38 protein-coding genes and 1 pseudogene (1 of these 39 running past the window's edge) are annotated in these 57,671 nt (G+C 35.7%); 37 read left to right on the forward strand and 2 right to left on the reverse strand.

Annotated features, from left to right (window positions below; genetic code table 11):
• The first annotated feature begins 184 nt into the window (after positions 1 to 184).
• The 19 genes from B5D12_RS03730 to B5D12_RS03825 all read left to right on the forward strand — a co-directional run bounded on the left by B5D12_RS03730 (position 185) and on the right by B5D12_RS03825 (position 24,343).
• Positions 185 to 1,240, forward strand: a complete 1,056-nt coding sequence (locus tag B5D12_RS03730) for a peptidylprolyl isomerase (protein WP_078755554.1) — start codon at positions 185 to 187, stop codon at positions 1,238 to 1,240.
• 157 nt (positions 1,241 to 1,397) lie between these two features.
• Positions 1,398 to 2,741 (forward strand): DEAD/DEAH box helicase, encoded by a 1,344-nt coding sequence (locus tag B5D12_RS03735; RefSeq protein WP_078755555.1) that lies wholly within the window; start codon positions 1,398 to 1,400, stop codon positions 2,739 to 2,741.
• 393 nt (positions 2,742 to 3,134) lie between these two features.
• The gene (rseP, locus tag B5D12_RS03740) at positions 3,135 to 4,403 is read left to right on the forward strand and encodes an RIP metalloprotease RseP (protein ID WP_078755556.1); all 1,269 of its coding nucleotides are present in this window, start codon (positions 3,135 to 3,137) and stop codon (positions 4,401 to 4,403) included.
• A 109-nt stretch (positions 4,404 to 4,512) separates the two neighbouring features.
• Positions 4,513 to 8,823 (forward strand): PolC-type DNA polymerase III, encoded by a 4,311-nt coding sequence (locus B5D12_RS03745; RefSeq protein WP_078755557.1) that lies wholly within the window; start codon positions 4,513 to 4,515, stop codon positions 8,821 to 8,823.
• Between the two features lie 359 nt (positions 8,824 to 9,182).
• Positions 9,183 to 10,037, forward strand: coding sequence for a CvfB family protein (locus B5D12_RS03750; protein WP_234982905.1), 855 nt, complete (start codon positions 9,183 to 9,185; stop codon positions 10,035 to 10,037).
• Positions 10,037 to 10,933 carry a site-specific tyrosine recombinase XerD gene (xerD, locus tag B5D12_RS03755; protein WP_078755558.1) on the forward strand — a complete coding sequence of 299 codons (897 nt, stop codon included), beginning with the start codon at positions 10,037 to 10,039 and terminating at the stop codon, positions 10,931 to 10,933. Before B5D12_RS03750 ends, xerD begins: the two co-directional genes overlap by 1 nt.
• 107 nt (positions 10,934 to 11,040) lie before the next feature.
• On the forward strand, positions 11,041 to 12,213 hold the full coding sequence (deoB, locus tag B5D12_RS03760) for a phosphopentomutase (RefSeq protein WP_078755559.1): 1,173 nt from the start codon (positions 11,041 to 11,043) through the stop codon (positions 12,211 to 12,213).
• Positions 12,214 to 12,223: 10 nt separating this feature from the next.
• The gene (locus tag B5D12_RS03765; RefSeq protein WP_078755560.1) at positions 12,224 to 13,027 is read left to right on the forward strand and encodes a purine-nucleoside phosphorylase; all 804 of its coding nucleotides are present in this window, start codon (positions 12,224 to 12,226) and stop codon (positions 13,025 to 13,027) included.
• A gap of 245 nt (positions 13,028 to 13,272) precedes the next feature.
• The gene (locus B5D12_RS03770) at positions 13,273 to 13,671 is read left to right on the forward strand and encodes a hypothetical protein (protein ID WP_078755561.1); all 399 of its coding nucleotides are present in this window, start codon (positions 13,273 to 13,275) and stop codon (positions 13,669 to 13,671) included.
• 22 nt (positions 13,672 to 13,693) lie between these two features.
• Positions 13,694 to 14,431, forward strand: a complete 738-nt coding sequence (locus tag B5D12_RS03775; RefSeq protein WP_078755562.1) for a segregation and condensation protein A — start codon at positions 13,694 to 13,696, stop codon at positions 14,429 to 14,431.
• 10 nt (positions 14,432 to 14,441) lie between these two features.
• A complete protein-coding gene (gene scpB, locus B5D12_RS03780; RefSeq protein ID WP_234982906.1) occupies positions 14,442 to 15,038 on the forward strand; it encodes an SMC-Scp complex subunit ScpB in 597 nt (198 codons plus the stop codon).
• A complete protein-coding gene (locus B5D12_RS03785) occupies positions 15,038 to 15,760 on the forward strand; it encodes a pseudouridine synthase (protein WP_078755563.1) in 723 nt (240 codons plus the stop codon). Before scpB ends, B5D12_RS03785 begins: the two co-directional genes overlap by 1 nt.
• Positions 15,761 to 16,148: 388 nt before the next feature.
• The gene (locus tag B5D12_RS03790) at positions 16,149 to 17,903 is read left to right on the forward strand and encodes an ABC transporter ATP-binding protein (RefSeq protein ID WP_078755564.1); all 1,755 of its coding nucleotides are present in this window, start codon (positions 16,149 to 16,151) and stop codon (positions 17,901 to 17,903) included.
• Positions 17,900 to 19,696 carry an ABC transporter ATP-binding protein gene (locus B5D12_RS03795; RefSeq protein WP_078755565.1) on the forward strand — a complete coding sequence of 599 codons (1,797 nt, stop codon included), beginning with the start codon at positions 17,900 to 17,902 and terminating at the stop codon, positions 19,694 to 19,696. The genes B5D12_RS03790 and B5D12_RS03795 overlap by 4 nt, the downstream gene beginning before the upstream one ends.
• 527 nt (positions 19,697 to 20,223) lie before the next feature.
• Entirely contained in the window at positions 20,224 to 21,504 is a 1,281-nt protein-coding gene (locus B5D12_RS03800; protein ID WP_143412032.1) for a hypothetical protein, read from the forward strand.
• 354 nt (positions 21,505 to 21,858) lie between these two features.
• A complete protein-coding gene (locus B5D12_RS03805; RefSeq protein WP_078755567.1) occupies positions 21,859 to 22,524 on the forward strand; it encodes a uracil-DNA glycosylase in 666 nt (221 codons plus the stop codon).
• 177 nt (positions 22,525 to 22,701) lie between these two features.
• The gene (locus tag B5D12_RS03815; protein ID WP_066124049.1) at positions 22,702 to 22,926 is read left to right on the forward strand and encodes a DUF2829 domain-containing protein; all 225 of its coding nucleotides are present in this window, start codon (positions 22,702 to 22,704) and stop codon (positions 22,924 to 22,926) included.
• Positions 22,919 to 23,686: a 3-oxoacyl-ACP reductase gene (locus B5D12_RS03820; protein ID WP_078755569.1), complete on the forward strand. Its 768-nt coding sequence runs from the start codon at positions 22,919 to 22,921 to the stop codon at positions 23,684 to 23,686. The genes B5D12_RS03815 and B5D12_RS03820 overlap by 8 nt, the downstream gene beginning before the upstream one ends.
• A gap of 117 nt (positions 23,687 to 23,803) precedes the next feature.
• Positions 23,804 to 24,343, forward strand: coding sequence for a QueT transporter family protein (locus B5D12_RS03825; protein ID WP_078755570.1), 540 nt, complete (start codon positions 23,804 to 23,806; stop codon positions 24,341 to 24,343).
• 992 nt (positions 24,344 to 25,335) lie between these two features.
• Here B5D12_RS03825 and B5D12_RS03830 read toward each other — a convergent pair.
• Positions 25,336 to 25,518: a YjzD family protein gene (locus B5D12_RS03830; protein ID WP_078755571.1), complete on the reverse strand. Its 183-nt coding sequence runs from the start codon at positions 25,516 to 25,518 to the stop codon at positions 25,336 to 25,338.
• A 159-nt stretch (positions 25,519 to 25,677) separates the two neighbouring features.
• Here B5D12_RS03830 and B5D12_RS03835 point away from each other — a divergent pair, with 159 nt between their 5' ends.
• The 12 genes and pseudogenes from B5D12_RS03835 to topA all read left to right on the forward strand — a co-directional run bounded on the left by B5D12_RS03835 (position 25,678) and on the right by topA (position 45,200).
• Positions 25,678 to 29,013 (forward strand): DNA polymerase III subunit alpha, encoded by a 3,336-nt coding sequence (locus tag B5D12_RS03835; RefSeq protein WP_159443852.1) that lies wholly within the window; start codon positions 25,678 to 25,680, stop codon positions 29,011 to 29,013.
• 205 nt (positions 29,014 to 29,218) lie between these two features.
• Entirely contained in the window at positions 29,219 to 30,193 is a 975-nt protein-coding gene (gene pfkA / locus B5D12_RS03840) for a 6-phosphofructokinase (protein WP_078755573.1), read from the forward strand.
• Between the two features lie 38 nt (positions 30,194 to 30,231).
• Complete coding sequence (pyk, locus tag B5D12_RS03845; RefSeq protein ID WP_078755574.1) at positions 30,232 to 31,992, forward strand: pyruvate kinase; 1,761 nt, start codon at positions 30,232 to 30,234, stop codon at positions 31,990 to 31,992.
• 315 nt (positions 31,993 to 32,307) lie between these two features.
• Positions 32,308 to 32,607: pseudogene (locus tag B5D12_RS10615) on the forward strand (ATP-binding protein).
• 486 nt (positions 32,608 to 33,093) lie between these two features.
• Positions 33,094 to 34,638, forward strand: coding sequence for an MFS transporter (locus tag B5D12_RS03855; protein WP_078755576.1), 1,545 nt, complete (start codon positions 33,094 to 33,096; stop codon positions 34,636 to 34,638).
• Between the two features lie 383 nt (positions 34,639 to 35,021).
• Positions 35,022 to 36,815: a beta-glucuronidase gene (gene uidA / locus B5D12_RS03860; RefSeq protein ID WP_078755577.1), complete on the forward strand. Its 1,794-nt coding sequence runs from the start codon at positions 35,022 to 35,024 to the stop codon at positions 36,813 to 36,815.
• 211 nt (positions 36,816 to 37,026) lie between these two features.
• Positions 37,027 to 37,839: an HAD family hydrolase gene (locus tag B5D12_RS03865; RefSeq protein ID WP_078755578.1), complete on the forward strand. Its 813-nt coding sequence runs from the start codon at positions 37,027 to 37,029 to the stop codon at positions 37,837 to 37,839.
• Between the two features lie 2 nt (positions 37,840 to 37,841).
• The gene (locus B5D12_RS03870; RefSeq protein WP_078755579.1) at positions 37,842 to 39,638 is read left to right on the forward strand and encodes a glycoside hydrolase family 3 protein; all 1,797 of its coding nucleotides are present in this window, start codon (positions 37,842 to 37,844) and stop codon (positions 39,636 to 39,638) included.
• 807 nt (positions 39,639 to 40,445) lie between these two features.
• Positions 40,446 to 41,279: a ribosome biogenesis GTPase YlqF gene (gene ylqF / locus B5D12_RS03875; protein ID WP_078755650.1), complete on the forward strand. Its 834-nt coding sequence runs from the start codon at positions 40,446 to 40,448 to the stop codon at positions 41,277 to 41,279.
• Positions 41,272 to 42,060 carry a ribonuclease HII gene (locus B5D12_RS03880; RefSeq protein WP_078755580.1) on the forward strand — a complete coding sequence of 263 codons (789 nt, stop codon included), beginning with the start codon at positions 41,272 to 41,274 and terminating at the stop codon, positions 42,058 to 42,060. The genes ylqF and B5D12_RS03880 overlap by 8 nt, the downstream gene beginning before the upstream one ends.
• 46 nt (positions 42,061 to 42,106) lie before the next feature.
• A complete protein-coding gene (gene dprA, locus B5D12_RS03885) occupies positions 42,107 to 43,006 on the forward strand; it encodes a DNA-processing protein DprA (protein WP_078755581.1) in 900 nt (299 codons plus the stop codon).
• A 133-nt stretch (positions 43,007 to 43,139) separates the two neighbouring features.
• Positions 43,140 to 45,200, forward strand: coding sequence for a type I DNA topoisomerase (topA, locus tag B5D12_RS03890; RefSeq protein ID WP_078755582.1), 2,061 nt, complete (start codon positions 43,140 to 43,142; stop codon positions 45,198 to 45,200).
• Between the two features lie 613 nt (positions 45,201 to 45,813).
• On the opposite strand, the gene B5D12_RS03895 is transcribed toward topA, so the two are convergent.
• A complete protein-coding gene (locus B5D12_RS03895; RefSeq protein ID WP_159443854.1) occupies positions 45,814 to 46,974 on the reverse strand; it encodes a helix-turn-helix transcriptional regulator in 1,161 nt (386 codons plus the stop codon).
• A gap of 290 nt (positions 46,975 to 47,264) precedes the next feature.
• Between B5D12_RS03895 and B5D12_RS03900 the strand changes: the two genes are divergently transcribed.
• The 6 genes from B5D12_RS03900 to adhE all read left to right on the forward strand — a co-directional run.
• The gene (locus B5D12_RS03900) at positions 47,265 to 50,768 is read left to right on the forward strand and encodes a pyruvate carboxylase (protein ID WP_078755584.1); all 3,504 of its coding nucleotides are present in this window, start codon (positions 47,265 to 47,267) and stop codon (positions 50,766 to 50,768) included.
• Between the two features lie 27 nt (positions 50,769 to 50,795).
• Positions 50,796 to 51,983: a CapA family protein gene (locus B5D12_RS03905; protein ID WP_078755585.1), complete on the forward strand. Its 1,188-nt coding sequence runs from the start codon at positions 50,796 to 50,798 to the stop codon at positions 51,981 to 51,983.
• Between the two features lie 261 nt (positions 51,984 to 52,244).
• Entirely contained in the window at positions 52,245 to 54,098 is a 1,854-nt protein-coding gene (locus tag B5D12_RS03910; RefSeq protein ID WP_078755586.1) for a hypothetical protein, read from the forward strand.
• 138 nt (positions 54,099 to 54,236) lie between these two features.
• Complete coding sequence (gene traF, locus B5D12_RS03915; protein ID WP_078755587.1) at positions 54,237 to 54,596, forward strand: DUF6568 family protein; 360 nt, start codon at positions 54,237 to 54,239, stop codon at positions 54,594 to 54,596.
• Position 54,597: 1 nt separating this feature from the next.
• Positions 54,598 to 55,089, forward strand: a complete 492-nt coding sequence (locus B5D12_RS03920; RefSeq protein WP_078755588.1) for a hypothetical protein — start codon at positions 54,598 to 54,600, stop codon at positions 55,087 to 55,089.
• A gap of 732 nt (positions 55,090 to 55,821) precedes the next feature.
• Positions 55,822 to 57,671, forward strand: the 5' portion of a protein-coding gene (gene adhE / locus B5D12_RS03930) for a bifunctional acetaldehyde-CoA/alcohol dehydrogenase (RefSeq protein ID WP_078755590.1). Its footprint extends 793 nt past the window's final position; 1,850 of the gene's 2,643 nt are visible here — the first part of the coding sequence; it begins with the start codon at positions 55,822 to 55,824; its stop codon lies off the right edge, out of view.

Genomic DNA, 57,671 nt, shown 5'->3' on the forward strand with positions numbered 1-57,671 from the left:
AAGGATAGCGGTTAAAATATGGAATCCATGAAAAAGCGTTCAGAGAATTAGTAAAAAGTATGGTAGAGGAAAACCAACAATAATTTGACACTATCATTTTTCTTGAAAAAGTACCATAAGACCACAAAATATGTTATAGTTATCTTGTTATACACTTTAAGTCAATGAAGGAGTTTTATTTATAATGAAAAAAAGTTTAGTAAAAGTAGTGACTGGATCGGCAGTAATGTTCTTATTAGCAGGTTGCACTCCTACAAAAGCGAATGAAAACACAGAAGCAACTGCTGATAGTCAATCTGAAGTCATTGCAACTATCGGTGACGAAACTATTTCGTTAGATGATTTTTATGCAGAGTTAAAAGCGAAAGCTGGTACTGCTACTTTACGCAGTATGATTATTCAAAAAGTGTTAACTCAAAATGTAGATGATGCTGAGGCATTGAAGAAATCTGCTGACGAAGAAGTAAACGCACAAATTGAAAGTGCTGGTGGTGAACAGGTTTTCCAACAATTATTAGCTTATCAAAACTTAGGTTCAATTGACGATTTTAGAGAGTCTGTTTATATTCGTAACTTATTCCAAGAAGTTATTGGTAAAAATGTAGATACTTCAGAAGAAGCAATTAAAGCTTACTACGAAAGTGATTATGCGCCAAAAATGGAAGCACAACATATTTTAGTAGAAACAGAAGAAGAAGCTAACGCAGTTATTGAACGTTTAAATAACGGTGAAAAATTTGAAGATTTAGCGAAAGAATTATCAACTGATAGCTCATCAGCAGATGGTGGTAATTTAGGTGAATTCTCAGTTGGACAAATGGTACCTGAGTTTGAAGAAGCTGTTAAATCAGTTGCTAGTGGAGAATTAGTGCCAGAACCTGTTAAATCACAATATGGATACCATGTTATCAATGTTATCAATAATGGTGAGAAGAAACCTTATGATGAAGTAAAAGATGAAGTGAAACAACAGTATTTAGATAGTAAATACAACGATTCTAATTTAGCTTATAACATTGTTGGTAAATTCATTAAAGAAAAAGGCGTAGAAATTAAAGATGAAGATTTAAAACCAGCCTTAGATGAATTAATGGCTGCAATTGAAGCAGCTGAAGAAAGTGCTAAAGCCGCTGAAGAAGCAGCCGAAGAAACGACAGCTGAAGGCGAATCAGAAGAAACAGAAGCAGAAGGAGCTGCTGCTGAAGACGAAGCCGCTGAAGAGACAACAGTTGCTGAGTAATTAAATAGATAATACAAATGACTAAGTTAGGTTTTGAGGCATTAAAAGGATTAACTTTTTAAAAGACTCAAGCCTGACTTTTTATTATTTTAGTAGTGAGATACAACTCCTAATATGATACAATTTATTTGTATGTTCTAACAAGAAGGAGAAAACAATGACAACATTTAAAGAATTAAATTTACAGCCGTTTATCCAGAAAGCATTATCAGAATTACAATTTGAAAATTTAACGGCTGTTCAAGAAGAAGTTTTAAAACCGGCTTTAGCAGGTGAAAACTTAATCGTTCAATCTCAGACTGGTTCAGGTAAAACACATAGTTTTTTAGTACCGATTGTCAATCAAATCGATCCTCAAGAGGCAAGTGTGCAAGTCGTTATTACCGCTCCCAGTCGTGAGTTAGCGAATCAATTATATGATGTGACGCGACAATTGGTCAAAGATGCACCAGAAGAAATTGTTGTAAATAATTATGTCGGTGGTACTGATAAAGATCGTCAAATTGAAAAGCTTAACAATCGTCAACCACATATTGTTATCGGAACCCCTGGTCGTATTTTTGACCTCATGTCAGCCAATGCCTTATGGGTTCAAACAACTAAGATAATGGTTGTTGATGAAGCCGATATGACGATGGATCTAGGCTTTTTATCGATTATCGATGAAATTGCTTCGAGAATGCCCCAAGAGTTACAATTAATGGTCTTTTCAGCTACCATACCTCAGCAATTATCGGTCTTTTTAAATAAATATGTGACCAGCCCTAAACAGATTAAAATTGAGCCAAAACAAGTATTAGCTGAAAACATTCAAAATTATTTAATCAATACGAAAGGGCAAGATCGTCGTGAATTAGTTTATCAATTATTAACGATGGGACATCCTTACTTAGCGTTAGTCTTTTGTAATACCAGACAATATGCTGATGAAGTGGCTGATTATCTAAAAGAACAAGGCTTAAAATTAGCTTTGATTCATGGTGGAATCCCACCGCGCGAGCGTAAACGCCTAATGAAGCAAGTTCGAGATTTGGACTATCAATTTGTAGTAGCAAGCGACTTAGCTGCTAGAGGGATTGATATACCTGGAGTTTCAATGGTGATTAATACTGAAGTACCTAAGGAATTAGAGTTCTTTGTTCATCGTGTAGGACGAACAGGACGTAATAATATTGCTGGGACTGCTTATACCTTTGTGACACCAGATGATGATCAAGCGATTATCCAGTTAGAGAAAAAAGGTATTGAATTTACTGAAATTGAGCTAGTAAAAGGTGAAATCAGACCAGCCAAAATGCGTAATCGCCGTCAAAAACGCCAAGATACTAAAAAAGATACGGATGATTCGGTAATCAAAGGCATGATTGCTAAAAATAAAAAACGTAAAGTTAAACCTGGCTATAAGAAAAAGCTAGATATTCAAATTAAAGAACAAAGACGTCAAACAGCTAAAAAGCAAGCACGTTCAATGAGACGGAATCAGGGACGTTCAGGTAAATAATTCTGAATCGTGTTAAATATTTTAGCTAAACCCATTCTGAGTATTGATACGGAAGGGATTCTTGTTTGTAATTAGACGGATTACATTCACTATTGTAATTTGGATGAGTGAGGTTTTAGGGAGTGGCGTGGAGTAGAAAATCGAATAATTTTCGCTTCGTTGGCACCCCCCAGTCAACCACTGCGCTTTGAATTATCGAGTAATTGCTTGATTGAATTTATTAAGTTTATTCTCAGTCTTTTTAAGACGCAGTTTGAGACCACTCAACCACTGCGCTATGAAATCAACATATGGAGACAAATAGAATTTTTAAACTGTTTGCCCAATCACTTCAATAAGAGATTGGAGTTATGCTATAATAAGAAGCATATTCATTAAGAAAAGGTGTTTTAAATGTTAAAAACTATTGTCATATTTTTACTGATATTTTCAATTATTGTTGTATATCATGAATTTGGGCATTATTATTTTGCCAAAAAAGCCGGGATTCGAGTGCGGGAATTTGCTTTAGGTATGGGTCCTAAATTGTTTGCCAAACAAGATAAATCCGGTACGACTTATACTGTGCGAATGTTGCCATTAGGAGGTTACGTGCGCTTAGCAGGTTTAAATGAAGAAGACGGGATCGAACCGGGGATGCAAGTAGGATTAATCCTCAATGAACAAAACATTGTAACTGGTATTAATCTTTCCGATAAAAATGCCCCTGAGGAATTACCGGTACAAGTAGATGAAGCAGAATTAATCGATAAGATGATGATACGAGCACTTCCCATTGGACAAGAAACGATGGTTACTTATCAAGTAGATCTAAATGCTTTTATTACCGAGGCCGATGGTACTAAGGTTTTGGTTTCACCAAGAGCGACACGTTATGAAAGTGCCACGCCTTGGAATAAAATTAAGACCAATATTGCCGGACCAGTGAACAACTTTATTTTAGCTATCGTTGGATTTATGATTGTTGCCTTAATTTCAGGAGGTGTTGTGTCAGACAACTCCATCATAGGTGAGGTAAGTGCTGATTCTCCGGCAGCCACAGCCGGTTTAATAGCAGGAGACCGGATAACGAAATTTGGGAATCAAACGATAAATAATTGGAACGAATTAGCGATGGCCATCCAAGCAAATCCTGGAAAAACAATTCCTATCGAATATCAACGTGATAATCAGATCCAAACGAGTCAAATTACCGTTAACGAAGTTAAGGATGAGGAATCTGGGCAAACATTTGGACAAATTGGGATTATCCGTTCTTACGATACGAGCATCAAGAGTCGTTTATTATTTGGCTTTAGTCAAACATGGGCTGTGATTACCATGGTTATTTCTACTATTTTAGGAATGTTTAAGCGTGGTTTTGATGTGAATCAATTTGGTGGACCGGTAGCCATGGCACAAATGACGAATACAGTTGTCCAACATGGCGCCTTAACGGTCATCAGCTTTATGTCTATGTTAAGTGCAAACTTAGGTATTATGAATTTATTACCTATACCAGCACTTGATGGCGGAAAAATTATCTTAAATATTTATGAAGCTATTAGAGGAAAACCACTAGCACAAGAAAAAGAGGGCATTATTACTTTAATTGGAGTAGCAATCTTATTTATTTTGATGATTGTAGTGACATGGAATGATATTATGAGAGCTTTCTTTTAATCGCATAGTTTGATAAAATATAAAAGCCAAGAAAAGATGAGGTGGCAATAAAGTGACGTAGGTGACTTTATCCGCCTCCTTTTCTTTATGTTAGTGAAAATGGAGGATAATGATGGACAAGACAGAATTATTTCAACATTTGTTAAATCAAATTCAATTGCAAGATGAAGATATTTTAGACGCTTTATCGCAAACAGCTATTGACCATGTCGATATTTTAGCACAATCAAATCAATGGCATTTTCATTTGAAGAGTGCCGAACGATTCCATCCACATGTTTATAATGTTTTTATACACCATTTGCGCATGGCTTTTTCAGCTATTGCTAAAGTGGAGGTTTGGTGGCAGTTTGATCATGATCAATTGACTGATGAAACTATTTTAGATTATTGGACGGCCGTTTTAAGTGTCGTTTCAATGGAAAAACCATTCGTTAAAACACTATTAGGTTCAGCTAAGCATCAATTGGATGGTCGAACAATTAAAGTTGCTTTAGCAATGGAACAACAAATTGATGTTATCCAAAACCAATATCATGAGTTATTAATGGAACATTTATCAAGAGTTGGAATTAATAATATTCAGATTGAATATTATTTTGATGAAAAATTGCACGAAGCAGAACGTTTAAGTGTCATGGAACGTAAGATGTTGGAAGATGAAAAAAATCTTAAAGAAGCTATGGAAATGGCTGAAAAGCGTCAACAACAAACGCGTATCGAAGTACCTGTTAATAATAGTGATATTAAACCAATCGGTAAAGACATTACTAGTAATATTATTACCCCCATCAAAGAGTTGCCTGATAATCAATTTAGACAAGTCATTGAAGGATATGTCTTTAGTAAAGAAATTAAAGATTTACGTTCTGGCAATCAATTAATGATTTTAAAAGTCACGGACTATACGAGTTCGGTAACTGTAAAATTAATGAGTGGACGCGGTATTAAAAAAGAATCATTTACCTTGTATAATAAGGGGGACTGGTTACGTCTAGAAGGGGATATGGTGCCGGATAACTTTACATCGGAATTAGACTTTAGACCGCGTAGTATTCGTCATATTACCCATAGCGAAAGGGTTGATCGTGCCCCAGAGGGAGAAAAACGGGTCGAATTGCATTTACATTCGAATATGAGTCAAATGGATGCTACTAATAGTGTTAGTGATTTTATTAAACAGGCTGCTAAATGGGGGCATCCAGCTATTGCTATTACCGATCATGGAGCAGCCCAAGCCTTTCCAGAAGCTTATTCAGCAGGAAAAGCGAATAATATTAAGGTGCTCTATGGTATTGAAGCTTATGTCGTTAATGATGGTGAACCGATTGCTTATTATCCACAACCAATCGAGTTGGATTCCGCTACCTATGTAGTGTTTGACGTGGAAACAACGGGACTTTCGGCTGTTTACGATAAAATTATTGAATTAGCTGGTGTCAAAATGCAAAATGGAGAAGTGATCGATACGTTTGAAGCCTTTATTAATCCTGGGCATCCGCTTTCTGCCTTTACGACAGAGTTAACCGGTATTACTGATGCGATGTTGCAAGATGCACCACCGGAATCCGAAGTTTTACAAAAATTTTATGAATTTAGTAAAGATACAATTTTAGTCGCCCATAATGCGAGCTTTGATATGGGCTTTTTAAATAAGGGCTATCTTCGTATGGGACTTGAAGAGACAACGCAACCTGTCATTGATACATTAGAGTTATCACGTTTAGTTAATAGTCATTTACGGGCGCATCGTTTAAATACATTAGCAAAACATTATAATATCAATTTAGAACAACATCACCGAGCTGTATTTGATTCGGAAACAACAGGTTATATTTTGTATAAATTATTGGAACAAGCAAAAGATGATTTTAATATGACCTTGCATTCGCAATTAAATGATCAATTAGGTGAAGGTGATAGTTATAAAAATGCTCGCCCATTCCATGCGACGCTCTTAGCGAAAAATCAAAATGGATTAAAAGATTTATTCAAAATCATTTCTGAATCCAATGTTAAGTATTTTTTTAGAACACCAAGGATACCGCGAAGTTTATTAGTCAAATACCGTGAAAATTTACTAGTAGGTACGGCTTGTAGTGAAGGTGAAATTTTCACTACGATGATGCAAAAAGGGTATGATGAGACTGCGGAGCTAGTTGATTTTTATGATTATATTGAACTTCAACCAAAATCAGTTTATCAAACTTTAATCGACCAAGAACAATTAGGTTCAGTTACCGATTTAGAAAATATTATGCGTGAATTAGTACGTTTAGGTGAAGAAAAGAATATTCCCGTTGTTGCGACTGGTAATGTTCATTACTTAGATGAAAAAGATTCGATTTATCGTGAAATTCTAATTAAATCGATGAAAATTAATGCTAATCGCCATGTATTTTTACCACCTGTTCATTTTAGAACGACGGATGAAATGTTGATGGAATTTGCCTTCTTAGGTAGTGAAAAGGCTAAAGAATTAGTGGTAACCAATACTCAAAAAATTGCTGATTCAATTGATGAGATCGAAGTTATAAAAGATAAACTATTTACGCCTAATATTCCAGGAAGTAATGAAGAAATCCGTCGATTAAGTTATGATAAAGCTCATGAATTATATGGTGATCCATTGCCAGAAATTGTTGAAGCACGTATTGAAAAAGAATTGAATTCGATAATTTCCAATGGTTTTGCGGTTATTTATTTAATTTCCCAAAAATTGGTTCATAAAAGTAATGAAGATGGATATTTAGTTGGTTCACGGGGTTCGGTAGGCTCTTCGTTAGTCGCAACCATGACAGGAATTACGGAAGTAAACCCGTTAGCACCCCATTATTATTGTAAAGAGTGTAAATTCAGTGAATTCTTCACTAAAGGAGAAGTAGGGTCAGGTTTTGATTTACCACCGAAAGACTGTCCAAAGTGTGGCAAGTCTTTATACCGAGATGGCCATGACATTCCATTTGAGACCTTCTTAGGATTCTATGGTGATAAAGTACCCGATATTGATTTGAACTTCTCTGGTGAATATCAACCACGTGCCCATGCTTATACCAAAGTATTATTCGGTGAAGATTATGTTTATCGTGCCGGAACCATTTCGACCGTTGCAGAAAAGACCGCATTTGGTTATGTTAGAGGCTATCTCGAAACTACTGGAGAACATATGCCACAAGCAGAAAAAGAACGCTTAGCCAAAGGAATTGAAGGTGTAAAAAGAACGACTGGTCAACATCCGGGAGGAATTATTGTTATTCCAGATTATATGGATGTTTACGATTTTACCCCAGTGCAATATCCAGCTGATGATTTGTCAGCCGAATGGCGAACTACCCATTTTGATTTCCACTCGATTCATGACAATGTCTTAAAACTCGATATATTAGGACACGATGATCCGACAATGATTCGTAAATTACAAGATTTAAGTGGCATTGACCCCCAAACCATTCCGATGAATGACCCAGATGTGATGTCTTTATTTAGTGGACCGGAAGCTTTAGGAGTGACGAGTGAGCAAATTTTTTCGGAAACAGGAACTTTGGGCGTACCGGAATTCGGAACCTTCTTTGTTAGAGGAATGTTAACGGAAACCAAACCGAAGACCTTTGCTGAATTACTGCAAATTTCAGGGCTGTCACATGGTACCGACGTTTGGTTAGGAAACGCGCAGGAACTAATCAAAAATAAAACGACGACGCTAGCCAAAGTAATCGGATGTCGTGATGATATTATGGTGACCTTAATGCAATATGGCATTGAAGATGGCTTAGCGTTCAAGATTATGGAAAGTGTCCGTAAAGGGAAAGGGATACCGGATGATTGGCAAGAAACGATGCGTGAAAACAAAGTACCAGAGTGGTATATTGATTCTTGCTTAAAGATTAAGTATATGTTCCCGAAAGCCCATGCGGCCGCCTATATTATGATGGCCTTACGAGTGGCCTACTTTAAAGTGCACTATCCGATGCATTATTATGCTGCCTATTTTTCAATTCGGGCTGAAGATTTCGATTTAGTAGCGATGCATCAAGGAAAAGAGATGGTTAAACGTCGGATTAGAGAAATTCAAGCAAAAGGTTTTGATGCTTCAGTGAAGGAAAAAAGCTTACTAACCGTTCTGGAATTAGCCAATGAAATGCTGGAGCGTGGCTTTAAATTTTCGATGATTGATGTGGATAAATCAGAAGCTGATGTCTTTAAAATTGAAGGAGATACGCTCATACCACCATTCAATGCGGTATCTGGTTTAGGTCTAAGTGTCGCCCAACAGATCGTTAAAGCACGATCAGAAGCTCCATTTATTTCCAAAGAAGATTTACAAAAACGTGGCAAAGTTTCGAAAACAATTATTGAATATCTTACTGAAAATGGGGTCTTAGACCATTTACCAGACCAAGATCAATTAAGCTTATTTTAAGGATAGTTGAGTTAATTGAGAGTAGACATAAGGTGAAAAACATTAGTTTGTTTAATTAATCTGTCCCGATTGACATAATCGAGTAGTTACAAATAAATTCTCAAGGAGTGTTATTTGGTCATTCAACGATGATGCCCTGTTTCACTCTATTGGGTAGAATGACAGGTAATAACATAATACTTAAATTTATGAAGTACTGCTTGAGTTGAACTTAAGCAGTGCTTTTTTCAAGATGAAAGTTATGATAAAAAGTAAATTAGTGATGGTTTGAATGAGATTAGTCATAGAGAAATTAATGTTTTTGAAAGCATTTTATAGTGAATTATGTTAAAATATTGAATGAATGTGAGGTGTTGTTAGTGAAATATGGACAAATCGTCGTCGGTAAAATTACTGATGAGAATGAACAAGCTTATTATGCACAGTATGAAGGGATTACCTTCGAATTAAATAAAAAAACAACCGAGGATACTTATACATTAGGAGAAACGGTTGAAGGGATGATTTATGAGAATCGCTTTAACCAGAAAGTGATGCAAACAGAATTACCTTTAATTCGGCCGGGATATTATGGTTGGGGAACCGTTATCAGTGCGCGTAAGGATTTAGGTGTTTTTATTGATGTCGGATTAGAAGAAAAAGATGTCGTGATGTCACTGGATTATTTACCAGAGAATAAACAGTTATGGCCGAAGAAAGGTGATAAACTTTATCTAACTTTCTTTGTAGATGATAAGAATCGTTTTTGGGGACAATTTGCTGAAGTAGAACAATTTAATCAATTATTTAAAAAAGCACCTGAACGATTAATGAATCAAGAATTAAAGGTGACAGTCTATCAAGTGAAACTAGCTGGGGCATTAGCCATTTCTGAAGAAGGATTTAGAGTTTTCATTCATGAGAGTGAACAAACTGAAACATTAAGATTAGGGCAAGAAGTCACTGTGCGTGTGGTAAATGTTGCACGAGATGGTTCTTTAAATGGTTCTATGCGACCGCGCGCTCATGAAGCGATCACCGATGATGCGCAAATGATTTTAGCTATTTTAAACAAAGCACCTAATGGATTTTTAGCTTTGCATGATAAATCAGACCCAGAAGCCATTCAAGCACAATTAGGGATTAGTAAAGCTCAATTTAAACGCGCCATAGGTAATCTTTTAAAAAATAAAAAAATCAGACAAGAGAAAAATGAAGGAATTTATCAATTATAATGTTAAGTTCCTATATCGAAGATTTTAAGCGATACTTATTATTAGATCAGGCGCGTTCTAGTAATACAATTGAAAGTTATGGCCGTGACTTGCGAAAGTTTAATGAGTTTGTTAAAGCACAAAACATTGAGACGATGTTACAATTAAATAAACCTTTAATCCAAAATTTTTTAGCACAGTTAAAAGCTGAACATTACTCAGCGAGTTCAACCAATCGCATGTTATCCAGTTTAAAACAATTTTTTAATTATTTGGTAATCGAAAAGGTCATCGAACAATCGCCGATGACCATGATTAAAAGTGCTAAAAAGCCCAAACGTCTACCTAAAGCACTAACGGTTAATGAAATTGATGATTTATTACAAGCTCCTGATTTAAGTACGACTTGGGGGATTCGTGATCGAGCTATTTTGGAAGTGATGTACGCGAGTGGCCTAAGAGTGAGTGAATTGACCCATTTATCGATGCGACATTGTCATCTAGAGTTAGGCTTTATCCGAACGATTGGTAAGGGCAATAAAGAAAGAATCGTTCCGATAGGTGAAGAAGCAACCTATTGGATCCAACGCTATTTTGAAGAAGTTAGACCCGCATTTCAACGTAAAGGGAAACCAACTGATATTGTCTTTTTAACTGAGCGCGGTAAACCTTTTACTAGACAAGGTATTTGGAAAAACATTAAGAAATACGTAGCACAAATAGGACTGGATAATGATGCCGTTTCGCCACATGTTTTACGGCATTCATTTGCGACGCATTTATTAGAACATGGAGCCGATTTAAGGATGGTACAAGAATTATTAGGACATTCTGATATTTCTACCACTCAAATATATACCCATATTTCTAAAACACGTCTGCAAGAAGTATATCGGAAAGCTTTTCCACGTTCTTGATAACAGGTCAAACGCTTAATAGACATCCTATCGAAATTAAATTAGATAACTATTAATTTAGATAACAAATGTAAATCTTAATCATTTTAAAGAAAGAAGGAAGTTATATGACAAAATTTAATCGTATCCATCTCATTGTAATGGATTCAGTCGGAATCGGAGAAGCACCAGATGCTAAAGACTTTGGTGATGTGGGTGCTCATACATTAGGTAATATCGCTAAAAATGCAGGACTATCACTACCTCATTTAACTGAATTAGGTTTAGTCAATATCGAGCCTTTGCAAGGAATGACCCCAGTTGAACAAACGAAAGGATATTGGACTAAATTAGAAGAAATTTCTGCAGGGAAAGATACGATGACAGGTCACTGGGAAATTATGGGATTACATATTAAGACACCTTTCCGTGTTTTCCCCGATGGATTCCCACAAGAATTACTAGATAAAATTGAGGCTTTTTCTGGTCGTAAAATTGTTTGTAATTTACCATACTCTGGTACAGAAGTGTTAGAAGACTATGGTAAACATCAAATGGAAACGGGGGACTTAATTGTTTATACTTCTGCTGACTCCGTATTACAAATAGCTGCTCATGAAGAAGTGATACCATTAGAAGAGTTATACCGTATTTGTGAGTATGCTCGTGAAATTACTTTAGAAGATCCCTATATGTTAGGCCGAATTATTGCGCGTCCTTATGTTGGGGAACCAGGTAATTTTGTGCGGACCGCAAATCGTCATGACTATGCGTTGAGTCCATTTTCGGATACGACATTAGATTTCTTAAAAAATGCAGGAAAAAGTGTTATTTCAGTTGGTAAGATTGCTGATATTTTTAATGAAAAAGGAATTACTGAAAGCAATCGTACGCAAAATAATATGGATGGTGTTGACACCTTATTACGTGTCATGGATCAAGACTTTACTGGCTTAAGTTTTACCAACTTAGTCGACTTTGATGCTGTCTATGGTCATCGTCGTAACCCAGAAGGCTACGGCCAAGCGTTAGAAGAATTTGATGCACGTCTTCCTGAAATATATGAAAAAATGCAAGAAGACGACTTATTAATCATTACTGCCGACCATGGAAATGATCCAACCTTTACTGGTACCGACCATACTCGCGAGTATGTGCCAATTTTAGTTTATAGTCCGTCATTAAAGGAACCAAAAGAATTACAAGCGACTCACTTTGCAGACATTGCAGCAACCATTTCTGATAATTTCGAGGTTGAATCAACCGGACTTGGCCAATCATTCTTATCTCAATTAATTTAGGAGGCATAATATGTTTACAGAAACCACTCAATATTTAATCAAACAAGGTATCGTAGAGCCGCAAATCGCATTAATTTTAGGTTCTGGGCTAGGTGAATTAGCGGATGAGATTGAAAACAAAATCGTCATTCCTTACGAAGACATTCCCAATTTCCCTGTTTCAACAGTTGCGGGTCATGCGGGGCAATTGGTATACGGTGAGTTAGAAGGTAAAAAAGTTATTGCATTACAAGGACGTTTTCATTATTACGAAGGCTATGATTTACAAACCGTCACTTATCCCGTGCGTGTTTTCAAAGAATTAGGCTGTAAAACAGTGATTGTAACCAATGCAGCGGGTGGAGTGAATGAAAACTTTACGCCAGGGGACTTAATGATCATTACAGATCAATTAAACATCACCGGAGAAAATCCTTTAATTGGAGCGAATATTGACGATCATGGTCCACGTTTTGTCGATATGTCTGAAGCTTATAGTAAAAGAGGGCAAGCTTTACTAAAAGAAGTGGCTCAAGAGATTGGGATTACTTTACAAGAAGGGGTTTATACTTGGTTTACAGGACCAACTTACGAAACACCAGCGGAAATTCGTTATGCACGTACTATCGGTGGGGATGCTGTAGGGATGTCAACGGTGCCGGAAGTGATTGTAGCAAAACACTGTGGCTTGGAAGTCATTGGTATTTCATGTATTACTAATTATGCAGCAGGTATGCAAGCAAGCTTAAATCATGAAGAAGTGATGGAATATTCACAAAAAGCGAAACCTAATTTCAAAAAATTATTACGCGGTACCATCGCTCGCTTAGATTAAGGTGGGGAATCGAGGTTTACTAAACGCCTATCTTCATTTTTAAAGCTGATTGTTCTGAGGAAAGATTTGCAATTTTCGTCTTTTAATGTTAGTATATTTCGGTGATTAAGAGTTCTATAGCAAAACCTGAGTGAATCTCAGACAACGAATTAATATCAATTTAAATTAACAAAATCGAAGTTCAAATGAACAGAACTCTTTGAAAGGAATCATTTGTGCTTCAAAATTATGGAAAGAGGCATTACATGCTTATACGTTCAAAAAATAAAAATGAAAAAATAGTATGGGGTTTATTGTCATATACATTTGATGATTCAATGACATCGGCAGAGCAGCATGAGGTCATTGAATCGATTAAAGAAAATCCTAATTATGAGATTTTTCTATATAAAGGAGAAGACTCAGACAACTACATCGGAGTTTTGGTAGTTGAAATTAATAAAAACGTATCTGAGGAGATTGAAATGGCAATTTCCATTCATCGTGCTGCCCTATTACCGTCTTATCGGACAGAAGGATTAGGCTATCAAATGTATGTCGAATTAAGAGACTTATATCCTGAAGCCTCGATTCAGGGTTCGATTTTGATGAGTGAAATCGTTAAAAATTGGTCGATTCGATATCGTGAGGAAAATCAAGAATAGTAAGTTAGAGGAGTAAATCGAGATGACCAAAGAAATACTGAAACTAGAGTTAGAAGCATTTCAAGGTCCTTTCGATTTGCTTTTGCATTTAATTAAAGAATTAAAAGTAGATATAAATGATATTCCAATGACTGAAATTACGGAACAATATATTGCCTATATTAAAAGTATGCAAGAATTGGAATTAGATATAGCCGGAGAATATTTAGTAATGGCTGCTACTTTATTAGAAATCAAGTCGCGGATGTTGTTACCGATTGAGCCGATAGAAGACATCGATAGTGAATATGAAGGTGACCCTAGGGAAATCTTAGTACAACAACTCTTAATGTATCAACAATTTCAGCAAGTGGCTACTGCCTTAGAAATTAAAGAAGCTAATCGTTCACATTTATTCACCAGACCGGCGGAAGATTTATCAAAATATCAAAGCGCAATTCCTTTACCAGAAAATGAAATATCCTTAGCACAATTAGCGGATGCTTTTTCATTAGCCTTACAACGTGAATTAGCACGAGCTCCAAAAGAAAGACAAATTGAACATGATCCGCTAACGGTAGAACAGAAAATTGCTGAAATACGTACTATCATTCAAACTCAAAGGGGAAAAATTAAATTTTCATCACTTTTAAATTCCCATTCGCGCCATGAAATTATTACGACTTTTATGGCGGTACTGGAAATGGTGAGAAAGCAATCGATTGTCTTTTACCAAGAAGAAGCACTCGCCCCAATTACGATTAAGGCAGTTGCACAATAGGAGGAATTTTTTGGAATCATTAATTAAAAGAATTCATGGCATCTTATTTGTTGCTGGCAATGAAGGGGTAACCAGAGAGCAACTTGCTAACGCTTTGGAAGTTTCTTTAACGGATGTGACCAATGCACTGCAACAATTATCATTGGACTTACAACATGATGCGCAGTCGCCGATTGAATTGGTAAACTTTAATCAGCAATATCGCTTAATTACAAAGCAGGAACTCGAATTCGATGTTGAAAAATTTGCCCAGTCACCCCTTACGCAACAACTATCAAGAGCAGCCATCGAAACCTTAGCCATTATCGCCTATCGTCAACCGATTACCCGTATGGGGATTGACGAGACTCGTGGCGTACAATCCAGTGGTATGTTACAACGATTGTTATTAAGAGATTTAATTAAAGAAGTGGGGCGTGTAGAAGCACCAGGCCGTCCAGTTTTATATGGCACGACGGATTATTTTATGGATTATTTCGGTTTAACCACTTTAGAAGATTTACCGGAAATTGAACCACTGGCCTTGCATGGTCAACCGGTCAATGAATCATTATTTTCAACCAAACAATGGGAAATTGAATATTTTGACGAAGAGGAGTCAGATTAATGGAAAGACTACAAAAAGTAATGGCACACGCAGGGGTAGATAGTCGTCGTAAATGTGAAACTATTATTCAAGAAGGACGCGTAACGGTTAATGGGACAGTTGTCACTGAATTAGGATTCAAGGTATCGGCCAATGATAAAATTGAAGTCGATGGCGTGCCGATTTACCGTGAACACCCAGTGTATATTTTAATGTATAAACCTAAATCTTATATTAGTGCGGTTAGTGACGACAAAGGTCGTCCAGTGGTAGTAGATTTATTACCACAAATCGAGGAACGGATTTATCCTGTAGGTCGATTAGACTATGACACAACCGGCTTACTATTATTAACCAATGATGGTGACTTTGCGAATTTAATGATGCACCCAAGTTCGCAAATGGATAAAGTCTATATTGCGAAAGTCAATGGGATACCGGATATTCAGGCGCTAAGACGTTTAGAACGCGGCATCGTTATTGATGGTAAGAAAACCAGTAAAGCCAGAGCAGAATTAATTAGCTTTAATAAAGATAATAATACAGCAATTGTACAATTAACGATTCATGAAGGATGGAATCACCAAGTAAAACGAATGTTTGAAGCAGTCGGCCATCCGGTAATGAATTTAAAACGTGAACGTTATGCCTTTTTAGACTTGAAAGGTTTACAACCTGGCGACTCACGCGATTTAACGGCTTTTGAAGTAAATAAATTAATTCAAATGGCTGAAAATCGTTAAAAGTGACTGAACAGCGGGAATGGCCAAGCAGTAGAATAGCGATTGATTTTGGTTGCGTCTGCTACACCCTAAATTGTGAGTAGGCTCAAACGGCGTTGTAATGACTCGGTTTAGACCAATTACTGGTAACATGCAAAATCATTTGACTGATTTGATGCTTAGCACGATACGATTGCTAATCAATAAAGAAACTTGTAAGAGTGGGAATAAAAAGTGAAAATCCGGTGATTTTTACTTTATCCACTCCTTTTTTTATTTGTATTGAGAAGAATACTATTAACTAAAACATATGAAAAATCAGTTCTCATGATATAGGTTAACAGTGTTAACTGATTGACTTATCAAATTTTAATGGTAAACTAATTATTGATATAAGGAGAGTGGTATTTTGGAGATATTTTCAAGATTAGGATGGTTTTTTAAACAAGAAAAGAAACAATACATTATCGGCGTCTCATTGTTATTTTTAGTAAGTATTTTAGCGACATTAGTGCCAATGGTCATTGCAGCGATTATTGATGGTATGACGGCCAAAACGTTAACAGCCAATCAATTGTGGATTTGGATTGCTATATTATTAGCTATTGCTGTTGCCCAGTATATTATGCGCTATTTTTGGCGAATGAATATTTTTGGAACAGGGGTTAAATTAGAAAAAATCCTGCGTCGTCGTTTATTTGTTCATTTTACTAAGATGGATTCAGTTTTCTTTCAACAACACCGTACAGGTGATTTAATGGCCCATTCTACGGTTGATGTTACGACGGTGCGAATGGTTGCTGGTGGCGGGATACTGACTTTATTTGACTCTATTTCACAAGGTTTAATGACTATCCTCATGATGTTTTTTGCAGTTGACTGGCGCTTGAGTTTAGCAGCTATTTTACCATTACCATTATTAGCGGTTATTATCCGTTTTAATGGTAAAAAGGTTCATTATCATTTTAGACATGCACAAGAAGCTTTTTCATCCATGAATGATAAAGTTCAAGAAAGTATAAGTGGAATGAAAGTCATTAAGACTTTTGGTGAAGAAGAACGCGATATTGCAGACTTTGAAGATCATACCAAAAAAGTGGTTGAAAAAAACCGCAATGCCTACCGTTATGATGCTTTGTTTAGACCAAGTATTCAAGCGGTGATGGGCTTATCTTCGGTTATTTCAGTCTTTTATGGTGGTTATTTAGTCTCTAAAGGTGAATTAACAGTTGGTTTATTAGTGGCATTTCTAAATTATGTAACCCGCATGGGATGGCCGATGATTGCGATTGGACGGTTATTCAATACACTAGAACGTGGAGCTGTTAGCTACAATCGGATTGAAAAATTATTAAAAAATGAAACCCATATTGTCGAAGCAACAGATGCTATAACAACACCAATTGCTGGTGATATTGAATTTAATATTAATCAATTTACCTATCCAGGTGATCAAGAACCGATATTAGAACATGTGCATTTTACACTTAAACAAGGACAAACACTGGGAATTGTAGGGAAAACAGGTGCCGGTAAGTCTTCGATATTCAAATTATTAATGCGAGACTATGATCAATATGATGGTCATATTAGCTTTAATGGTTATGATATTAAGGAGTATTCATTAAATTCTTTATTAACGAACATAGGCTTTGTGCCACAAGATAATTTTCTTTTCTCAACTACCGTTCGGGATAATATCCGTTTTGCGGACCCGCAAGCATCCCAAATGGAAGTAGAAGCAGCAGCTAAATTGACGAGTGTCCATGATGATATTGAAGGCTTTTCTAATGGCTATGATACATTAGTTGGTGAACGAGGAGTAGCCCTTTCTGGTGGTCAAAAACAACGTATTTCAATGGCCAGAGCGATGATGATGAACCCGGAATTACTTATTTTAGATGATTCATTATCTGCGGTTGATGCTCGAACCGAAGAAGAAATTTTAAATGCAATAAAAGCCAATCGTCAAAATAAATCGACGATTATTTCAGCTCATCGCATTAGTAGTGTGATGCATGCCGATGAAATCATTGTCATTGATAATGGAACGATTTCAGAAAGAGGCACACATGATGAATTAATTAATTTAGGTGGATGGTATAAAGAAATGTTTGACCGTCAACAATTAGAACAAGAATGGTCGAAAGAGGTGACAGAATGAGTGCACAAGAAACTTATAAATCAGATTGGGCAAAGAAAATGCCTGTAAAAGAACAAATTGATGTTTCTCGTCGCATCATGGCGTTCGCCTTTGAATTTAAAGGCCAATTTATATTAGCAATGATTTTTAGTTCGGTCTCTTCAATTGTGACAGTTGCAATGCCGCGTGTCATTCAAACATATATTGATAAGTATTTAGGAAATACTAGTGGTACCTTACAAACAGCTTTATTATTTGCTTTAATTTACTTACTGTTGATTGTCATACAAGCGATCAGTAATTACTATTCTTCTTTTTTATTTAGTATAGCTTCTGAAAAGACCGTAGAATCGATACGAAATAAAATTTTTCGCAAAATTAATGGCTTAGGAATGCGTTATTTTGATCAAACACCAGCCGGTTCTATTGTCTCAAGAATTACGAATGATACCGAAACATTAAAAGATTTTTGGGTGGTCTTCTTCTCGTTATTTGAAGGGATTGTCACCGCTACATCGGTTTTTGTAGGAATGTTTTTATTAAATCCGAAGATGGCCTTAATCTTCTTAGGTTTCTTACCGATAATGTTAGCTGTTATTTGGTATTATCAATCTTATAGTTCACGCGTTTATCGTACTTTACGAGAAAATTTAAGTCGATTAAATACTAAATTGAATGAGAATATTACAGGAATGTCTGTTGTTCAACATTTCAGACAAGAACAACGGATGATTGATGAGTTTGATATTGATAACGAAGAACAGTATAGAGGACGTCGCAAAATGATTTCGATGCATGCATTAATGCTTAATCCTTTTATTGCGTTATTAGAATCAATATCATTAGCTATTGTCTTTTATGTTTTAGGAAATCAATTTTTTGACGGAACGATTGAAGTGGGGATTGTTTATGCCTTTACTCAATATAGTACGACCTTCTTTAGACCGATGGGCATGATGATGGAAAGCTTAAGCCAAATGCAAGACGGAGTGGTTTCAAGTTCACGTATTTTACGGGTCATGAATCATACAGAGTTAGTACCTGAACAGTTAGTGAATGATGAAGCGACAATTGATCAGGCAAAAGTTGAATTTAAAAATGTATCTTTTTCATACGATGGCAAACAAGATGTCTTAAAGGATATTACTTTTACGGTTAATCCTGGAGAAACAGTTGCTTTAGTAGGTCATACAGGTAGTGGTAAAAGTTCTATTATCAATGTGTTAATGCGATTTTATGAATACCATGCCGGTGATGTGTTAATTGATGGTCATAGTTTAAGGGAGTTTAGTTATGAACACTTAAGAGACCAAGTAGGACTAGTATTGCAAGATTCATTTTTATTTTATGGTGATGTAGCGCGTAATATTCGATTATTAGATACCTCCATAAGTGATGAAGAAATTAAAGCAGCGGCGCGATTTGTTAATGCCGACACCTTTATCGAAACGGATCCTAAAGGTTATCATAAGAAAGTCATTGAACGGGGTGCCAGTTATTCTAGTGGTCAAAAACAATTAATTTCCTTTGCTAGAACCATGGCACGTCATCCAAAACTATTAATTCTCGATGAGGCAACAGCGAATATTGATACTGAAACGGAAACATATATTCAAAATAGTTTACAAAAGATGCGCCAAGGACGAACAACGATTGCAATTGCTCACCGTTTGAGTACCATTAAGGATGCAAATGAAATATTAGTCTTAGATAAAGGCCGTATTATTGAACGTGGTACCCATGATGAACTAATTGCTTTGCAAGGGACTTATTATCAAATGTATCAGTTGCAATCCATGAGTCACGCATCATAATCAATAAGATGACACCTCTTTTATCGCGAAGACTTCATAAACAGGTTAGTGTTGGCATTGTTCGAATAGGATGGACTAAAGAGGTATTAGCAATATATTTACTAAATGAATCACTAATTTTAAGGCTATCCTATGTAATCGATCTTCATTTCAATCAGCGAAGTTTAGATATATCACTTGCTAACTTAAATGCCGGCCAAAAGACTAATTAGATAATTTCTCAACAAAACGGGGATGGGCAGTTGAAGCGGAAATTAACTTATTTTCACTTCTGATCCACTCCGGTTTTTTTAGTTTTATTTTGTTGTAGTTGGAAGATACAGAAATTAGGTGTCTTTGATAGTAATATGGTACTAGCTTACAAATGATAGGGAGTGAATAGCTTGTATTACAATGGTGGTCTTGGTTTTGATTAAAGCCCCCTATGTTCATCATTTAACCTATTAGCATATCGGTATAGTTGGTACAAAAGAAATGTTTCGAATAAAACTATTGAAAACGGATAACAAAAGTCATATAATGAAATTATGGTTAAGATTTTCTTAAGAAAGGAGACGTTTTCCATTAAGAAGTTTATTTTATTATTAAGTGGTCTTTTAATAAGCTATAACAATACGATGGGATTGATTGCTAATGCAGAAGAATCGACTGAAACATCTGAAATTGTTACAGAACAGACAACAAGCGATTCTAGCATAAGTCATTTTTTAGAAGTACAACCTTTTGATGTAAATCAATTTGTCATTGCCGGCACAACGTCTCCTTCAGCATATTTAAAAATTGAGATTTCGCTTGATCATCAATTGTATACATTCGATGAAGTAGCAGATAATAATGGTCATTTTTATATTAATAAGGAGATGTTATTTGACCCCAATATTGTGATTGATGAGTCTCTATTAAATTCTATAACGGTGACGAGTACTTCCATTGAAACTAATGAACCAATACAAGAGTCACTATATTCTTCCGCGCCACAACCGACATCGCAGACGACTCAATTGACAGCCATTGTAACCTCTAAAACGAATGTTGAATTTTCAAAAACGAATGTCGGCGATATTTTTTTAACAGGATTTGGCGAAGGGTATATCATTGAAGCGATAATGTCTAATGGTCAAGCTTATCAAGCTACTTATGATGAGATGGGATATTTTTATATTGAACTACCATGGAAATTATCAAGTGCTGAACAATTTCAAATTAATATTTATGATGCGAATCAAGTACTCATTGAGACGATTCCCATTACGATGGAGACGAGTGTAGCCGATACGCAAGCTCCTAATGCCCCGACATTAGAACAACATTTAGTTGCGGGACAAATGGTCATCACTGGCTATAGTGAGCCCAACACTTTAGTATTACTGCGTTCAAGGACCAAACCACCGGTCATCATTCCTACAGATTCGATGGGTTATTTTTACTTAGAATTATCGACACCATTTGAAGAGGATGATATCATTTCGGTATTTAGTGTGGATTTAGCTGACAATATGTCTGAAAAAGGAATTATCCAAGAGATTGACCCCAATCCAAATCGACCTGCAATACCAACAATTGAACCTGTGCAACAAGCAAGTATGCAACTGAAAGGAAAAGCGGCTTCCAATACATTAATCGTGTTTAAGAGAGTGACAGCAGAAAAAGTTACTTTTCTACAGACAGAAACCGATGAAAAGGGACTGTTTCAGATTAATATAACGACACCTTTATCGCCAGGAGAAACTTTAATCTTTTATTCAGCCCAAATACTAGCCTACAATAATATTATTTTAAGTGAGCCTGTGCAAATTGTATTAGATTAAAATGCTAGCTAAAAACTTTAAATTGAACTGCTCCTGTTAAAATAAGACTTAAAAAATTAAGTCAATTTAACAGGGGAAAGTTCTTTTTTGTTTCGTTAAAATTTTTACTCTTGATAAAAACCAATACGGGTTTATTAAGTATTAAACAGTGACTACTCGAGTAAGGAAAAAATTTATCAAGTTTATGCCCAGTCTCTTTATAGAGATGCTTTTACAATCTTCCTGTAGTTTGATAAACTATATGAAGCAGTGAACATCATAAGATTTTAATGATGATCACATTTTCAAGAATGTTTTGAAAAAGGATGATAGGTTACCTTAAACAACCTAAATATTTTATAGATGGAGTTTTTAATGAATAATTGCAATGATGCTAGTAACTGGAATGATTTTTTTGCCGGTTATTTCAATACACCTGCCGGCATTCAATTAAAAAAAGTGGTTGATTTAGAGTATCAAACAAATCAAGTATTTCCTCAATATGAGCAAATCTTTCATGCGTTTAAGCTGACACCATTAAATCAAGTAAGAGTAGTGATTCTCGGACAAGACCCTTATCATGATGATGGTCAAGCGCAAGGATTAGCTTTTTCAGTCCCTGATGGTATGAAGTTACCACCTTCATTGAGAAATATTTTTCAAGAGCTAGCCGATGATTTAGGTGTTGAGCCTCCGCTGTCGGGTGATTTAAGTCATTGGGCAACACAAGGCGTTTTATTGCTTAACACTTCATTGACTGTAAGAGCACATCAAGCTAATTCCCATAAAAATATTGGTTGGGAACCCTTAACCGATCTCGTCATTCAACGATTAAATCAGCAATCACTGCCAATCATTTTTGTATTGTGGGGTAAACCCGCTCAAAAGAAACGGGCGTTGATTAAAAATCCACAACATTATATTTTAGAGGCACCTCATCCAAGTCCTTTATCAGCTTATCGTGGATTTTTTGGTTCAAAACCCTTTAGTAAAATTAATCAAATATTGGATAAGCATCCCATTCAATGGGTTAAAAAATGATTGGCCAAGAATACGATACTCTTTTATTAGGGGTGATCTGTAGATTTACAATACAGATTCTATCAAATGACTGTCAAATCTATATAATATTACATAGCGTTACTAACAATAAAGGATTCATGCGTACTATGTCTATTATAAAAACAATAAAAAATTATCAAAAAGGAGTTATTAATCATGACATTTGAAGCAATCTTACCAGAATTAAAAAAAGGAGCTAAAATTATTCGTAAAGGTTGGGGCGGTTATGAAGAATATGTAAAATATATTCCAGAAACGACCATTGAAGGTGTTACCATGACCCCTTATTTTGTCATTATGGTAAAAGGTGAAGGATATAGCATGTTTCAACCAACAGTCTGCGACATTTTGGCAGAGGACTGGATGATTGTCAATGACTAATCTCAAAGTAAAGCGAGAGCACTTTTTGCCACAGCAAATGACGGTTATCGTGACAGGTGCTAGTTCTGGCATTGGTTATGCACAAGTACAAGCTTTTTTAAAAGCAGGGCACCAAGTTTTAGCGGTCGATAAAGTATCCTATCCAGATAATCTACCAGAAACAGACCGTTTAATTTTTATCAAAAAAGATTTAACCGACGAAGCTCACGTTAAGGAAGTTTTTGAAGTTTTAAATCAAAAATATGGGCAATTACAAGTACTTTGTAATACGGCAGGAATGCTAGATAATTATCAAACAATTGAACAAACGAGCTTCAGTCAGTGGCAACAGATACTTGCGAATAATTTGACTTCTCAATTTTTAATGGCGAAGTATGCTTTACCGTATTTATTAAAAAATCCGACCTCGCGTATTATCAATATGGCTTCTATAGCGAGCTTAACTGCTGGTGGTGGTGGAGTTGCTTATACAGCCGCTAAACATGCGATTGCAGGACTCACGAAACAATTAGCCTATGATTATGCTGAACGTGGTCTAAGAGTCAATGCGATCGCACCTGGCGCTATTCAAACACCTATGAATGCGAATGATTTTATCGGTGAAGAGCCAATGGCAAATTGGGTAGCGGTTCAAACACCAGTTAAACGCTGGGCTCAACCGGAAGAAGTAGCCGAATTAACTTTGTTTTTAGCGAGTGATGCAGCTGATTATATGCAAGGCGTTGTTATTCCTCTTGACGGTGGTTGGTTAATACGATAAAATAACAGAGTTGTTAATAAACAACACGATGACACTTCGACGGAAGGAATACCTTCTGCATCCTTTGGTCATCGTTATTACTAGGCTAGGATGACAGCCTACAAAGGAGAATCAAAAATGAATCATCAAAGTTATACTGCGCAAAGTCGCACCATGGATTTGGTAAAATCCGCTATAGTCGTGTCTCTCTATATGGTCTTAACCTTATTAGTTGCACCGGTCGCTTATGGTCCAGTTCAATTTAGAATTTCAGAAATGTTAAATTTCTTAGGACTTTATAACCGTCGTTATATTTATGCTGTAACGTTGGGAGTCTTTTTAGCAAACTTTTATCAATATGGCCCAGTCGATATGGTCATCGGAAGTTTAACAACATTAGCTTCGATGTTTATTGGTCGTTGGGTAGGGGATTGGTTAGTATCATTAAATGAAAAACATCAATTCTTTAAATATGATCCGATGTTTTTAAGATATTTAGCGATGGCTGTAGTATTTGCCGCAGGATGTATTACCATTGCGCTTATGTTAGTAATGGTGGGCGCTGAAGCTGCATTTTGGCCAGTTTACAGTTCATTATTTATCAGTGAATTAGTTGTTATGTTATTAGGAATTCCTGTGATGTATGCGATTAGTAAACGTGTTGATTTTAATGCTTAATAGATAAAAATAACCTTATAGTCAAGCACTGATTCCATTTGGAGTCGCTAGACTATAAGGTTTTTGTTTATCTGAAAGGCTAAATAGGTTAACAAGAGAAGACATCACTAGTTCATGTATACTACTGTTGGGTATTAAAAAAGTTAAGATAGTATTAAGAGACGATAGGCTGAGTACCTGATTTCCATTTTTGATTATTTTTTGAATAATGGGTATCTAAAGGTTAATGGTTTCATAGTAATGATTGTCAAACAGACTCATGTTATCGCAAAAGGCACCAATCTGACTAAAAGTTTCGCTGTAACGCTTTTTAATGGCATTCAATTTATATTATAAGAGTAAACGTATTGTCGTATATCTCATCAAACAGACTAATAACCCAGCACCATCAAAAGGCGATAAATTAATTTCACGGATGTTTCAACCATTTTTAAAGATAAAAAACTAATGAAGCATTAAGTGTCTGGGTATAAACTTGATAAATTTAGTTAAGATTATTGTTCATTAATTAATAGCGCAGTGGTTGAGTGGCCTCAAACTGCGTCTTAAAGAGGTTCGACATCAATTCGATAAAATTAATCAAGTGATTGCTCGATAATAATAGCGCAGTGGTTGAGTGGCCTCAAACTGCGTCTTTAATGAGGTTAAAGATAAATTTGGTAAACTTAATCAAGTTATTGTTATTAAATTAAAAGCGCAGTGGTTGAGTGGTCTCAATCTGCGTCTTTAATGAGGTTAAAGATAAATTTGGTAAACTTAATCAAGTTATTGTTATTAAATTAAAAGCGCAGTGGTTGAGTGGTCTCAAACTGCGTCTTTAATGACTTGCTTGAGACATACTCAACTTTGCCGGGGTGGACAGACAAAGCGAAAATCATTTGATTTTCTACTTTTGGTCCACTCCCAACTTTGCGGGGGTAGGCCGACGAAGCGAAAATTATTTAGTTTTCTACTTCTTGCCCACTCCCTCTCTGTCCATTAGCTTATTTTGATTAATGATCATGTTGGGGTTCTTGCTTTAAAATCGGAGCAATAATGAAAACAGTAATTGCAATAACAATACCTAATATTGAAGCACTTTTAAAGTCATAGGCAGCAGTTGTTAATTGGCTTCCTAAATAATAAGCAACTTGACCTAGAATAAAAGCCCAAACGAGCGTAACGATATATTTCATAATATAACAACCTTCTTTCAGAATTAGTGTAACATAATTAACGAAAAACGGGTAGTAGTTCTATAATAATTCGTCGATTCGTAACAAAATTATTCAGTTTTGCTCCCTATCAAAGTATAGTATAATAGAATTAAATTGTTAAAAGAAAGGAGGATGGCAATGTTATTAAATGTACAAACAGCTTATTCATTATTACAAAGTACCTTACGTCTTGACCAGTATGTTCAGCAAGCTAAACAATATGGTTATCAACACATCGGTATAGCTGATATTAATAGTTTAATTGGTGTTGTTGAATTTTATCAAGCAGCAAAAGCGCAGGATTTAACTCCCATGATTGGCATGACCATGAAAACTCATGGATTAATTCGAGAAGATCGAGAATACAAAGTACTTTTATATGCTAAAAATTACAAAGGTTATCAAGAACTGATTGCCTTATCCAAAAAATTGTCACAAGAAAATTTAGGGCTACATGAACCATGGAGTTTTTTAAAAGAGCATACCGAAAATTTAGTGCTGATTTCAACTGGTAGTGAATCAGAATTAGAGGAGTTTTTACTAGCAGGCGATTATGGAGCGGCCGAAAAAGTAGTCCGTTTGTGGCGTGAAATAATCGGATATGAGAATGTTTATTTTGGCATTGCTGCCTATCCTTATAATCCAAAAGATGTGGCATTATATATTAAATTTGCTCAGTCACATCATTTGACAATGGTAGCTAACCAAAAAGTAAATACATTAGAAGCCAAAGATTTATTTAGTTTGAAAGTATTGGAAGCTATCGATCAAGCCGAAACGATAGAATTGTCATTAAGAGAGATGAAAGGACATCATTTTCTATATCCGTTAGACGAATTAAGAACTATGTATCAATTAGCGAAAATACCGGATGTTATGGAAAATACCCAGCAATTAATCAATCAACTTCAATTTGATATTCCCCTTGAACAGGCCTTCTTACCGAAATTTAAAGTACCAGCCGGCTATGATGCGGATGCTTATTTAAAAACTTTAGTAGAAGATTCGATGAAGGAAAAAGGTCTCTTTGAAAAACGGGCTTATATCGATCGTGCCCAGTATGAATTATCCATTATATCGCAGATGGGATTTAGTGATTATTTCTTAATCGTGTGGGAAATTATGGATTTTTGCCAGAAAAATAATATTCGGGTAGGTCCAGGGCGAGGATCAGCAGCTGGTGCATTAATCAGTTATTTATTAGGTATTACCTTTGTTGATCCCTTGCAATACGATTTACTATTTGAACGTTTCCTCAATCCTGAACGCTATAATATGCCGGATATCGATTTGGATATTCCTGATAACAAACGTGACTTAGTATTAAAACATATCGAAGAACATTATGGTCATTCTCAAGTGGCTCAAATTGGGACACTGGGAACATTTGGCGCCAAACAAGCGGTGCGGGATACTTTAAGAGTATTAGGTGCGTCAACACAAGAGATGAGTCAATGGTCTCGTTCAATACCGACGGAATTAAATATAACGTTAGAACGCGCCTATACCATCTCCGCTAAATTACGAGAAATTGTACAAATGAATGATCAAAATCGTGCCATTTTTCAAGTAGCTTTAACATTAGAAGGATTACCACGTCATATGTCAACCCACGCAGCGGGAGTTATTATTCATGATGAACCACTTGAACAAATAATACCAGTTATGGAACGATCTAACCAAATGATGTTATCGCAATTAACGATGCATCATGTTGAAAAAGTAGGTCTCTTAAAAATGGACATCCTGGGATTAAGAAATTTATCGCTGCTTGACGATATTTTATTAAATATTAAGCGAACACATGGTCAAACATTAGATGTTTATCAATTTCCGATGAATGACGAAGCAACATTGGCTTTATTCAAAACGGCCGATACCAATGGCGTTTTCCAATTTGAGTCGGAAGGGATAAAAAATGTCTTACGTAATTTACAACCAAGTGAATTTGAAGATATAGTCGCCGTCAATGCCTTATTTAGACCGGGTCCGATGCAACAAATTGATGAATATATCAAACGTAAAAAACAGCAAGTACCCGTTGAGTATTTACACCCTCTGTTGGAACCAATCTTAAAATCAACCTATGGTATTATCATTTATCAAGAACAAGTCATGCAGATTTGTCAACAACTAGCCGGTTTTACCTTGGGACAAGCCGATATTTTACGTCGCGCAATGGGTAAAAAACAAGCTGATGTTATGCAAAGAGAACAGGCACATTTTATTGAGGGTGCCCAAGAACGTGGCATCGAATCAGATTTAGCTCAAAAGATTTATCATTATATTGAAGCCTTTGCCAGTTACGGGTTCAACCGATCCCATGCGGTTGTTTATTCTACATTGGCCTATCAGTTGGCTTACTTAAAAGCACATTATCCTTTAGAGTTTTACCAAGCGATCTTGAATCAAGGACGTTCCAATTTAAATAGTTTTGTGGATTATATCGAAGAAGCAAAAAGGCGTTTAGGTAAAATTTTACCGGTTGATATTAATCGCAGTTTTCGTGGAGTGACGATTGAAGAGGATGCATTAAGAATCGGCTTTGAAAGTATTAAAGGCCTTCGACGTGAAATGATTACTCATATTTTAGATGAGCGTAAATTGGAGGGTAATTATCAAGATTTATTTTCGTTTTTAGGACGCTTACCGAAGAAATGGCAAAAACAAGAATTGATTGAAAATCTAGTTCGAGCGGGAGCCTTTGATAGCTTTGGTTATAATCGTGCGACTATTTTTTATAATTTACCAAGTTTCCTACAAAGTATCGAATATAGTGGCTTAAACCTTAACTTATTTGAAGCGATAGAACCAAAAGTGGACATACAAGAAGAATGGTCTCAGACAAAAACAGCCACAGAAGAAAAAGAAGCTTTAGGTTTTACACTGGCACCACATCCTTTAGAACAGTATCAAGCACAGTTAGCGGCGTTAGACGATTTAAACATGCTTTATCAAATGAAAATCAAACGTAAATTAAAGACGATTATTTTTGTACAAGATATACGAGTAATTGAAACTAAAAAAGGGGATGAGATGGCCTTTGTCACGGCGGATACTGGAAAAAATGAAGTATCGCTAGTCGTATTCCCCAATGTTTATATACGTAGAAGTCGCATGATACAGCCCCATGCCATCTTATATATGGAAGGGACAGTTGATCGTAGCCGTCGAGGCGAAATGCAAGTCATTGTGAATCATTTGGCACCAGTAGACGAATATATCTCTGTAGATGAAAAGCCAAAATCGATGAGCAAATGTTTTATTCGTCTGACAGATAATATTGACCTAAAAGAAGTAGTTGAATTTGTCAAAAAACTAGCGACAGAAAATCCTGGTCCATGTAATATTATTTTTGTGACGGAAGATAAACAGACTTGGCAACTAGATGACACCTATCAAATCGGGTTTGGACAAAGCGTTCAAATGGAATTAGAAAACCGTCTAGGCAAGCAAAATATAGCTTTTCGTTAAGACGATTTGATTGATTTTATGAAGTGTTTATGAAAACCAACTCATTTTCACAAAAAGGCTGATTTTGTAAATGTTTACATAAAAATAATTGAAAAATAAAACTTAATTTCTTGACAAACACATGACTTATATTAAAAAAAATGATACAATACCCATGAAGAGTCGAGTTGTGATTCTTGACAAAAAAATTGAGGTGAAGTTTTATATGAAACGTATTGCCGTTTTAACCAGTGGTGGCGATGCTCCAGGAATGAACGCAGCGATTCGTGCTGTTGTTGAACAAGGTGCTCACCATGGCATTGAAGTGGTAGGAGTAAACTATGGCTTTAAAGGTTTGGTTGAAGGAAACTTTAGAGAATTGACGGTTGCATACTGTCAAGATAAGATTCGCCGAGGTGGGACTTTCTTATATTCTGCACGTTTCCCAGAGTTCAGAGAAAAAGAAAACCAGCTTAAAGCAATCGAACAAATGAAAGCTAAAGGTATCGAAGCTTTAGTAGCAATCGGAGGCGATGGTACTTTTACCGGAGCATTACAATTACAAAAACATGGCTATCCAATTATTGGTATTCCGGGAACAATTGACAATGATATTCCAGGAACAGAATATACGATTGGATTTGATTCTGCCGTTAATAATGCTTTAGATGAAATTGACAAAATTTCAGATACAGCATCTTCTCATAACCGTACTTTTGTGGTGGAAGTAATGGGACGTCATGCAGGAGATATTGCTGTTTGGGCTGGGGTTGCAACGGGTGCGGATGCAATTGCGATTCCTGAAGCAGATTTTGATATGAAGGATATTGTCAGACGTGTCCATTCTGGTCGTGCGAATGGTAAAGATCATTCAATGATTATCTTAGCTGAAGGCGTAATGGGTGTTGACGAATTTATCCATGGTTTCCAAAAAGTAGATCCTGGTATGTCAATTCGTGGTATTACTTTAGCCCACGTTCAACGTGGTGGTAGTCCAAGTGCTCGTGACCGTGTTTTCGCAACTTTAATGGGTGCACGTGCGGTTGACTGTTTAATTAATGGTCAAGCCGGTCTGTTTATGGGTGTGAAAGGTGAACAATTCGCAACTTTCGATATCATCGAAACTTTAGAGAAAAAATCACATGCCGTACGTCAAGATTTATACCAATTAAATCAAGATTTAACTAATAAAGCCAACTAACATTATCGCAAAGTTCAATTAAAAGGAGAAAAACATAGATGAAAAAGACTAAAATTATTTGTACTTTAGGTCCAGCAACTAATACACAAGATAAAATAGAAGCATTAATTAATGCCGGTATGAACGTTGCTCGTTTTAACTTTTCACATGGTAGCCATGAGGAACATTTAGAGCGTTTCAATGCTTTAAAAGCAGCGCGTGAAGCAACTGGCAAATTAAATACAGCTATCCTTTTAGATACAAAAGGCCCAGAAATCCGTACAAATGATATGGAAAACAATGGCGTAGAATTAGTCCGTGGTAATACTATCCGTATTTCAATGACCGAAGTATTAGGAAATGCTGAAAAATTCTCAGTTACTTATGCTGATTTAATCAATGATGTAGCTCCTGGTAATCACATTTTATTAGATGATGGTTTGGTTGATTTATTAGTTACAGAAATCGACCATGAAAATGGTGAAATTGTAACCAAAATTGAAAATACTGGTGTGTTAAAATCTAAAAAAGGTGTTAACGTACCAAATGTTTCCGTTAATTTACCTGGAATTACGGAAAAAGACGAATCAGATATTCGTTTTGGTGTACAAAATGGAATCGACTTTATTGCAGCTTCTTTCGTACGTCGTGCAAGTGACGTTATGGAAATTCGTGCGATTTTAGAAGAAGAAGGCGACTCAAAAGTTAAAATCATGTCTAAAATTGAAAACCAAGAAGGTGTAGATAACATCGAAGAAATCTTAGCTGTTTCTGATGGTATCATGGTTGCGCGTGGTGACTTAGGGGTAGAAATCCCAACTCATGAAGTGCCAATCGTTCAAAAATACATCATTAAAAAATGTAACGAAGCAGGTAAACCAGTTATAACAGCTACTCAAATGTTAGACTCAATGCAACGTAACCCACGTCCAACTCGTGCAGAAGCAGGGGACGTAGCGAATGCAATCTTTGATGGTACTGATGCGGTAATGTTATCTGGTGAAACAGCAGCAGGGGACTTCCCGGTTGAAGCCGTTACGACAATGGCTGATATTTGTATTCGTACAGAAGCAGCATTAGAAGGTCAAGATGCTTTTGCTTTAAAACGTTACGATCAATCAGACATGACCGAAGCGATTGGACAAGCGGTTGGTCATACAGCGCGTAATTTAGGTATTGAAATTATTGTAGCAGCAACATCTTCAGGTCATACAGCGCAAATGATTTCTAAATATCGTCCAAATGCAACTATCGTAGCAGCTACATTTGATGAACAAACAGCTCGTCGTTTATCAATTACTTGGGGTGTTAATGCACACGTGATTGAACGTCCGGCTTCAACAGATGAAATGTTCGATAATGCAACAGCATTAGTTCAAGAAAAAGATTATGTTTCGGAAGGTGACCTAATCCTTATCACAGCCGGTGTACCAGTAGGTGAATCTGGAACAACAAACTTAATGAAGATTCAAGTTATTGGAACTCAATTAGCTAATGGTGAAGGTGTTGGTAATGGACACTTTATCGGTAAAGCAGTTTTAGCAGAAGATGCAGAAACTGCTAACAAAAATGCTGTCATTGGATCAGTTTTAGTTGCTCGCACAACCGATAAAGACTATGCACCAGCATTAGAAAAAGTTGGCGCAATTATTACTGAAGAAGGTGGAATCACTTCACACGCAGCTATTATGGGGATTGAACGTGGTATTCCAGTCATTGTCTCAGCTAAAGAAGCTTTGGATAAAATTGCTAATGGAGAATTAATTACTGTAGATGCGCGTCGTGGCGTGATTTACCGAGGAGCTACCATTAGTATCTAATTCATTTAAATATAAATAGTGAGTGTTCAGAACAGTATTGTTTTGAACTCAGTTATAAAATTAGCTCGAACTTCGGTTCGGGCTTTTTTATATATTAAGATGAGGCTGGGCATAAACATGATATATTTTGTCAAAATTATTGTTCATTAATTAAAAGCGCAGTGGTTTAGTGGACTCAAACGGCGTCTTAATAAGATTGAACATAAATTTTAAAAAATTCAGTCAAATTAGTGCTTATTTATTACAATCGCAGTGGTTGAGTGGTCTCAAACTGCGTCTTAAAGACTTGTATGAGACCTACTCCCAATACATTCCTTGAAGACGGCTTATCAGGAAGGAACGCTCGAACGAAAAATAAAATTATTCTTCAAATATAAGTTACTTGTGATTGACGAAGTAGGATTTAATGAAATAAGTCCCCTTGAAGCCAAATTATTCCTTTAATTGATCAATATACGATATACAAAATGCTCCACGATCTTCACGAGTAACTTAACCTTCGATAAATGGCATAGGCATACCATTATGGGACAAGATGAGATGTTAACAAAGGCAATTATCGATCGTATTTTACATCATTCTTATTTCATTAATATAACAGGATCTTATTATTGAATTAAAGACAAACTGTCCGCACGAAAAAGTGTGGAATCTTAAATGAGACAAATAGGGATTTTTAAGTTGACTTTAATACCTACTCCCTTATTATGTAGAGTTTTGAAAAGATACGATTTTGTTGGATAAAAATTTAATTATTCAGCTCTTATAAACTTAGGAAGTAGGTTGATTATAAGTAAAAGTTTGTACTGATTGTTGGAATCGAATTTTAATGATACGTGAATTCATTTTTGATAAGAATATAAATTTGCTAATATATCCTAAACAAATTCAAAAATTGGTTTGTAATCAGAAAATTATTTTAACAAAAGATATGATGTATTCTTAGATTATCCATGAAAAATCAAGGATATTCCATATTAAAGTATTAAAAATCTCTAAACTTTAAAATATATGTTGACAAGTCATCAGATGATTGTTATTATAATGATTGTAAAGCGCTTGCAGATATATTACAAAAAAAATGACATTTGGAGGTCCATTATGGAAACAGTAGGCAACTCAAGAGAGGTAAGTTATAACCGTGCAAAACTCTGGCAGATAATTTGTTTTGCGGCAAATAACACTTCTACAAACATTTATTTAGTTGCATTTAGCTTTGTGACATATTTCTCAACAGGTATTTTAGGACTTGCTGCTATTTTTGTAAGTCAGATAATGGGGTATATTCGTATCTTTGATGGTTTAATTGATCCTACAATTGGTGTGATAATTGATAAAACGGATACTAAATTCGGCAAATATCGACCAATTCTAATTATTGGGAATATTATCACAGCGTTATCATTTATTTTCTTATTTAATATTCATAAGTTTGGGTCAGCGATGACAATACCACTATTTATTATTGCATTAATCATCCATAAAATTGGGTATTCAATGCAACAAACGATTACAAAAGCAGGTCAAACTGCTTTGACAAATGATCCAAGTCAACGGCCTGTTTTTAATATTGTTGATGGTGTGATGACGGCAATTTTATTCTCCGGAGCACAAATTGTCATTTCTGGATACTTGACAAAAAAACATGGTGGTTTTACTGATGGATTTTTCGTTGAATTAAGATGGGGCGTTATCATTATCTCAGCTGTTTTAGCATTAATAGCGGTTATTGGTATTTGGCAAAAAGATAATCAAAAATATTTTGGTTTAGGAGAAGAAAAAACTCAAAAAACTGATTTAAAAGATTATCTGAAAGTTATTAAAGGCAATAAGCCATTACAAGTTTTATCGCTTGCGGCTGCAATTATGAAATTTAATGCTCAAATGTTTGGTGATGCAGTGGTTAACGTGATGCTGTTTGGTATTTTATTTGGCGATTATGCATTGTCAGGGGCAATCTCTGCGATGATGATTATTCCGAATGTATTAGTAACAACCTTTGCTGCAAGTGTTGCACGTAAAAAAGGGTTAAAATATGCTTATGTACTTTGTTTACAAATTGGTTTAGTTGGATTGATTGCTTTAGCGTTTATGTTGTTAAATGGTGGACCTGGCGCGTTAGATTTAACAAATTGGGGACTATACTCGATTGGTTTTGTAGTGCTTTTTGCTATCGGTCGTTACTTTACTTCTGCTCCATCCGGTTTAGTATTAACAATGGGAGCGGATATTTCGGACTATGAAACATCTGTTTCTGGTCGATATGTGTCTGGGATGATTGGGACTATTTTTTCATTCACTGACTCTATTGCTTCGTCATTTGCACCAATGGTTGTCGGATGGGTGTTGGCTGCAATCGGGTTTGCTCAAGACTATCCAACTGCTGAAACAGCTTTAACTGGAGATTTAAAATTTGCAACAGCATTATTATTTGCGATTATACCAGCTGTAGGAATCGTCATCGCTTTAATCTTAATGCGTTTTTATAAGTTAGATCGTGAAACGATGATTCAAGTTCAAGAGAAAATTCATGCGATGAAAGCAGCAAAAGATGTTGAACGTACAATCGATATTGCACAAAATGTTGAATTATCGGATATGGATTATGTGGATCTATCACAATATCCAATTGATGAAGAAGAGTAGTATAATAAAGAAGTAACATAAGTAAGCAGGGGGTGGACCAGAAGTAGACAATTGAAAAAATTTTCACTTGTCTGTCCACCCCCGTACAGTTGGGAGTGGACCGGAGTAGAAAATCAAATGATTTTCGCTTCATCTGTCCACCCCCGCAAAGTTGAATAGGTATCAAACAAGTCGTTAAGACGCAGTTTGATGTCACTCAACCACTGCGCTTTTATTAAGCGATCAATAACTTTATTGAATTTATCAATTTTATGCCTTACCTCTTTAAGACGCAGGTTGAGGCCACACAACAACAGCTAGATATACTATATAGATTAGACCAAACAATTATTTAGTTTTTGCCCAGTCTCTTTTAAAAATAATTTAGAAAGAAGGAATGTTGAATGCTTTATCCAATAGGAACAAAAACACGGACTGTCATGGATTTAAATGGCCTTTGGAACTTTAAATTAGGGGAACATCATCCAAGTGATTTATTATCGACTAAAGAAGTGATGGTTGTACCTACCTCTTTTAATGATGTAGTGGTTGATAAAGAAAAACGACAATACATTGGTGATTTTTGGTATGAAAGATTTTTTGAGGTTCCGACTTTATCTGATACTGAAGAATTGGTAGTACGTTTCGGTTCCGTTACTCATCATGCAAAGGTTTATATCAATGGAGAACTAATTGGCGAGCATAAAGGTGGATTTACTCCGTTTGAATGTGTGATTCCTGAGTCCTTATATAGCGATGAAACAAACTTAAAAATAAGTGTCTGTGCTAATAATGAATTAAACTATAGTACATTACCGGTTGGTAATTATATTGAAGAAGAACAAGAAGATGGCACCAATAAAAAAGTTGTGAAAGAAAATTTTGATTTCTTTAACTATGCGGGAATTCATCGTCCAGTGAAATTAATCATTAGACCCAAAATTCATATTGAAGATATCGTGATTACAACAGAATTAAATGATACATTAACGACTGCTGATATCAAAGCTACTGTTGTAACCTCGAGTCCGATTGATGCTATTGAGATGACTATTATCGATGAGGATCGTCAAGTGGTCGAAAGATTAACTGATGGTCAAGCAACAATTCATAATCCACGTTTATGGGAAGTTTTAGATGCCTATCTTTATAACTTACATGTTGAAATCATTAAAGATGGACAAGTAGTGGATAGTTATGATGAAAAATTTGGCATTCGTACAGTAAAAGTTGAAAATGGGCAATTCCTGATTAATAATAAGCCATTCTATTTTAAAGGCTTTGGAAAACATGAAGACACCTTTATTAATGGACGTGGTTTAAATGAAGCGGCTAACTTAATGGATTTAAACTTATTAAAAGAAATTGGTGCTAACTCATTCCGTACTTCTCATTATCCTTATTCAGAAGAAATGATGCGATTAGCAGACCGTATGGGTGTGGTAGTAATTGATGAAGTAGCAGCTGTTGGATTATTCCAAAACTTTAATGCCTCTTTAGATTTAAAACCTACTGATCGAGGCACATGGCAAGTAATGGAAACTCATGAAGCACATGAACAAGCGATTCGGGAATTAGTGAAGCGTGATAAAAACCATCCTTGTGTCGTCATGTGGGTTGTCGCGAATGAACCGGCAAGTCATGAAGAAGGTGCTCATGAATATTTCGAACCATTCGTAAAATTATATAAAGAGCTCGATCCACAAGATCGTCCAGTCACTTTAGTCAATATGTTAATATCTACACCTGAAAATGATAAGGTGATGGACTTAGTGGATGTCATTTCACTGAACCGTTACTATGGTTGGTATGTCGACCATGGAGATTTAGCTAAGGGAGCAAAAGGATTAAAAGATGAACTTGAAAAATGGCAAGAACTGTACCCAGAAAAACCGATATTAATGACAGAATATGGGGCAGACACTTTACCAGGACTTCACTCAATGTGGGATATTCCTTACACTGAAGAATTCCAAGTAGATTATTATGACATGCACCATCGTATTTTTGATGAAATACCAAACTTAGTGGGAGAACAAGTATGGAATTTTGCAGACTTTGAAACCAATCTAATGATTATTCGCGTACAAGGGAATCATAAAGGATTGTTCTCACGTAATCGTCAACCTAAACAAGTGGTACGTGAATTTAAGAAACGTTGGACTAATATTCCAAATTACAATTACAAAACTAAATAACATTAAATTTTGTAAAAGTACTAAAATTAAAATCAATCACCGGCAATGATAACTGAATTTTGTTGTCGGTTGATTGATGAATCATAGTAATAAAAAAATTTACGATCATAAAACATCATATGATTCGATAGATTTATACAGTTGACAGTATTTAAAAATGCGTGTTACAATTAAATCATCAGATGATTATATAAGTAGAAGGAGAATTAAAATGACTTTATTAAAATCAGATTATGTCTTTTGTGTCGATTCGGATGGTTGTGCAATGGACACTATGACATACAAACATCAGCTCTTTTTTGGACCGATAGCAGCAGATGAATTTGAAATTTCCGATCGTGAGACATTTTTAAAAGAGTGGGATAAAGTAAATTTATTCTCTCGTACACGTGGCGTGAACCGTTTCGTGGCTTTATTAATGTTATTAGAATTTGCTAATGTTGATAACATCGATAACTTAAAATCATGGGTAGAGACGACATCATCACTATCTAATGCCTCTTTAGAAGCAGAAATTGCTAAAAATCCAGCAACTGATTTAAAAAAAGCTTTGGTATGGTCTAATGAAGTTAACCGTCAAATTAAAAGTTATGATGGAGATGTGTTAGCTTTTGAAGGTGCAAAAGAAGGTTTAATTCATTTACATGAGTTAGGTAAATTATTTATCGTTAGCTCTGCCAACAAAGAAGCAGTTGTGGAAGAGTGGGAAGATCAAGAGTTAATGCCTTATATTGATGATTTATACTGTCAAGACCGTGGGAAAAAAGAAGATGTGATTGCGATGTTAATTGCCGAAGGTTATGATCCTTGTAAGATCATGATGATTGGCGATTCACCGGGAGATTTACATGCGGCAGAAATGAATAATGTGAAGTTTTATCCGATATTAGTTGGAAAAGAAAAAGAATCATGGTTAACTTTAAAGTCAGAAGTTGCCGATAAATTCATAAACGACCAATTAACGGAACAAGATTTTGAAAACTATGCAACTACCTTCTGGGACAATTTAGATAAGGAGCGATAATTGTGACTAACTTAGTAGATTTAAGAAAAACACCATATAATTTAGATGAAGAAGCCATTGCTTGGATTGAAAAAACAATTAGCGAAATGACTTTAGACGAGAAAATAGGTCAATTATTTGTTAACATGGGTTCTAGCCGTACTGAAGAATATTTAACTGATGTGCTAAACCAATATCACATTGCAGCTGTACGTTATAATAAAGGAAAATCTGATGAAGTTTGGGATCAAAACTATATTTTACAAACTAAATCAAAAATCCCATTGCTAATTGCTGCGAACACTGAAGCTGGTGGTGATGGTGCAGTTACTGATGGGACCAAAGTTGGCGATGAAATTAAAATAGCTGCAACTAATGATCCAAATTATGCTTATGAAATGGGAAGAATTGCAGGTATTGAAGCATCAGCAGTTGGTTGTAATGCCTCTTTTGCACCCATTATGGACTTATCTCGTAACTGGCGTAATCCAATTATTGCGAATCGTACATGGGGAGCTAATGTTGATCAAACAATTGAATTATCCAAAGCATATATGAAAGGGATTATGGAATACGGTATTGTACCATTTGCAAAACATTTCCCTGGAGATGGAATCGATGAACGAGATCACCATTTATCCTATGCATCCAATCCGATGAATAAAGAAGAATGGATGTCAACTTTTGGTCGTATTTATGGTGAGATGGCGAAAGCAGGATTACCAGGAATTATGGCAGGGCATATCCATTTACCAAATGTCGAGCGCGAAATGCATCCTGAACGTGAGTTAGATGATATGTTACCGGCTTCTTTAAATAAAACTTTACTAGATGAATTATTAAGAGGTGAATTAGGCTATAATGGGGCGATAGTAACCGATGCGTCTCACATGGTAGCTATGACGGCTTCAATGCCAAGACGTGAATTATTACCTACAGCGATTGAAGCTGGTTGTGATTTATTCTTATTCTTCAATGATCCAGATGAAGATTTCCAATGGATGAAAGAAGGGTATGAAAAAGGAATTTTAACTGAAGAACGTTTATTAGATGCTTTACGTCGTACGCTTGGATTAAAAGCAAAATTAGGGTTACATAAGTTTGAAGGACGTCGTGAAGAAATCATGATGCCAAAAGAAGAAGCTTTAAAATTAATTAATACAGAAGAATCACAACGTATTTCAGATGAAGTTGCTGACAAGGCCATTACACTAGTAAAAGATAAACAAAAAGACTTATTCCCAATTACCCCTGAACGTTATAAACGTATCCTAATCGTCAATGTTGAAGGATATAAAGGTGGTTTTGGTGCCATGATTAATGCAGGTAAAAAACGAGCATCTGATACCATTAAAGCGTTATTAGAAGAAAGAGGACATGAAGTAACTATTTGGGAATCAACGGAAGAACGCATTATGAAATTACCAGAAGCTGAACGTGGTGCTGCGATTGCCAATGTATATGCTCAAAAACAACCGATTTCTAATTTGACTGACCATTATGATTTAATTCTTAATTTAGTGGACGTCAATTCAGGTGGAACCACTCAAAGAATTATTTGGCCAGCTGCTAAAGGAACACCAGATCAACCATTCTATGTACATGAAGTGCCAACGATTGTCGTTTCAGTACAACATGCCTTTGCTTTAGCAGACATGCCACAAGTTGGTACATACATTAATGCGTATGATAGTAAAGAAAATACGATGCTTGCCTTAGTTAAAAAATTAGCAGGTGAATCAGAATTCACCGGTGTCTCTTCGGTTGACCCATACTGTGGCTTACTAGATACCCAAATTTGGCGTCAATCTAAATATTAATCAAACCAAAATGTTTCAATAAATTGCTTTTGATGATTAATAATTAAATATATCATTAAAAATAACCGTCTCTTTTTTCTGAAGAGACGGTTATTTGCGTTATCTTTAATTCATTTGGCATTATCTATTTTCATATCATGATAGCAATATACACGGCTAATTTTAAATTATTTGACTTTATTGGCAATTTTAATACAACATATAATTCAAAATTTCAATTAAAGAATGTTTTAAACTGATTTTAATTTGATCTGAAGCAACTTTTTCGATTAACACTAAGAGTTTTGCAATTGAAAGATTTTTAAAAGACCCTTTTCATTTTATTTAACGTAAAGGCTGGGCATAAACTTTACAAATTCACTCAGATTAGTGCTCGTAAATAAAGAGTGCAGTGGTTGATTGGCATCAACCTGCGTCTTAACGAGATTGAAAATAAATTTTAAAAAATTCAGTCAAATTAGTGCTTTTCATTAAAAGAACGCAGTGGTTGAGTGGTCTCAAACTGCGTCTTTCGACTTGTTTGAGGCCAACCAAACTGTGCGGGGTTGAACAGACGAATATAATATCATTTGAGGTCTATTTCTTGCCTACTCCCATTTTTCACCACTAAATCAATAATAAAGACAACTAAATGAATGTTTATCACAATCTATTAATCAATAAAGACAACAATCCGTTAGTTAAGTCAATCTCAGGAACAATAATTTCAGATATAAATCAAGTCCTATTTATGGTACAATTGATGAGAATAATTGTAGAAAGGATGATAATGTGACTTCGAGTAATATCCAATGGTTTCCTGGTCATATGGCGAAAGCTAGACGAGAAGCAAATGAAAAATTAAACTTAGTTGATATTGTGATTGAATTGGTCGATGCACGTATCCCTGAATCGAGTCGTAATCCAATGATTGATGAGATTGTCGGTCAAAAACCACGTGTGCTAGTCTTAAATAAGGCTGATTTAGCAGATAAACGTATGACACAACAATGGATTGACCACTACCAAGAATTAGGTTTTCCAGCAGTGGCGATTGATGCGCAACACAATGTAGGGTTAAAACAGTTAATGAAACTCTGCAATGAGATAATGCAACCTTATTTTGAAAAGCAAAAAGCCAAAGGTGTTAAGCCACGTGCAATCCGCTTAATGATTTTAGGGATTCCTAACGTAGGTAAATCTACCTTAATTAATCGTTTTGTTGGTAAAAATCAAGCGATTACCGGTAATAAGCCTGGCGTTACCAAAGCACAACGTTGGTTAAAGATGGGAAAAGATTTTGAATTATTAGATACGCCTGGAATTTTATGGCCTAAATTTGAGGATCCGGCAGTAGGACAAAGATTAGCGATTACTGGTGCGATTAAGGATCAATTACTGCATATGGATGATATAGCGTTAGCTTTGATTGATATTATCCGCAATCGCTATGCTGATATTTTAATTGAACAGTATAAATTAACCGAGGAACAAGTACATGCTGAAACTAGTGTTAATCTTTTACTTGCCATGACAGAAAAAATGGGGTTGAAAGAAGATTATATGATGGCAGCTGAACGTTTTATTTTTGATTATCGTCAAAATAAATTAGGGCAATTAACATTGGACATTCCGTATCATGAGGTGTCATTTGATGACTAAATCTTTATCCATTCGTTCAATTAAAGAGTTAATCGACTCATTTCAAAAAATAGAAGAATTGCAGGCGACCGATTTATTAAAAGATGAGCGAAAAGGTGTGCAAAAGTTAATTCAACAGTTTGAAAAACGTTTAGCACGAGAAGCTTTAATTAAAGAAGAGCATTTACAACGCTTAAGTATTGAAAATAAACTTCGAGCACAGGGGTTTCAATATATTGCCGGTATTGATGAAGTGGGGCGGGGACCTTTAGCGGGACCAGTCGTGACAGCAGCTGTTATTTTACCTGAAGATTGTGATGCCCTAATGGGTGTAAATGATTCTAAACAATTAAATCATGAAAAACGAGCACATTTTGTTGACTTAATCAAGGCAACTGCTTTAGCTTATTCTATCACAGTAACGTCTGTTGCAGAAATCGATCAATTTAATATTTATGAAGCTACTAGACGTTCAATGTTAGCGTCGGTTCAAAAACTAACCATTCAACCAGATTTTTTATTATTAGATGCTATGAAAATTGATTCGCCTTTACCACAAGCTTCTATCATAAAAGGTGATCAACGTTCTTTAACGATAGCAGCCGCGAGTATTTTAGCTAAGGAATATCGTGATCAGTTAATGATTGATTATGGAAAAATATATCCAGAATTTGGTTTTGAAAAACATATGGGTTATGGTACCAAAACACATCTAGATGCTTTGGCTGAATTTGGTTATACTCCCATTCATCGCCAATCGTTTTCACCAGTAGCCCAAACGCTTAAAATTTATAACAAATGATTTTATTCATCCATGCGTATTTACTTATTAAGGAGAGTGAATACACATGGATTTATCTATTAAAGAGCAGATGATTGGACTAATATATTCAGGGGTTAATTATCGTTCCCAAAAATGCTACTTGTCTTATATATTTCAAGAACATTTACAACAAGAAGTCTTATCAATGAAAGAGATTTATCAAATTATTAAAATGTTAAGGCTTAGTAATCAATTTACGGATCAAAAAGTGATTGATTGGCAAGTGGCTGAATTGGCATATTTCAAACAATTAGCAAAATCGACGATTATTTTTGGTGAAGCGCATTATCCACGTCTATGGTATCAATTGGCGCAACCGCCTTTATTGCTCTTTTATCAAGGGGATTTGTCTTGTTTAACTCGTCCATTGGTATCAATTGTAGGGTCACGGCTGACCACTGAATATGGTCGGATGATGACAGAGTCATTAGTCGCGGCCTTTGCCAAAGAAGGTTGGGGTGTAGTCTCAGGTTTAGCCCGAGGAATCGATCGGATTGTCCATGAGACATCATTAGCTTATCATTCAAAGAGCACTGTCGCTTTGATTGCCAGTGGCCTTAATCGTACCTATCCAAGTGAACACCAACAACTTCAACAAACCTTAGCCAAAAATCATTTAGTAATTTCGGAATATTTACCGGATAGTCCGCCTTTAAAGCATCACTTTATTATGCGCAATCGCTTAATAGCGGGAATTTCACCGATTACTTGTGTGATGGAAGCAGCTCAAAAGAGTGGAAGTTTAATCACTGCTAATTATGCTTTGCAGTGTAACCGAGAAGTATTTGCTTTACCGGGGCGCGTGATTGATAAGCAATCTCAAGGCTGCAATCAATTAATTGCTAGCGGTGCGTATCCTATTTTAAATGTATCGGAAACAGTAGCTGACGTTCGCCAATTATTTAAAAATCAAAATTATTTTTAATATTTATATTTGACAACCTGTCTTCTTTCCTATAATATGGTTAACGATTTGAATTAAAAAATAACGAGTCAGTTTTTGACTATATAATAGAAGGAAAAAAATCAAAAAGAATGAAAGAAAGGCAGGTGCGATAATGTCTACCTATAAAAATCTAGTCATTGTCGAGTCGCCAACAAAAGCGAAAACAATTGATCGCTATCTTGGAAAAAACTATAAAGTTGTTGCCAGTAAAGGTCATTTACGTGATCTACCTAAAAGTAAAATGGGTGTTGATATCGAAAATAATTTCGAACCTCACTATATTAGTATTAGGGGCCGCGGTGACACGATTAAAGAATTAAGAAAATTAGCGAAAAATTCTGAAAAAGTTTATCTTGCAGCCGACCCGGACCGTGAAGGTGAAGCAATTGCATGGCATTTATGCCATTTACTGAATTTAGACTTAGATGCAGAAAATCGAGTGGTTTTTAACGAAATTACGAAAGATACCGTTAAGGAAGCGTTCAAATCGCCACGTAAAATTAATCAGAACCTAGTAGATGCACAACAAGCTCGTCGTATTTTAGACCGTGTAGTAGGGTACTCTATTTCACCTTTATTATGGAAGAAAATTAAAGGGGGTCTATCTGCTGGACGTGTGCAATCAGCTACTCTAAAAATTATTATCGATCGTGAAAAAGAAATTCGTAATTTCAAACCGGAAGAGTATTGGAAAATTCCAGCAAAATTTAGTAAAGGTCGACAAAAATTTGAAGCAGAATTTTACGGTATGGATGGTAAGAAGATGGATTTACCAGATGAAGCCGCTGTTGAACAAGTGATGAAACGTTTGGATGAAAAAGCACCTTTCAACGTCACCAACATTGAAGAGAAAGAGCGTTTACGAAAATCTTCACCACCTTTTACTACCAGTACTTTACAACAAGAAGCATCTAATCGCTTGAATTTTAGAACCAGTAAAACGATGATGGTTGCCCAACAATTGTATGAAGGGATTACGATTGGACGTCAAACCGTTGGTTTAATTACTTATATGCGTACCGATTCAACGCGTATCGCACCTTCGGCACAGGCTGCCGCGTATGAGTTTATTCGTGATAATTATGGTCCACAATATAATGGTAAATCTAGAGCAACTAAAAACAGTAGTGGTGCTCAAGATGCCCATGAAGCCATTCGACCATCCAATCCAGCGATGACGCCAGACAGCATTAGTGATTCATTGACTAAAGATCAACTGAGATTGTATTCACTTATTTGGGCGCGTTTTATGGCGAGTCAAATGGCTGATGCAGTGTATGATACGATTCGTTGTGATATTGATCAAAATCAAGTTCAATTTAGAGGATCAGGATCACGCATCAAATTTGATGGTTTCTTGAAAGTGTATCCAAGTAAAGCGAAAGACAATTACTTACCAGAATTAACTATCGGTGACGAAGTAAAAGCTGTTGAGTTAGAACCGAAACAACATTTTACTCAACCTCCAGCACGTTTTAATGAAGCAAGTTTAATTAAGACATTAGAGGAAAAAGGAATCGGTCGTCCGTCAACTTATTCACCTACAATTGAAACGTTACGCAAGCGTTACTATGTTAAGATGGTTGCGAAACGGTTTGAACCGACTGAATTAGGTGAGATTGTGAATGATGTGATGTCAGAGTTCTTCCCACAGATAGTCGATACCGACTTTACCGCAGAAATGGAACATGAATTGGATTCAATCGAAGAAGGTAAAGAACAATGGGTCAATGTGTTAAGTAAGTTTTATGGTGATTTCGAAACGGATTTAACAAAAGCCGAATCAAAAATTGAAAAGATTGAAATCAAAGACGAACCAGCCGGGTATGATTGTCCAGAATGTGGCAATCCAATGGTCGTTAAGATTGGTCGTTATGGCAAATTCCATGCGTGTAGTAACTTCCCAGATTGCCGTCATACCGAAGCCATTGTGAAGAAAGTTGGCGTAAAATGTCCTCTTTGTCACGAAGGTGAAATTATTGAGCGTCAATCGAAGAAAAATCGTATCTTCTATGGATGCGACCGTTATCCTGCTTGTGAGTTTGTCTCTTGGGACAAACCAATTGCACGTAACTGTCCAAAATGTGACCATTATCTGGTAGAAAAAACAACTCGTAAAGGTCGCGAAGTGAAATGTAGTAACTGTGATTACCAAGAAGAGGTAGAATCATAATATTAATCAAAAAAGCAGTCAGGCAAATGGAAAATGAATCCATTGGCAGACTGCTTTTTTATGCTATTTAGTAAGTCAAATAATAAACTTGTATTATAGAAAATTAATTTTTTGTTCTTAAAAGTAAATGTTCGAAAAGACATCGCAATTTATTTATTTAAAAGCACTAAAAAGTTCGCTTTCTACTATTAGTAAATGCCCGGTTATCGCCCTTATTTCTTTTAAGTAGTGATTGCTTAAGAGACTGGGCATAAACTTGATAAATTTATTTAAGATTATTGTTCATTAATTAATAGCGCAGTGGTTGAGTGGTCTCAAATGGCGTCTTAACTAGATTGAACATAAATTTGAAAAATTCAGTCAAATTAGTGCTTATTCATTAAAATCGCAGTGGTTGAGTGGCCTCAAACTGCGTCTAAATGACTTGTTTGAGGCCTACTCAACTGTGCGGGGGTAGGCAGACGAAGCGAAAATTATTCAATTTTCTACTTCTGGTCTACTCCCAACTGTGCGGGGGGCAGACGAAGCGAAAATTATTTAATTTTCTACTTCTTGCCCACTCCAAATGCAGCTAAACTATTATTAAATGATTAAATATGACTAGATAACGATATTACATGCGTTTTGAATAGCCCTTTGCATATTCCGATGGGCTCATATTAAAAGCTTTACTGAAGGCTCTTGAAAAATATTGAATCGAACCATAGCCTAATTCAGCAGCAATTTGTGTAATGGATAAATTGGACTCACGAATTAATTGACGACTTTTTTCTAAGCGTTGTTGGTTAATATAACTTTTTGGTGTCGTATGTTCATATTTATTAAACAACTGTTGCAAAGTAGAACGTGATAGGTTAAATTCATTGACGAGATCACTCACTTTTAAAGCTACGATATCGCTTTGATGGATATAATCGATGATTTCATTGAATATATCACTTTCATATCGTTCACGCATAATAGTTGAACTTGATTCGTTGTCATTTTGATGCAATGACTGATGTAGACTAAAGACGAGATTATCCAATTGATTCCAAACTTTATCGGCACCTAATGGTAAACTCAAGTCCTGATGCAAGACATCATATAATGGAGCTAGATATTCTGTTGCATTGATTAAGTGCTTAATTAACGCTGAGTCGATGCCTTCTGCAGTAAAGCGGATCGAATGTGTAAGTGTTCGTTTGTCAGCGTGATGAAATCTTATACTTGGTGTATCTGGTGGTAAAATCATTAAGTGACCTTTAGTTAAAGTATAAACCGTATGATTAATTTCAATGTTGAATTGTCCCGATTCTACGATAATGATTTCAAAGTGAGGTTGCTTAATAAATTTTTTGCGGTAGTCTTCTGAGTAAAGCGTACTAACAGTTGATACAATAGTTAACAAATTAAAGGATACAGGTGTTGATGGGGCAATAAAAATCTTATCTAATTTGATATAAGAAGGTTCTGCTTTGATTTGGGTTGATAGGTTAACAGTGGCAGTGGACGAAAGGCATAAGACATTGAACTCTATCCCTTTTCTTAAAGTGACTTCCGATTCAATTAGATAAGTTTGAAATTGATCTGTTTTGGCTGTTTTAATGACTAATAATGTTAAGCCCTTGATGGGAGTTATCTTAACCGGCACTTCAAAATGGAAGAGCGTTTGCGTATGATTAGCATTTAAGTTGATTTGACGATGATAGATATATTCCTTAGTTGATGAGGGATTCTTTGGATTTTCAAAAAAATAAGCGGTATGATCAAATTTTTGATTAGTATAATACATTCCAATGACCTCCATAAGTTTTTGTTAATACTATTATATACTAATAAAGATAAAATATCATCTTTAATTATCTAATTTTGATAATCATTTCTTTGATAAAGACAATTGAACGTATAAGTGGAATGTTTTAATATTAAAAGAAATAATTAAATTCAAAAAAAGATGAGAAATTTTCTCATAACATGCTATAATACACCTATACATTTCATAAGTTTTCGTGAGTGAAATGATGCTTACCAATTAACTTGGATGAATAGACAGAAGATGTAGACCAACGAGGAGGATTTATCATGAATAAAATAAAGAAAGTGCTAATCGCCAATCGTGGAGAGATTGCGATTCGCATTGGACGTGCATGTAAGGAGCTTGGCATTAACACCGTTAGTATTTACTCAAAGGAAGATATCGGTACCTTGCACCGTCAAAAAACGGATGAATCTTACTTAATTGGGGAGGATTTAGGTCCTATCGAAGCGTACTTAGATATTGAAGGAATTATTGCTTTAGCCAAGGAAAAATCAGTCGATGCGATACATCCTGGTTATGGATTTTTAAGTGAAAATGAAACTTTTGCTAGAAGATGTCAAGAAGAGGGAATTATTTTTATTGGACCCGAGTTAAGACATTTAGAAATGTTTGGTAATAAAACTCGTGCACGCGAAACAGCGATTAGTGCTGGACTGCCAGTTATTCCAGGAAGTGAGGGGATTATTCAATCTCTTGCAGAAGCTGAAGCTTTTGCGGCAATAACTGGTTACCCATTAATGATTAAAGCAGTCAGTGGTGGTGGCGGTAAGGGAATGCGTATCGTTCATTCAGCGAGTGAATTAGCTGAGAGTTATGAACGAGCAAAGTCTGAAGCTAAGTCATCTTTTGGTGATGATCGCTTATATATAGAAAAATATATTGCCAACCCTAAACATATCGAAGTGCAAATATTAGGGGATCAACATGGTAATGTCATTCATTTATATGAACGAGATTGTTCAATCCAAAGACGCCATCAAAAAGTAGTGGAAGTGGCTCCTTCGTTTGGCTTGCAACCAGAGATGCGTCAAAAATTAACCGATGCTTCCTTGAAATTAATGCAACATGTCGGTTATGTTAATGCGGGTACGGTAGAGTTTTTAGTTGCCGATGATGAATTTTACTTTATTGAAGTCAACCCGCGTGTGCAAGTTGAACATACTATTACTGAATTAGTAACAGGCGTTGATATAGTGAAAACACAAATTCAAATTGCCGATGGTGAAAGTTTATTTGGTGAGGAGATTGGTATTCCATCACAAGACCAACTAGTGACAAGAGGATATGCCATTCAATGTCGTATTACGACTGAAGACCCATTAAATGATTTTGCACCAGATTCTGGCACTATCGTCAGTTATCAATCGCCAGGCGGAACAGGGATTCGGCTAGATGCTGGTGATGCCTTTTCGGGATCTATGATTACACCTTATTATGATTCGCTTTTAGTCAAAATATCTTCATATGCCATCCATAAAAAAGGTGCGATTGTTAAAATGTCACGGGCGCTCGATGAAATTCAAATTGCGGGTGTTAAAACGAATATTCGTTTCTTAGAAAATATTATTCATCATCCTGACTTTATGTTAGGAGACTATCATACTAACTTTATTGCTGAAAAAGTGGAGTTGTTTGACTTTGTTCCCCCACGAGAACGAGGAGTAAAACTACTTAAATATATTGCAAATGTGACCGTTAACGGTTTTCCAGGCATTGAAAAGATAGACAAACCCGATTTTACAAGACGTGAAATACCGACTGTTGAAGGGGTTCGCTCTAGTATTCACCCAGCTAGCTTCAATAAAGCGAGTCGCAACCGATTAATAACAGCTTCATCAGCGGTAAAGCAACCTACTTGGAAGCAACTATTAGATGACAAGGGGCCAAGCACAGTCTCTAAATTACTATTAGAAGAAAAATCAGCTTTATTAACCGACACCACTTTACGCGATGCTCATCAGTCCGTTTTAACTACTCGAATGAGAACAACCGATATGTTAAAAGTTGCACCGTATATTAATGCAACGATGAAAGATTATTTTTCACTTGAAATGTGGGGTGGTGCGACCTTTGATGTGGCGTATAATTTCTTAAAAGAAAGCCCATGGGAAAGATTAACACAATTACGTGAATTAATTCCTGATATTCCATTCCAAATGTTATTGAGAGCTGCTAATGCAGTTGGGTATCAAAATTATCCGGACAATGTCGTTCAACGTTTTATTACAGAAAGTGCGCATGCTGGCATTGATGTTTTTCGTATTTTTGACTCATTAAATTGGGTCGAAGCCATGAAATTACCGATTGAAACAGCCTTAAAAACCGATAAATTTGTTGAAGGCACCTTATGTTATACCGGAGATATTTTAAATCCAGAGCGTTCATCTTTATATACATTGGAATATTATGTTAATTTAGCACGCGAACTTGAATCATTAGGCGTTCATGCGATTGCGATTAAAGATATGGCCGGATTATTAAAACCAGAGGCAGCATATCAATTAGTTAAAGCTTTAAAAGAAGAAGTTTCTTTACCGATTCATTTGCATACGCATGATACCGCGGGTAATGGTGTTTTAACTTATTCACGAGCGATCGATGCTGGCGTCGATATTGTTGACACTGCCAACCCAGCTTTAAGTGGACAAAATTCGCAACCGAATGCTAATTCACTATACTATGCTCGTCAAGGGACCAACCGACAAATCAAGTTGAATGTCGAAGCTAATGATGTGTTAACTGATTATTGGAAAGTGACACGTCAATATTATCGTCCATTTGAGACCGATTTAACAACAGCTTGGACACCGGTTTATCAATATGAAATGCCTGGTGGCCAATACTCAAATTTAAAGATGCAAGCTGAATCCTTAGGTTTAGGGGACCGCTTTGATGAAGTCAGTGCAATGTATCGCCGAGTAAATTTATTATTTGGGGATATTATTAAAGTAACACCTTCTTCTAAAGTTGTAGGCGATATGGCTTTATTTATGGTACAAAATAATTTAGATGAAGTTTCAGTCATTGAAAAAGGGGCTAAATTAGACTTTCCAGCTTCAGTTGTCTCCTTCTTTAAAGGCGAAATCGGTCAACCGGCTGGCAAGATGAACGAAGACTTACAAAAGGTCGTATTAAAAGGAGAACCTGCTTTCACTCAAAGACCGGGTGAATTGATGACTGAATTTAATTTTGATGAATTGAGACAGAACTTATCTAAACGACTCTATACACCAGTAGACGAACAATTATTATTAAGTGGTGCAATGTATCCAAAAGTGACCCAAGAGTTTCTTGATTTTGTTGAAAAATATGGTAATGTAAGTGTGTTAGAGACACCAACTTTCTTCTATGGGATGAAACCCCATGAAACAATTTCAGTTGAGTTACAACCAGGAAAAACAATCAATATTGAATTGACTTCAATTGGTTCAGTTAAACCAAATGGTTTACGGACGGTTTACTTTAATTTAAATGGACTATCACAAAAAGTAGAAGTCCATGATTTATCGGCGAAAACGACAGTAGATATTAGACCATTGGCCGACCGTCAAAATGATAACCATATTGCGGCTCAAATGCCCGGAACTGTATTTGCTGTTAAAGTCAAAGAAGGCGACCAAGTTGAAGCAGGACAATTATTGATTATTACAGAAGCAATGAAGATGGAGACGTCGATTGCTGCGACTAAAGCGGGTGTGGTGAAGAAATTGTACATCCAAGAAAAAGATTCAATCAAAGCAGGGGAGTTACTGATTGAATTAGGCTAATATTAATTAAAGAGAGAGAGTATATAGATGAAAAGATTAAGAAACATTTTGTTATTAAGTGCACTAACCTTATTAAATGTGGCTTGTCAAAGTCCAACTACTAATTCTCAACCCAATGATGCGCAAACGACTACGGTAAGTGCCCAAGATACTATGACTACCGTAAGTACTGAAGATACGGATGAAGCAAAAGCTGATGCTGAAGGGGAGAGTACTACTAAAGAAGGACGTTCGGTGACCATTCGTTCAATCGGTGATATTTTAATTCATGACTGGGTTTACGATAATGCAGCGACTGCTGATGGCTATGACTTCACTCCAATGTTTGAACCAATAAAAAAATATTTAGAAAATGCGGACATCACGACGGCTAATTTAGAAGTGATTGCTGCTGGTGATACTTACCCATTATCTACGTATCCAGCCTTTAATGCCCCTTCGGAAATTATTGATGCATTAAAAACGGTTGGAGTGGATATTGTCAATAATGCAACCAACCACTCAATGGATTTAGGAGCCGAAGGAGCTTATGCTTCAATTGAAGCTTTGAAAGAACGTGATATGCCTTATGTTGGTAGCTATGAAAGTTGGGATGATTATAATAATATGCGCGTTTTAGACGCGAATGGTGTTAAAGTAGGCTTCCTTTCTTATAGTTATGGCGCAAATGGGAATTATATCCCTGAAGATCAAGCCTATTTATTGAGTTTAATTGATACGGATTTAATGCCATTAGAAGTCGAAGCTTTAAATAAGATTTCGGATATTTCAGTGGTGATGATTCACAATGGTGAAGAATATGATACACTACCATCAGTCTACCAAGCCAATGTCAATAATGTTGTGCGAAATGCTGGGGCGAGTTTTATTTTAGGTGGTCATCCTCATGTGCCACAACCGTTTATTGTTTATAACAAACATCAAGCCGCGATGTTTTCTCATGGTAACTTCTTATCAGGTCAAGTCGAACAAGAAAACAAGGTAGGGGGTATTGCAGAGTACACCTTTACTGAAGTGGATGGCGAATTTGAAATTAGTAAAATACGTTTTATGCCGACATATTGTATTGGTGCTCAATTTGAAGATTATTATGTAGTCCCATTGGCTGATTGGGAACAATATGGTATTTTCAATGGTGATGGTTTGTTTGCTGATTTAGAAGAGCGAATGACTTATTACTCAAACTTAGTTGAAGTGGTCGATTATTTAGACTAAATATAGAGTAGGTGACCTTCCCCAAAGGCTGAATATAGTTCTCTAGAAAAGTCCCATGATTATTTTAGATGCTGTTTTAAGGATTATTGACTAATAATATAAGAATATTAGCCTCTAGATTTATTTTATACTTAACGCTATTAGGTAGGGTGGACCAACGAAGTGGAAATTATTTGATTTTCTACTTCTGGTCCACTCTTTTTTATATGTTCAAAAGTATGTGGCATTATTTTTACGTACCTATTCTTAGGAGGGTGTACAATGAAAAAATGGCATTTAATTATATTGATAGTATTTTTAAACATGATGATAGTATCGAACGCTGTTGCAGCACAAGCTGTTGAGTTAGCTGAACCTTACCAATTAATTACCCAGTGGGAAGGAGACGTCATTAATCAAGAAAATTGTCAAATTTTAATCCAAAACCAGTTTAATCAAAGTGACAATATGAGTGAACTTAATCATTTGATAACGGATTATCAAACAACTTTATCAGAATTAGAAATCGAATTTAATCGATTGACAAGTGAAATTGAATCTCTAGAAAACAATGAAAACTATTCGATTACACAAGCAACCAACACCTTAAATGAAGTCATCGAAGGAACTTATTTAATGCTACAGACAACCGAACCCGAATTTAATAATCTTACGGAAGCGGAACAATTAAGTTTGGTGGAAATGGATCAAAACGTCATTGATTGGCAACAATATTTGGAGGGGATTATCCAACAACAAAATGAAGTGATTGCATCCCGCTCAATCGTCGAAACGCAGTATCATGAGACCTTATATTTATTAGAGGTGGCACAAAATCAATTAGCAGAAAATCAAATTGCTGATCAACAATTGAATCAATGTCTTCTATATGCTTATTCTGTTCCTAAATTAAATGCGGAAAGCTTTTTAATGGATCACCAAATGAGTAGTTTAACCGAATATTTAGCTACTTTGGATTTCTATCTATCACAATTAGTACCATATCCTTATTATCAACTACGCTTTGAAGATATTTATCAACAATTTACTCAAATTTTAACATTAGAGGAGATCACTCAAATACTTAATTTAAAAGGGAATATTCAGTTAGACGATGATTTAAAGAACGCCTATCAATATCGGGAAGAGTTGAGCCTTAATGATGTGGTGCGTTTTGTCAGTATAGCACAAAATGATGTTTATCAAAGGCAAACCAGTGAAGACTATCTGATGAGATATCAAGAATTATTATTAATTAAGGAAGCACAATTTATTTATTTTAGTCAAATTAACACCAATGCATGGCAATTAATCAAAGATAATTTAGCAAACTTTTTAAATAGTCAAGGCTATGTGAGTGATGATGCGATTGCTTTAGTACGTCAATTGAATCAGAAATATCAAGTAAAATTGGTTACATTCAATGAAGCGACTCAAACTTGGCAGCCGGTTGAAGCATTAAGTACCGGCTATTTAGCAGAATACTATTACCGTGACATTGATTGGCATACGCTTAGCGAAGAAGAAACGACCAGCACAATTGAAATTGAAGAAACTAATGTCAATACGGATGATTCTAATATTGAAGATACAAAAGAAGATGAAGCTCCCCATCATGTAGTGGACAGTTCATCCTACCAAGAGTCTCATTCATTACCTAAGCCATTATCGGGTTCAAGATATTCTGCTAATCGTAGCACGAATACCCAACAGGTACCATCGACCACCAAATCAAGTAATAATACTGATACGCTGGACAATATTAAAGCAAAATTAGCAACCAATCAAAAGACTAACGACAACAAGCAATCAAATAATAAAAGCAATACGTCAACAGAGCAGTCGAATAATCAATCGTCCCAGAAAAAGACACAGTCAAATAAAAATCCATCGAGTAAAAAGAATAGTAATAATCAATCAAGTGAAACAGAAGCCAGTAAGACTAATGGTCAGCAAGAGTCAACATCAAAATCAAATAAGAATCAAACTGTCCAATTACCTACAACTGGAGAACAACAAAGAGTCATGACCTGGGCATTAATTCTGTTAATGTTAGGTGCTATTTTAATCTTAATTTCAACTATATATAAACGCAAGCAACGCCAAAAATTGGATGAGATTGATTTAGATTCTTAAATACTGATAGCACAAACCAAACTAACCCTTATATTTTTAGTAAAGCAAAATATATTGACCTACTTATAAACAGTTGTCATTACGTGAAATTCCCTTATAACTATGTTACAATTTATTCATATTATGGAGGTAGATAAAATGAATGAAATCGAAACTTACTTAGAGCAAATTAAAACATTTGAGGAAATTTCACCAGTCAAAGGGATTGAATTGTTAGAACAAGAGGGGACTATTATTTATATTGGAAGAAAAACTTGTCCATACTGCCGTCGCTTTGTAAATAAATTAAGTAAAGTAGCACAAGCGCGTCAATATAAAATTTATTTAATTGATTCAGAAAGTGAAAAATATGATTTTAAAGATATTCAATCATTCCGCGAACAGTTTAACATTCCGACTGTACCTGGATTTTTAGTTAAACAAGCTTCAGATGTCGCAGTTCGTTGTGACAGTTCAATGACTGAAGAAGAAATCGTTCAAATGATAGAAGAGAAGTAAAATGAAAAAGCTTCTCTTACTTTTAATCTTGAGCACATTCATTATTGGATGTGATAAGAAAGAAGAAGTGGAAACGGATCACCCTACGAGTGAAGCGACTATTGAGATGACTACGCTAACTCTTGAGGAAATCGTAGCGGAAACATCATCAACTTTAGAGACGACGACTGGAGAAATAATAACAGCTGAAGAAACTGAAGAAGCAACAACTGTAGTAGACAGTACACCACTGTCAGATGGTATTTATACTTCAACGGAAATTATTAATTGGAGTAACCCAGTTAAGCCAGCAGAAAAAGGGTTAAAACGAATTATCAAAATACTGCAAGATAAAAAAGAATATTATGATGCGATTGAATATTTATTTTATGTCGAAAATATCAGCCATAACCCGGAAGAGTATCATGTGCGTGTGATTCAAAATTTTTCAGATCAGCAAGTAGAAGTAGGTGAATTTATCTTACATGGTGAAGATGTGGAAACTCAAAATTAACAAATAAGATAAACAATCAGTAGTCATGAAATTAAAATCAATTGGGGCAGGGCATAAACTTGATAAATTTAGTTAAGATTATTGTTCGTTAAGTAATAGCGCAGTGGTTGAGTGGTCTCAATCTGCGTCTTAATGAGGTTAAAGATAAATTTGGTAAACTTAACCAAGTTATTGTTATTAAATTAAAAGCGCAGTGGTTGAGTGGCCTCGAACTGCGTCTTTCGACTTGTTTGAGGCCTACTCAACTGTGCCGGGGTGAACAGACAAAGCGAAAATCATTTGATTTTCTACTTCTTGCCCACTCCCTTGAAATGGAGAAAAATATAAATAAATTCAAATCTAAAAGACATCATAAGTAGCCACTCTTTTGTTACAAAAAAAGACATTATAATAAGCCTGAACCGAAAGTGTTATTTTGGTTCAGGCTTTTTTAGATAAACACTTCACAATCCAATTGTGATTTAGAACACAATCATTATTTATTTAAAGGGAATTAGATAAGAAAAACATTGTGAAAGCATCTTATAAGATTATCATGAATCGTTTCACAATAAGGAAAAAACGTTGATATTTTTGATAGCGTTTTCATTAAATTGTTATCATCATCGGATTCTATCGAAAAAATTTTATTAAAAAATATGTGATTTTTTGCACAAAAGGCTTGACATAACATTGTGAAAAATGTAATATGAACTTGTAAAGAAGAAACACCTATTGAGGAGGATTTAAAAAATGGCAGAAGTTGTAGAAAAAAACAAACAGCAAATTGCTGAAGAGCATGTCGATGAATTAGTAAAAAAAGCGGTGGTGGCATTAGAAGAATTCCGTCTTTTAGATCAAGAGCAAGTGGATTATATTGTTGCAAAAGCATCAGTTGCAGCATTAGATCAACACGGTGTTTTAGCAAAACACGCTTATGATGAAACCGGACGTGGTGTCTTTGAAGATAAAGCAACTAAAAACTTATTTGCTTGCGAACACGTTGTTAATAATATGCGTCATACTAAAACAGTTGGCATTATCTCAGAAGATGATGTTACAGGATTAACTTTAGTTGCTGAACCAGTAGGAGTTGTTTGTGGGATTACACCTACAACTAACCCAACTTCAACTGCAATCTTTAAATCATTAATCTCATTAAAAACGCGTAACCCAATTGTTTTTGCATTCCACCCAGCAGCTCAAGAATCATCTGCTCATGCAGCGAAAGTTGTTTATGAAGCAGCAGTAGCAGCCGGAGCTCCTGAAAATTGTATCCAATGGATTACTTTACCTTCAATGGAAGCAACCTCTGCATTAATGAATCATCCAGACGTTGCTACTATCTTAGCAACAGGTGGTAACGCAATGGTTAAAGCCGCTTACTCTTGTGGTAAACCAGCATTAGGGGTAGGTGCAGGTAACGTACCAGCTTATGTTGAAAAATCAGCTAATGTTAAACAAGCAGCTTATGATATCGTGATGAGTAAATCATTTGATAATGGAATGGTTTGTGCTTCTGAACAAGCAGCCATTATTGATAAAGAAATTTACGATGAATTCTGTGACGAAATGAAGTCATATCACACTTACTTCGTTAATAAAGCTGAAAAAGCTAAATTAGAAGAATTCTGTTTTGGAGCAAAAGCAAATAGTAAAAATTGTGCAGATGCTAAATTAAATGCTGATATCGTTGGTAAACCTGCTACTTGGATTGCAGAACAAGCTGGCTTTACTGTACCAGAAGGAACAAATATTTTAGCAGCAGAAGTTTCAGAAGTAGGACCGAATGAACCATTAACACGTGAAAAATTATCACCAGTGATTGCTATTCTAAAATCAGAAGATCAAGCAGATGGATTGAAGAAAGCTTGTCAAATGGTTGAGTTCAATGGTTTAGGACACTCAGCTGCTATCCATACTAATGATGAAGATTTAGTAAAAGAATTTGGACGTCAAGTTAAAGCAATTCGTGTTATTTGGAACTCACCTTCAACTTTTGGTGGTATTGGGGACGTTTATAATGCCTTCATTCCTTCCTTAACTTTAGGATGTGGTTCTTACGGTGCCAACTCAGTTGGTGATAACGTTAGCGCAATCAATTTACTTAATATCAAAAAAGTGGGGAGACGTAGAAATAATATGCAATGGTTTAAAGTTCCTTCAAAAATCTATTTCGAACGTGATTCAATCCAATATTTACAAAAAATGCGTGATGTTGAAAAAGTATTTATTGTAACTGATGAAATGATGGTTAAATTAGGATTTTTACATAAGATTATCGAACAATTACATTTACGTCGTAATAAAGTGGTTTATCAAGTATTCTCTAACGTAGAACCAGATCCAGATATTTCAACTGTTCGTCGCGGTGCTGATCAAATGAAGAGCTTTGAACCTGATACAATTATTGCTTTAGGTGGGGGTTCTGTAATGGATGCTGCTAAAGTAATGTGGATGTTCTATGAACAACCAGAAATCGACTTCCGTGACTTAGTACAAAAATTCATGGATATTCGTAAACGTGCTTTCAAATTCCCTGAATTGGGTGAAAAAGCAAAATATGTTGGTATTCCAACGACATCTGGTACAGGATCGGAAGT

Origin of the sequence: Globicatella sulfidifaciens DSM 15739, from assembly GCF_900167405.1 — a bacterium.
Classification (GTDB): domain Bacteria; phylum Bacillota; class Bacilli; order Lactobacillales; family Aerococcaceae; genus Globicatella; species Globicatella sulfidifaciens.

Excerpts from the sequence above, each read along its gene's own strand:
- B5D12_RS03900 (WP_078755584.1), top strand. The coding sequence starts at position 47,265 with ATGAATAAAATAAAGAAAGTGCTAATCGCCAATCGTGGAGAGATTGCG.
- B5D12_RS03895 (WP_159443854.1), bottom strand. The coding sequence starts at position 46,974 with ATGTATTATACTAATCAAAAATTTGATCATACCGCTTATTTTTTTGAA.
- rseP (WP_078755556.1), top strand. The coding sequence starts at position 3,135 with ATGTTAAAAACTATTGTCATATTTTTACTGATATTTTCAATTATTGTT.
- B5D12_RS03910 (WP_078755586.1), top strand. The coding sequence starts at position 52,245 with ATGAAAAAATGGCATTTAATTATATTGATAGTATTTTTAAACATGATG.
- B5D12_RS03820 (WP_078755569.1), top strand. The coding sequence starts at position 22,919 with ATGACTAATCTCAAAGTAAAGCGAGAGCACTTTTTGCCACAGCAAATG.
- pfkA (WP_078755573.1), top strand. The coding sequence starts at position 29,219 with ATGAAACGTATTGCCGTTTTAACCAGTGGTGGCGATGCTCCAGGAATG.
- dprA (WP_078755581.1), top strand. The coding sequence starts at position 42,107 with ATGGATTTATCTATTAAAGAGCAGATGATTGGACTAATATATTCAGGG.
- B5D12_RS03905 (WP_078755585.1), top strand. The coding sequence starts at position 50,796 with ATGAAAAGATTAAGAAACATTTTGTTATTAAGTGCACTAACCTTATTA.
- xerD (WP_078755558.1), top strand. The coding sequence starts at position 10,037 with ATGTTAAGTTCCTATATCGAAGATTTTAAGCGATACTTATTATTAGAT.
- B5D12_RS03800 (WP_143412032.1), top strand. The coding sequence starts at position 20,224 with ATGGTTAAGATTTTCTTAAGAAAGGAGACGTTTTCCATTAAGAAGTTT.
- B5D12_RS03835 (WP_159443852.1), top strand. The coding sequence starts at position 25,678 with ATGTTATTAAATGTACAAACAGCTTATTCATTATTACAAAGTACCTTA.
- B5D12_RS03795 (WP_078755565.1), top strand. The coding sequence starts at position 17,900 with ATGAGTGCACAAGAAACTTATAAATCAGATTGGGCAAAGAAAATGCCT.
- deoB (WP_078755559.1), top strand. The coding sequence starts at position 11,041 with ATGACAAAATTTAATCGTATCCATCTCATTGTAATGGATTCAGTCGGA.
- topA (WP_078755582.1), top strand. The coding sequence starts at position 43,140 with ATGTCTACCTATAAAAATCTAGTCATTGTCGAGTCGCCAACAAAAGCG.
- B5D12_RS03745 (WP_078755557.1), top strand. The coding sequence starts at position 4,513 with ATGATGGACAAGACAGAATTATTTCAACATTTGTTAAATCAAATTCAA.
- B5D12_RS03730 (WP_078755554.1), top strand. The coding sequence starts at position 185 with ATGAAAAAAAGTTTAGTAAAAGTAGTGACTGGATCGGCAGTAATGTTC.
- B5D12_RS03805 (WP_078755567.1), top strand. The coding sequence starts at position 21,859 with ATGAATAATTGCAATGATGCTAGTAACTGGAATGATTTTTTTGCCGGT.
- B5D12_RS03775 (WP_078755562.1), top strand. The coding sequence starts at position 13,694 with ATGACCAAAGAAATACTGAAACTAGAGTTAGAAGCATTTCAAGGTCCT.
- B5D12_RS03785 (WP_078755563.1), top strand. The coding sequence starts at position 15,038 with ATGGAAAGACTACAAAAAGTAATGGCACACGCAGGGGTAGATAGTCGT.
- B5D12_RS03735 (WP_078755555.1), top strand. The coding sequence starts at position 1,398 with ATGACAACATTTAAAGAATTAAATTTACAGCCGTTTATCCAGAAAGCA.
- B5D12_RS03865 (WP_078755578.1), top strand. The coding sequence starts at position 37,027 with ATGACTTTATTAAAATCAGATTATGTCTTTTGTGTCGATTCGGATGGT.
- B5D12_RS03825 (WP_078755570.1), top strand. The coding sequence starts at position 23,804 with ATGAATCATCAAAGTTATACTGCGCAAAGTCGCACCATGGATTTGGTA.
- pyk (WP_078755574.1), top strand. The coding sequence starts at position 30,232 with ATGAAAAAGACTAAAATTATTTGTACTTTAGGTCCAGCAACTAATACA.
- ylqF (WP_078755650.1), top strand. The coding sequence starts at position 40,446 with ATGGCGAAAGCTAGACGAGAAGCAAATGAAAAATTAAACTTAGTTGAT.
- B5D12_RS03765 (WP_078755560.1), top strand. The coding sequence starts at position 12,224 with ATGTTTACAGAAACCACTCAATATTTAATCAAACAAGGTATCGTAGAG.
- B5D12_RS03770 (WP_078755561.1), top strand. The coding sequence starts at position 13,273 with ATGCTTATACGTTCAAAAAATAAAAATGAAAAAATAGTATGGGGTTTA.
- B5D12_RS03920 (WP_078755588.1), top strand. The coding sequence starts at position 54,598 with ATGAAAAAGCTTCTCTTACTTTTAATCTTGAGCACATTCATTATTGGA.
- B5D12_RS03830 (WP_078755571.1), bottom strand. The coding sequence starts at position 25,518 with ATGAAATATATCGTTACGCTCGTTTGGGCTTTTATTCTAGGTCAAGTT.
- uidA (WP_078755577.1), top strand. The coding sequence starts at position 35,022 with ATGCTTTATCCAATAGGAACAAAAACACGGACTGTCATGGATTTAAAT.
- B5D12_RS03815 (WP_066124049.1), top strand. The coding sequence starts at position 22,702 with ATGACATTTGAAGCAATCTTACCAGAATTAAAAAAAGGAGCTAAAATT.
- B5D12_RS03880 (WP_078755580.1), top strand. The coding sequence starts at position 41,272 with ATGACTAAATCTTTATCCATTCGTTCAATTAAAGAGTTAATCGACTCA.
- traF (WP_078755587.1), top strand. The coding sequence starts at position 54,237 with ATGAATGAAATCGAAACTTACTTAGAGCAAATTAAAACATTTGAGGAA.
- B5D12_RS03855 (WP_078755576.1), top strand. The coding sequence starts at position 33,094 with ATGGAAACAGTAGGCAACTCAAGAGAGGTAAGTTATAACCGTGCAAAA.